We start from the raw sequence: 56,717 nt of genomic DNA, 5'->3' as shown, positions 1-56,717 counted from the left end.
AGCTTCATACCTGCAGTGTTGCCATAGTAGATCTCATTGTGTGCATGGGGTGACGTTTGAATGAACATGCTGACATGGCTACAGTATTGACGTTCACCGCGTAGTTTTTCTGCTGCACGCGTTGCGTACTGGCAAAGTGCTTGCTGCATGGCAAACTTCGTTGTGATGCGTTCACCGAAGCTACGACTACAAACGATTTGCTGCTTGGCTGGAGGAAGCTCTTCTAAGGGTATGCAGGATTCGCCGTTAAGCTCTCGCACAGTACTCTCCAGAACAACGCTGAAGTTGTCACGGATGAATTTAGGATGAGCGCGTGAGAGATGGAGCGCGGTTTCAATCCCCAGCAGGTTTAGTCTTTTAGCAATTCGCCGGCCAACTCCCCAAATCTCCTCAACAGGCTGATTTTCAAGAAGAGTAGTGGTGCGCTTTGGATTGCTGGGCGTTAGCGCCAGTACTCCACGGAATTGTTTCCACTCTTTACTTGCCCATTGAGCCGATTTGGCCAGTGTTTTTGTGGGGCCCATACCCACGCCTACGGTTAGTCCCGTAGTTTCAAGTACGTGTTTACGCAGACGTCGGCCGAAATCTTCAAAGTTTTCGCACCCGTCTATGCCCGTCAGATCCAGAAACATTTCATCAATACTGTATTGCTCAACCCTTGGTGTGATCTCTTCAAGAGCGGTCATTACACGCTGAGACATCGAGTGGTAAAGGGCATAGTTGCTACTGAAAACATAAATCTTTTCGGGGTATTCTTGCGCCTTAATCTGAAACCACGGTGCGCCCATTTTGACGTATTTTTTTGCTGTGGCACTTCGGGCGATAACACATCCATCGTTATATCTGAATTACGCTAACAGTTAGTTATATATAACAATCTGATTTTAATCACTATTTAATTGCTAACTCTTTCTATGTGTTTGGTCTCGGTGGCTTACTTAAGCTAGCAGGGTTGACTGACCTGTTCCATTTTGATTAGTACACCCCCGACGTTAGTGTAGTGGTGCACTAAATTTGGCCACTGGAACAAATATGTAAATGTCCGCTTCACGCCCTGAGACATTCGACAAGCTTTTTATGGCCTAAGTAAGGGCGAGTGTCGTGCTTCGACGCCAGCACATTGAATCCTTTCATCAATCCTCTGACAGGCGTAACCCCCAACACCTAACGTTTGCTTATAGTATAAAGCAGAGGTTAGGTGTTGGGGGGGAGTAGCAACCTTATGGAAACCACCTTCTTATCGTCGAGTAAGCTGATCGATTCTTTGGGCATTCATTCTGCAAATCGCTTTTAACGCGCCTGTAAAACTCGGTTTCTCAAGAGGGGCGGGTTCAGTTGCAGACGTGGCATATCTACAGGTCCAGTCGGCGAAGTAAATCCTCCAGATTCCTTTCGCCGTCTTTTGTCTGCGCGTCTGCCTTGAGCGCGCCGCGAACGAGTTTTTCGGCGGCGGGACGGGCGAACAGACTGGCCCAAAGGTCGTTCTCACGAAGAAAGCCTTCGCGCAAGTCTGCCAGGGGCACGGCCTGCTTGGCCGCAGCAATAACGCCTTCGGGCAACGCAGCGATGTTTCGCGCGAGCCGATCAACGAACCCGTCGAGTTCCGCTGCAGGCAAAGCCCGGTTAATCCATCCATAACGCTCTGCTGTGGTCGCATTGATGACATCGGCGCCCAGAATCACCTCAAGCATGCGACCGCGCGTCATCCTGGCAGACAAATACTGCGTGGCGCCGCCTCCTGGTATGATGCCCATCAACGCCTCGCATTGGGCAAGTCCCGCCCGTCCTTCTGAGGCGAATACCATGTCGGCCGCCGAGACGAATTCAGCCCCGCCCCCCCTCGCCACTCCAGTGAGCTTGACGATGGTGACCCGCGGCTGCTCACGCAGCAGTTCCCCGAACGCCTGGAACGGATTGAGACCTGCTGGAGCTTGGCGAACAAATTCGTCGAAGGCGTGCGGGTCATCGATTAATGTCATGTCTACGTGGGCGATGAAATACTCTGGATCCGCACTCTGGAATACAAGCACTTTAGTGCTTTCATCGGCGCGAACGGAAAAAAGGAAGCAGCGCATCTCGCGCATTAAAACGGCGTCGAGAACGTTGACCGGCGGGCTGTCGATCGTGATCGTCGCCACGCCATTGGCGCGGGAAATGTGAAGCCTGCTGTACTCGGTATCGGGCATTTCGGTTTCCTTGGTTGGGTAGACTATCAGGCTCATGGTGCTATTTAGATACTTGGCGTCAATTACGCACCTTAAGCATCCTAAGGATGCCGGAGAATACCAATGTTTGAGACCGACCCTATCTACCGCGCCGACTGCCCAAGTCGTGTGATCCTCGACCAGATCGCTGATAAATGGTCGATGATGGTGCTGACGGTATTGCGAGAGCCCCGTCGATTCAATGCTATCAAGCGCCGCCTCGATGGCGTCACCCAACGCGTGCTGACGCAGACGCTGCGTAAGCTGGAGCGTAACGGCATGGTTACTCGCAAGGTGTTGGATGGCCGCGTGCTCGGCGTCGAGTATGCATTGACGCCGCTCGGGCAGTCATTACAGGAACCGTTTTCGATACTGTTCGACTGGACAGTCAAGAACACGAACACCATTCAGGATCACCAGCGTAGCTACGATGCGCGAGTGTAGTGGCACACTGAATTTGCCCAGATGGATTTGAATTAGATGAAGATTTTCTGGTGTTAGGTGTGACACAACTAACTGAATATCTACCGGTTTAAATGACGCCTCAGAGTTATTTTAAGATGATTCAAAAGAGAGGTGCCCATGAAAAAGTCACGATTCACCGAAGAGCAGGTCAACTACGAGTTGACCCATTTATTCACTCAGCCAACGGCGGGCTTCTGTCACACAAGTTTTGAAAGTAGACGTTCTAGTTCAGCCCGTTCCTGCGCCTTCAGTCGCGTCAGGCGCTTCTCGAAGCTTGAAGACAGCGCCAACGTTGCTGCGTCGAGTGTGCGTCTGCCTTCTGAAGTTAGCACCAATCGGTGTCGGCGCAGGTCTCCCTCATCGATCTCGCGTCGAACGAATTTTTTTGCAACCAAGTTGCGCAAATAAACTGTCACGCTGGCCTTTGGCAACATCAAACGTTTGGCAAGTTCGGCCGGATAGCGGCACGGCTCAATTTCGCCAAGTACAAAAAATTCCTTCGTTTCCAGCCTGAGCGACGCAAGTTGTTCGGCGCATTCGTTCATAACGAGGCCAAGTACACGGTGGTTCAGAGCCCAGATGTTTGCAGCATCGCTCATCCATTCCGCCCGTACTTACTTATAGTACATGACTGAGATTGTTTATACATATTCTAGTTCCATATTGTACTATATTATCTTCAATAGTATTTTACTTGGGAAACACCACTATGAACACTGTCCAATGCCGGTCCACCACCTTTGCGCGTGACACTTTTGCCATCGCCGCCGACCTGTACATGCCTCCCCCAGGGGATCCCTTGAAGCGCTATCCCGCGCTTGTCATCACCGGGCCGGGTAGCAGCGTTAAGGAACAGATCGCCGCCAACTACGCGCGCGCGCTGGCAGCACGGGGATTCATCGTTCTAACGTTCGACCCTGCCTATCAAGGTGCGAGTTCCGGCCAGCCACGTGATCTGGAAAGTCCGGCGGCCCGTATCGCCGATCTGCGCGCTGCCGTCGATTTCCTGATTAGGCAGAACCAGGTTGACGACGGGCGTATTGGCATGCTGGGCGTTTGCGCCGGCGGCGGTTACGCAGCAGCCGGAACGATGATAGACCATCGCGTAAAGGCCTTGGGGGTCGTGGTACCCAGCGATATCGGCAGTGCTTTTCGAAAAATGGTTGCAGCTGATGATGGCCTCAACCGTCTCCTGGAAACCATAGCAGCGCAAGCGATAGACGAAGCCCACGGCGCTGCGCCGGTACTGCATCAATGGATCCCTGATACGCTGGCCGAGGCCAAGGCAGCGGGTATAGCGGACATCGATATGCTGCAGGCTATCACTTACTACCGAACCGAGCGCGGACAACACGCAAACTCCACTAATCGCCGCCATTACTTGAGTGATGCGTTAATTCTTGGCTTCGATGCTTTCCATCTGGCGGAAATCCTGCTCACACAGCCGGTGCAAGTTATCGTTGCAGGAAACTCTGCGGGGACAACCGGCTCTTTTGAAGATGGTTACCGACTCGCTGGGTTGGTTCGAGCTGCTCAGCCGGTCCTTGAAATCGCAGGCGCACGCCATTATCAGATGTACGACGTCCCGGAGTACGTCGATCAGGCGGTGGATCACCTCGACCACTTTTTCACGCGTCAGTTGGCAGTAACCCACCGTTAGCGCGAATATAGAAAGATGAAGTACCAATGCATTCTTGCCTCTTTGATAGAAAGGCAATTTCAGTCGGATACAGTTCTCTACTCCCGTGGCTACCAATGTTAGCCACGGAAATGAAGGATTTTTTGCATAAATTGTACCTTGAGCATAGGGTTCAGATGAAAAAATAAGAAATTCATCCGCATCTTGATGAAGCGTTGGCCAAAGAGACAAATTTACAGGCAGACTATTATGGTTAAAAAAACCACGTCAGAGCAGCGTCGTGAACTTGGTGCTTTCTTAGTAAGCCGGCGCGCACGACTTAATCCTCAGGACTTCGGCATGCAACAGGGTGCTCGCCGTACACCCGGTTTACGTCGTGAGGAAGTCGCCGTCCTGGCTGGAGTCAGTGTGAGCTGGTATACCTGGCTTGAGCAGGGGAGAGAGATTAAACCTTCGGCAGATGCACTCCAGCGTATAGCCAAAGTTCTTAAACTGAACAGAATTGAATCATCCCATCTTTTTGCTCTTTCACCGCGCGAAGAGCCGGTACCCCATCCCCTCGCGGATGGTGTGAGTGATGGCCTGAAAAGTTTAGTGCGCGCTATCGATCCCATTCCGGCATATGTGAGAAATGCCCGACTTGATATTCTCGCCTGGAATGATGCTATTGCTGATTTGTTCATCGATTATGGATCGCTGGAACCTCATGAGCGTAATACGTTGCGACTGCTGTTTCTATATCGTCCATATCGCACGCAGATCCTGGATTGGGAGCTGATGGCCCGAGGGATGATCTCCGTTTTCCGCGCGTCACGCGCCCATGCTCAGGACAAAAAGCCTTTTGACCATCTCATTGAAGAACTTTCTGAAAAAAGCCCGGAATTCAAGGAGTGGTGGCTGGATACGGAAGTGAAAGGCATGGGAGAGGGGAGCAAGCGGCTTTTGCATCCCACTTCTGGGCATATAGAATTTACCTACGTTGCACTCACGCCAGAGGGGAGACCCGACCTCTCTCTGGTGACCTATATTCCCCGGCACGTTGCCTGTGACTCCCAGTCATAGGATAACAAGACGCCTTCCAGGGATGATTCGACCTGCCTAAACTGGATTTTATCGAAGCACACAACGTGCTTCTCTTAAACCGTTTATGAGGCAAAAACTATGTCATCCCAACCTGTCACACAGAATACGCTTTCTCTTGATGTCGCGACCTCGCGTAATCCTGCGACGGACGAGTTGATCGCGACTTATGCATTCCAAACTGCAGACGAAGTAGAAGGTATGCTGGCGGATAATAACGCGGCTTTTCGCCTTTGGCGTGCTACTCCCATGTCGAAACGCGTAGAAGCTTATCGTCGTTTATCCGCGATTCTGCGCGAGCGTTCAGAAATTTTGGCAGGGATCATCACCGCTGAAATGGGAAAAACCCTCGCTGCTGCCCGCGCTGAAGTTGAGAAGTGTGCAGTGACTATTGATTGGATTGCCAGCAATGGCCCGGCAATCCTCGCAGATGAGCCTGTTTCTGTCGAAAATGACGATCAGGTACATGTCTCCTATCTGCCGATTGGATCTATTTTGGCCGTCATGCCCTGGAACTTCCCTTTATGGCAGGTCATTCGCGCTTCGGGCCCGATTATGCTGTCGGGTAACGGTTTTATCCTCAAGCACGCGCCCAATGTGATGGGCTCTGCCTATGCTTTGCAGGATGCTTATGAGAGTGCAGGCTTCCCTAAAGGTTTATTCGCCAATCTTATTGCTGATAACGAAACTGTTGCAGAGGTGATTGAGGATGATCGCATTGCCGCAGTGACACTGACGGGGAGTATGCGGGCGGGGTCTTCCGTATCGGCGATTGCAGGCAAAGCATTGAAAAAAAGCTTGCTTGAGCTGGGTGGATCAGACGCATTTATCGTGCTCGCTGACGCCAATATTGATTTGGCTGTTACAGCGGGTGTTGAAGCGCGATTCCAAAATGCGGGCCAGGTGTGCTTAGCCGCGAAACGGTTTATTTTGGAAAAACCCATCGCGGAGGAATTTACACAAAAATTCATCGCGGCCGTCAGACAGTTGAAGGTTGGCGATCCGCTGGACCCGCAAAATAGGATCGGGCCCATGGCGCGAAAAGATTTGCGTGAAGAATTACATCATCAAGTAGAACGAACTCTCGCAGCCGGCGCGACACGTCTTCTTGGGGGGAATAAAATCGCGGGCCCTGGCAACTTCTATGAGCCTACCGTATTGGGTGAAGTCGGTCCGGGAATGGCTGCATTTGATGAGGAAACCTTCGGCCCTGTAGCAACTATTACTGTCGCAGATGACGTTGAGCATGCCATTGAGCTGGCAAATATCAGCGATTACGGCTTAGGGGGCAACCTTTGGACCAGTGATGTTTCTCGTGCCCAGCGAATCGCGCGGCGCTTAGAAACAGGAGGCGTATTCATCAACGGATTTTCTGCCACGAATGCACGCATCCCGGTTGGCGGGGTGAAAAAGAGTGGGTATGGTCGCGAGCTCTCCCACTTTGGCCTGCGTGAATTCACAAATGCTCAGGCAGTTTGGGCAAAGAAAGTTGACTAAGTGCATCATCGATAAGTAAAAGGACGCAGTTGAATAAGCTTTAAAATTTGTGGCTTACTTCATCGTGACAGGCATCCGCTATGACAAAGTGTCCTGAGATGAAAAAGATGAAGAGTTTTATTAATTATCTGTAGACGACCAGTCTATTATGAGTTAGCTTACACACATGGCAACGGCGACCAGGCGACATAGCACGACAGCCGTTCCGGTAGAATGAAACAGCACGCAGAGTTGGCCGGAATAGTAGGCACGGGTAAACACATTTTTATTTAAGAACGCATTAGACGACTGGTCTAATTCAGCTATTGATTTGAAATGCAGGAGAGTAATGATGAAAATTCTGATGGTCTTAACCTCACACGACAAGCTGGGCGACACCGGCCGCCAAACCGGCTTCTGGCTGGAAGAGCTGGCCGCACCTTACTACGCCTTCGAAGACGCAGGCGCGGAAATTACGCTGGCTTCACCGAAAGGCGGTAACCCGCCGTTAGACCCAAAAAGTAATGAGCCTGACTTCCAGACCGAACAGACCCACCGCTTCGAGGCAGACGCTGAAGCAACAGCACACCTGGCGTCAACGGTTCGCCTCGACAGCGTTTCACAAGCTGATTACGACGCCGTTTTTTATCCGGGTGGTCACGGCCCTCTGTGGGACCTGGCCGAAGATAAACACTCCATCGCCCTTATCGAAGCCTTCCTGGCGGCAAACAAACACGTCGCTCTGGTCTGCCATGCGCCTGGCGTGCTGCGCCACGTCAAAACCCCGGAGGGAAAACCGCTGGTAGAAGGCCGTAAGGTCACCGGTTTTACGAACAGCGAAGAGGAAGCCGTGGGCCTGACGCAGATTGTGCCTTTCCTGGTAGAAGATGAGCTGATTGCCAAAGGCGGGATTTACTCGAAAGGGGCGGACTGGAGTTCTTATGTGGTCAGCGATGGCTTGCTCATCACCGGGCAAAACCCAACGTCCTCGGCGGCGGCAGCAGCCCAGCTAATTAAGCAGCTTAATGCATAACGGTTAATCACGTGGGTAAGCAGCTCTTTAAGCACCCCCACACAGCAAATCTAGACAACATTACACACCTGAATGTCCGTCCGCTGGCCTGTAAGGCAGGGAGCCATGATGTCAGGGTATTAACTTAAAAAATGACAATTGAAGGAAATTAATCATGTTTAAAAAATCGTTTACTACTCTGGCTTTAAGCCTGGTTCTGTCTGTTTATGCTCAGTCTTCAATGGCTGCGCCGGTAAAAAACATCGTTCTGGTACATGGTGCTTTTGTTGATGGCTCAGGTTGGGATCCGGTGGCTCGCATTCTGAATAAAGCTGGCTACAAAGTGTCGATTGTTCAGGAGCCGCAAACCTCGCTGGCTGATGATGTCGCTGCGACTCGACGCGTTCTGGCATTACAAAGTGGTAAATCACTGCTGGTTGGCCATAGCTACGCCGGAATGATCATCAGTGACGCGGGAAATGACCCCTCTGTTGCAGGTCTGGTTTACATCGCAGCGTTCCAGCCGGAGCAAGGTGATTCATTGCTGAGTCTGGCCAAAAAGTATCCGCCGGCTGCTCAGTCAATTACTGAAACGCCAGATCACTTCCTTTATATCAAACCTGAAAATTTCCACGCGGACTTTGCCGCTGACTTGCCCGTCAAAGAAACAAATCTGTTGGCGCAATCTCAACTCATGCCTGCAGTAGCAGCATTCACTGCCCCGGCAGGCGTTCCGGCATGGAAAACGAAGCCTAGCTGGGCCGTCGTGGCGACGCAGGATCGTGCTATTAATCCAGAACTGGAGCGCTTCATGGCTAAACGTGCGCACAGCACCGTCACTGAATTGAAAGGCAACCATGCCATTTACGCATCACAGCCAGAAAAAATTGCGGCGGTGATCGAAAAAGCGGCACAAAGCTTATCTCAGTAAACATCAGTTAAATGCTTTCTAGGCCAGTCATTCTTTCAATGACTGCCCAGTGTAAAAATCAATATACGAAGAAAAATACTTTTAAATCAAATGCGCCGCCCATGAGGCGTCGCCAACAGAAAAGAGAATAAAGAAATGAAAACTATTCAGGTGAAAGACGGTTCTAAGATTGCATATAAAGACTTTGGCAAGGGACAAACCATTATTTTCTCCCACGGCTGGCCATTATCAAGTGATGCATGGGACGCGCAAATGTTGTTCTTCGGTCAGCAGGGGTTCCGTGTCATCGCTCACGACCGCCGCAGCCATGGCAACTCGAGTCAGACGTGGGACGGCAATGATATGGATACCTACGCTGAAGATTTATCATCACTCATCGAGCAGTTAGATCTCAAAGACGTTGTTCTGGTTGGACATTCGACCGGCGGTGGTGAAGTCGCACGCTATATCGGTACGTATGGCTCGGCGCGCGTCAGCAAAGCAGTACTTATCGGCGCAGTACCTCCCGTTATGCTGCAAAGTGAGAAAAATCCTGGCGGTCTGCCTATGGAAGTGTTTGATGGCATCCGTGCTGCGGTCGAAAAAGACCGTTCTCAGTTCTACAAGGATTTGACCACGCCGTTTTTTAACTATAACCGTTCGTCAGAGACGCCTTCTGATGGTGTGAGAGAAAGCTTCTGGCTTCAGGGCATGCGGGGTGGGATCAAAGGTCAATATGACTGTATCAAACAGTTCTCAGAGGTTGATTTCACTGATGACCTTAAGAAAATCGATGTGCCAACCCTGATCATGCATGGTGATGACGATCAGATCGTTCCGCTGGCCGACTCTGCCATTCTGTCCGCGCAACTTGTCAAAGATGCGCAGCTCAAGGTCTATGCAGGATTTGGCCACGGGATGACAATCACCCAAGCCGGGACGATTAATGAAGACCTGCTGCGATTCATTGAAGAGTAATGCGATAAGGGACATACAGGGTCCCCATTTATACCCGTTTCCCAGGCATTGAGCGAATTTTTAAAATGAATTCAGTGCCTAAAAATATACCCCCTTGCCCACGCTTAACGTGTGCTTAAAAATAATTTAATGAGGATATGATCATGAAAAACGTAACTAAAGCCTTTGCTGTAATCGTACTGACTGCCGCTTCTTTTGCCACTTTTGCCGCGACCGAAGTCAACGCTGTGCCTGTGAAGGGGCAAAGTATTGGAGTGATCAACGCTTCAGCTGTTGGAAGCAATTTGAGCGACCTGCAGGACAAACTGGCGGCGAAAGCGACTGAACATGGCGCAACGTCTTACCGTATTATTTCAGCCGGTGGCGATAACCATCTGTACGGTACTGCTGAAATCTACAAATAAGCTCTAGCAAAATGGAATAGTTTTAGCTTGCCTATAGACGACTGGTCTAGTTCTTGGTAAATTAAACATATGAATACGACAACTCAACTACATAGCAATGAAATCCGCGAGCATATTCTGGCGACAGGCCAGCGTATTATGGCGGGTAAAGGATTTTCTGCGGTCGGATTGAACGAAATACTCAAAGATGCTGGTGTGCCTAAAGGCTCTTTCTATCATTACTTTAGTTCGAAAGAAGCTTTTGGCGCAGACATGCTGGCACACTATTTTGATGATTATCTCGCCGATATCGACAGGACACTGGGCCAGCCAGGTCTCAATATGGCTCAGCGGCTGATGAACTACTGGCAGCAGTGGCGTGAATCTCAGTCGTTCTCTGAGTGTCAAGGGAAGTGCCTTGCCGTGAAATTAGGCGCTGAAGTTGCCGATCTTTCGGACACGATGCGCTTAACGCTAGAGGCAGGCACTTCAGGGATAATCTCGCGTTTGGCGGAAGCGTTAGAAACGGGCGTAGCCGAGGGGTCTCTCACTATTGACGATACACCTCGCACCGTGGCAGAAAGCCTCTACCAGCTTTGGGTCGGTGCAAGCGTCATGGTCAAGATTGTTCGAAATACTGGCCCGTTTGATTCAGCGCTGCTCACGACAAGAAAAATTATTCATATTACCCCCTAGCAAGGGGGTACTCAGTATAGAGCTGTTTCTGTACCCATTTAATATACGACCGGTCTAATCCAACTATCATTTTGAAATGCAGGAGAGTAATGATGAAAATTCTGATGGTCTTAACCTCACACGACAAGCTGGGCGACACCGGCCGCCAAACCGGCTTCTGGCTGGAAGAGCTGGCCGCACCTTACTACGCCTTCGAAGACGCAGGCGCGGAAATTACGCTGGCTTCACCGAAAGGCGGTAACCCGCCGTTAGACCCAAAAAGTAATGAGCCTGACTTCCAGACCGAACAGACCCACCGCTTCGAGGCAGACGCTGAAGCAACAGCACACCTGGCGTCAACGGTTCGCCTCGACAGCGTTTCACAAGCTGATTACGACGCCGTTTTTTATCCGGGTGGTCACGGCCCTCTGTGGGACCTGGCCGAAGATAAACACTCCATCGCCCTTATCGAAGCCTTCCTGGCGGCAAACAAACACGTCGCTCTGGTCTGCCATGCGCCTGGCGTGCTGCGCCACGTCAAAACCCCGGAGGGAAAACCGCTGGTAGAAGGCCGTAAGGTCACCGGTTTTACGAACAGCGAAGAGGAAGCCGTGGGCCTGACGCAGATTGTGCCTTTCCTGGTAGAAGATGAGCTGATTGCCAAAGGCGGGATTTACTCGAAAGGGGCGGACTGGAGTTCTTATGTGGTCAGCGATGGCTTGCTCATCACCGGGCAAAACCCAACGTCCTCGGCAGCAGCAGCAGCCCAGCTGATTAAGCTGCTGGGTGCATAACTGTTGACGAAGTGAAGGTGACAGGATGCCCACCCGTCACCTCTTACGATGATCACTCATGGAAAATCCTTATGAATCATAAAGCCTTATTCGAGCCAACTCAGCTTGGTCCTTATACCCTTAAAAATCGCATTGTATTCCCCCCACTGACGCGCCAAAGAAGTGAACAACCAGGTAATGTGCCCACCGACCTCATGGCCGAATATTACCGTCAACGCGCGGGTGCAGGTTTCATGATCACGGAAGGTACTCAGATTGAGCCTCGTGGACAAGGTTATGCCTGGACACCGGGAATTTATACTGAGCAACACATTGAGGGTTGGAAAAAAGTGACCCGCGCGGTCCATGCCGAAGGGGGGATTATTTTTGCACAACTTTGGCATGTGGGACGCGTTTCTCATTCCGCACTGCAACCAGAAGAAAGTGCCCCCGTGGCTCCTTCAGCGATTCAGGCTGAACAAGCAAAGGCTTTTATTGAGACAGGGCCGGGTACGGGCACGTTGGTTGCCCCTTCAATTCCTCGCGAACTGACCCAGTCAGAAATTAAAGACCTCGTGAATTTATATGCCCAGGCGGCGAAAAATGCCATCAGTGCAGGTTTTGACGGGGTCGAGATCCATGCTGCGAATGGTTATTTGGTTAATCAGTTCATTTCAGAGCATGCAAACCAGCGTAAGGATGAATACGGCGGTTCTATTGAAAATCGACTGCGGTTTCTGGATGAAATTGTTCAGGCTATCACTCATGCAATAGGGCCAGACCGTCTGGGCGTCCGCTTCACGCCTTTATTTTCAAGCACAGATGAAGACCGCGTCTATATCGGCCTGGTTGAAAGTGATCCGCATAAGACCTACGTCGAAGCGGTAAAAATCCTGGAAAACGCCGGTGTTGCCTATGTGTCTATAGCCGAAGCCGACTGGGAAAATGCCCCCGACTTACCCGAAGCGTTCCGCCGTGAGATCCGCGCGAAATTTAGTGGACGCATCATCTATGCCGGTCGATACACAGCAGAACGTGGTGCCCGGATGGTTGAGGAGCAGTTGGCCGATCTTATTGCATTTGGTCGTCCATTTATCGCCAACCCTGATCTCCCTGAACGCATAGCGAACGGTTGGGCATTTAACGATCTTAATGCCGCCACGCTGTATGGCGGGACGGGTGAAGGTTTTACTGATTATCCGGTTTACAACGCGCAGCGTTAAAAAATTTAAGGGGCATATCATGAACAATGGAATTGAAAATAAAGTTATTTTAATCACTGGCGGTAATACAGGGATCGGTGCTGAGGTTGCTCGGCTCCTTGCCAGTCGTGGTGCTAAGGTTGCAATCGCAGCACGCAGACAATCAAAAACAGAAGAAATCATTGAGGAAATTACCCGCGCCGGTGGGGATGTCAGAGGTTATTCGCTTGATGTTACTGATAAGCATCAAGTTGAGTCCGTAGTATCAGCCGTTATCAAAGATTTTGGAAGACTTGACGTTCTCATTAACAATGCAGGTCTGATGCCTATCCGCCCGATGTCAGAGGTCAATACTGACGAATGGGACGCCATGATTGATGTCAACTTGAAAGGCACGCTTTATGGTATCGCCGCCGCGTTGCCTCGTTTCCTGGCACAAGAGAGTGGGCATATCATTAATCTGAGTTCAGTCGCAGGTATTAAGGTATTTGCACCCGGCGGTACGGTCTATTCGGGCACAAAATTTGCCGTGAGGGCAATTTCAGAAGGTTTAAGGCAAGAGGTTGGAGATAAGGTCCGCGTCACGTCAATTGAGCCCGGCGCAGTAGAAAGTGATCTGAAATACTCTACATCCGGCACGGCATCAGAAAATGTTTTGGCGTTTTATAAACAAGCTATACCTGCAGCATCTGTTGCCCGTGCAATCGCTTTTGCCATTGAACAACCGGCAGATGTTGATATTAATGAAATTGTTCTACGTCCGACTCGTCAAGAGTTCTGAGACTTAGAAATTAAAGAATATCAGCAGGCCCTGAGTCACGTGCTTTTTTCAGCAATTAAATATGGGGCCGTTATGTGTCAGAAGTGTACAGAGTGTTCTCCCGAACGCTATTACGGCCCTGGATGCGCAGGGCCGTTACACGATTAATAACGATCTTACTTAACAGCACCTTTTGAGATAACTAGCTTCTCTGCAGGCCTGCTTTTCCAGTCGGCTTCATTGTTATTAAAATTGTCTGCCAGCACGTACGCAGGGGTTTTCGCCAGCCAATCTGAAAGTGAAATATCCTGATAGATGCCATTATCAAGAACAACCAAAACTTTAAGATCCTCATCGCCTATATTCTCAATGTAATGTCCATATCCTTGTGGAACATAGCCAACATCAGTGGTCTCATATTCAGCCGTTTCGGCGTGTCCATGCGAGCTGAAAACTGTCATTCGCCCTTTGCCCGAAATATAATATTGCCACTCATTTGCATTTGGATGCCAATGCATCTCTCTTACTGCACCAGGTTTCATTATCTCAATGACACCGGTAATTGTCTGGGAAATAGGGAATTCTTTCGAGGAAACGATATGTACACTACCTTCATCACTTTCGAAAAATGGTGGTTCACTCATCATAGGATAGTGGTGTTTAAGTGGTGAATCATCCCTGCCACCATTATCTCGTGGCAATGGAAGAACGGGGGGAACATGACCGTTCACGATATAAGCTTCACCCTGTTTGGCTTTGGAAAAGATGGAGGCGGGTAAATTTGTACTCTTACTTAATACTTCTTTAGGCGTGTGGGCGATCCAGTCAGTGATGCTAAATGTACCGAACTCGGAGAAATGACCGTTATCAAACGTTAAAATAAAGTGGGCGCCGCCATCTAATGCCTGAATAGAATGGCCGTAGCCTTTAGGAAAATACCAGACGTCACCCTCGCCGAAGTCGGCAACTTCTGACGTTCCTTCTGGATCAATAATGGTGATGCGGGCCTTGCCGGAAATCATGTAAGCCCATTCAGCGGCAATTGCATGCCAATGCAATTCTCTTACGGCTCCGGCCTCCAATGTCATATCTACGCCGGATATGCCTTCGGAAATAGGAAATTGATTAACCGTGGCTTCACGCGCCCACCCACCGGGCAGACTACGCTTTTCACTGTCTGAAAATTTGTATTTATAGACGCTTTTAGCATTATTATCCGGCTTATAAGTGGTAGGCGGAACTATATTACGATGATCACCTGCCACTGCGTTGTTAATAGCGGCACCAGTTAGACCAATGGTTGCTGCCCCGGCGGCAGACATTTTTAACATATCACGACGTGTTAACATTGAGGTTCTCCTTAAAAATTAAGAATAGTCCCGCTCGTCTAAGTTGGTGATGAATTGTTTATTACTTAATGTTTTAATGTTACAAAATAGCAATGATTATAAACAATATTTAAACGATTTTTAATCGTCTTTCTAAATGGATGGTTTGTTTTACTTTCGTTTAATTTTGATGATTTATTTTCACCGTATTTACTTTCAAACTCTGATTGTTGAACTCTCATCAAGAGCAAGTGAAGAGTTGTCGCGTTAATAAAAAAGAGTGATTCTTCTTTATGGGCACCAGTCATCTCGCTTGGTTTCAAATAATATACTCGCATTTGTCCTGTGCATTTCTCTTCTGTCCAATATTCCCTGGTAGCTTTAGTCAGTGTTAATGAGTTGCTGTTAGTCGGAATGATATTCTGTTACCCACCATCAAGAATAAAATTATCTTAACAGAATAGAATTAACTAACATTTCTCACCACTCAGATCATTATTACTAAGAACGACAACGGGTTTACCGCGTAAGTCTGGACGAAAGAGAGCCTCGCAGCTGGCATAAAATGAGTTAACATCCGCCAATCCAAACATTGGCATGTTTACCTCCTACGGGCTCTTGTGCTGCTAAAAAACCAGGTAACAACGCCAAGAAGCTGTAGTTCATCTGGATAGATCGCGGAGTAAGCCGGATTCATCGGCAATAGTGCCAGGCGAGGGTGTAACTGCAAACGCTTAACAGTGAACTCTCCAGCGACTTCGGCAATAACGATATCGTTATGGTTAGCTTCTTCAGCGCGATCGACAACCATGACGTCGCCATCAAATAATCCAAGCTCCTCCATACTGCTGCCACTGGCACGTACAAAGAAAGTGGAAGCACGCCGACGTATACATAACTCATTGAGATCGAGTTCCGACTCAACATAGTCCTGAGCAGGGGAGGGAAATCCTGCTGAACAAGCGTCAGCAAACAAGGGGATTTTCAGCGGTGGACTATAGTTTGGTGCCCAGAGAAACGTTAATCCGCTCGCGTAAGTGGCCGGTTTCATCGCTCGGCACTCCGATATAAAGTCCTAAAAATCATTGCTGTTGTGTGCTTGTCGTACATAAAAGGCCCTCCCAAATAACACTGTTTATATGTACAGTATTAAGGATGGGAGTTTATCTGGCAAGAGGAGTGATGCGGTAGAAAGTCTGATGAGTACGCAGATCGCTGATGGTAGTGATCTTTTTTTTTACATTTCGATACGTGGTATCTGCTTGGCCAATGATTATCTCCTATAAATTAGGCTAGACCGTGACCGTTCTAAGGAACAGCGCAGTAGGATCAGGAAAGTATCCGGAGTTAAAAAGTCTATTTTTTAAAGGGTGGTGAGCAATTGCGGGACACACGAATCGGGGCAGGGGAGTAGCAGCCAACGAGAAATCGGCGCTGTTCGGTTTCGTGACCTCCGGCAGGAAGGGCAGGCTACAGAACATGCCTTCGCAACAGGGGCGGCTTTCGTCGCACTCACTATAGGTTTGATGGTGGCAGTTGATTTTCTTTTCCTGAAATAATCGTCTAAGTACAAAACCACCTTTGTGTGTTCTTGTGATGCCTCCCTTACGCAGATCCTGCTGCGGGCGTACCCTGATGGAATATTAGCGTCCAGACATCTTCTGATGAGCGAACCCAGCATGACGCGCGTAGTGAAGCTTTGGCGCCGTTACTCTCAAATGTTCTGTAGTGCAGTATCGCGCTGCACTCTGTCGTGGTTATGAGCTGAAAGTCATCGCTGATAATGATAGGGGCAACTCTTTCCTGGACTAACGATGCTAACGTCTCAGCACGATTAACCGATATTCCCGAGCGTGTGATTTCACAAAAATCAGGATGAAGTCGTTGTTCTAACCAGTTGCGATCATGACGTTTCTCACCATGAAGGCTGCATTCCAGGGCTTTCAGCTTATCCAGTAGCATTTTCTCATCCTCTTAGCTTTAAATCTAAACCGTCTAGCTTGGAAACTTTTCATCATCAGTGCTCAGCATCAGTGCGATTGATGTGAAGGATGATGCCCACCATAGAGTTGAGTTCATTCTCAGGATAGTGTTCGCGCATACCCATTAACAGTACATCATCAGTCCATTCGCTCTGTTTATCTTGATATGTGGCGACTGATGATAACGACATGCTTTTAACTTCAGTCACTATTACCAAAGCCGTCTAGGAGCTGTCTGAGGCATTTACGTGAAGCATTGGGCCAGGGATAATTCCTTGTCATGCCATCTTATGGTACGAGATTTCAATCCTGATCGAACGTCAGAAAGCAGGCGTGGAACGAGTGGAGGGCTCTGCATCAATCCTCGGTCAATGATCTGTGTGGGTCACTCATTGTAGTGCTTTGAGACGTATTTATAAGTTATGCCTATCAGCGCGATAGTTAGCACGATCACAATATCAGCATTTATTGTTAATATTGCAATGATAACAATGGTTATTATTATCCCATCGAAAGCGAACAAGCTTTCAACCATACACACTAAGGAATATGACCATGAAAACTATCAAAGCAATGTCTATCGCCGCTGTAGCCGCTCTTTCACTGATGTCAGCAGCGAGCTTCGCGCAAAGGGTTACAGCTACTTCCCTGACACTTGATGGTGCTGAAGCGAAAATCGCTGCACAGGCTCAGCAGCAGGGTCAGCAGTACAAAATTCTTGAAGCCAGCAACGGCAACGTTGTTCACATGACCGCTGAGCTTTATAAATAACAGATGGTCGCAAAAGGAAGTGCCGGAAGAGGTCGCCCTATGGGCGGCCTTTTTCGCATCTTAACTAGCTTAAATGTCTTACTAAGCGTTATAGCCGGAATATGACAACCTCAGGATTCGTGACATAAAATAAGAATGTTGAATCGTGTAAAGTTCAAAGGGCTTATAAAACTCAAGCTGAGTGTTAAGCAACCCGTTTAATCTGTTGAAGTAATGGCATTTTAACACTCCAACGACTCCCAATCTTCACAGCAGCAGCGCGTTATTCGCCACTTAAAACACTGTATCGTCAGTTTTCTGGATAAGCTCCTTTCCCTGATTTTTGGGGCTGCCGACTTTGGCGGTCACAGGGTGCCATAGGAAACTGTTTTCAGGCAGGGCTGCCTTTTTTGCAATCAACTCTGCTTCTTTGGAAGAAGTGTCCGAGCTTAACCATTCTCTGACGGCATCAGCAGTAAGCACCAGAGGTCTTCGGTCATGAATATCCACCATGCCCTCATTACTTGAGGCGGTTACGATCAGAAATCCTTCATGGCCGTGCGGGTTATCAAAGGGATCTTTACCGATGGCAGCGAAGAACAGGGGCTCATGGCTTTTGTGGTGAATAAAATAGGGCTGCTTTTTGTTTCCGCTTCGTTTCCATTCATACCAGCCATCGGCTGGTACCACCGCGCGACCGTGATTCCACAGCGGTTTAAACATCCGGCTCGAGGCCGCGGTTTCTACGCGGGCGTTGATTAATGGCTGTTTATCCCACCACTCAGGACCATATCCCCAGTATACAGGATCGAGTTTGAGCTCACCGTCGCGCTCGTTAATCAGCAGTACATTAGTGCCAGGCGCTACGTTGTAACGCCCTATGGATTCTGGGTCATGGATGTAATCGCTATCGTCGACCCCTAGCGCGTCAAAGTAGGTATCGCGACTACTGTACTGAGCAAATCTTCCACACATATTTCGATCCCCCTGTTAGAAGGATAGCCGGTTCCCAGGAGACTTTTGGACGGCATATTTAAATGCGAGAAGTGAATATGAGTCATTGCTTTGCCCACCTAAATGTAAGACGCGGTATTCAACACAGTGTAAAAGCTCATGCAGATGATGAGTATTTTCATGCATATCAATTACGGTTAGGGTAAGTACAGAGGAATGCAGACAATATTTACTATTACGCTCGAACTTTGGAGAGAAACGAATGGGTAGGGTGAGACGGCATCTGGTTGAAACTGATTATGCACAGTGGAAAGCGTTATGGTTGGGCTATCTGGATTTTTACGTCAGCGAAGTCTCAGAGAAGGTTACCAATACCACCTTCAGGCGATTGCTCTGTGATAACGAACCAATGCACTGTCTGGTGGCGGAAGAGGATGGGAAACTTATCGGGTTTGCTCATTACATCTGTCATCGTAGCACCTGGACCACCGGTGATTACTGTTACCTGCAAGATCTTTATGTGCATAGTGATGTAAGGCTGAAAGGGGCAGGGCTGGCTCTGCTAACCGCCGTTGTTGATGCCGCAAAAACATTGAATTGTTCCAAGGTCTACTGGAAAACCCGCGAGGATAATTACCGCGCCAGAGCGCTTTACGACAAAATCGCTTCAAAGACGAATTTTGTAGAGTACCGTGCCGACTGACCATGAATTATTTCGGCACCAGTCTCCGGTGTCAGTGGCAATTGTTAGTTGTGAATTCAGGCGAGCATAAGCATGATCGGAACTTCACGAAAAATATTGGGGATGGAATTCTGTTATAACGGTGTAATTAGTGAACGTGGATCGTAATGTGAGTTGGGCTAATGAGCGATAAAGGGAAAAACTGGGTTAAGGCTGAGGACGTTGCGCGTCTTGCTGGTGTATCACGCTCCGCGGTATCCCGAACATTTACGCCCGGCGCATCTGTTGCTGAAAAAACACGTGTGAAAGTGATGCAGGCTGCGGAGCAGTTGGGGTATCAGGTCAATATTATCGCCCGTACCATGAACACCGGCAGCAGTAATTTCATTGGCATCGTTACCGCTGGCTTTGACAATCCCTTTCGCAGCAAACTCCTTTCTCCACTGGTGCATCAGCTGGCACTGCATGGTTTTATGCCATTATTAATGAATGCTGATGATCCTGAACAGCTGGCGCCCTCACTTAAACAATTGCTGAGTTATCACGTTGCGGGTGTGATCATCACCTCTGGTGCACCTCCGCTGTCATTGGCGGAGGAGTATCTGGAAAGAAAGATTCCCGTTACGCTGATTAACCGCCATGCCGAACTCAACGGATGTGACCGGGTCGCCAGTGATAATGAGCAGGGAATGAATTTGACGGCAGAGTATTGCCGCAAGCGTGGGTGGAACAATATCGGTTTTATTGGAGAGGACGAATCGAATTACAGTACTCGTGAAAGATTTCATGCATTAACCGCAAGTGCGCCGGATTTGAATCTTTCACCCATTTTTGTACCCGGGGGTGGCTATGAGGCGGGACGTTTAGCCGCGATTACCCTGCGCGATTGCCAGGTGCTGATCTGCGCCACGGATATGCTGGCGTTAGGTGCAATAGATGGTCTTCGTTCTTTAACGGGTGATAAAGCTCCACCAGCCGTTATTGGGTTTGACGATATTCCTCAGGCTGACTGGGATCCCTATCATTTGACCACCATCCAGCAGGATACAGACGGACTCGCCCAACAGGCAGTGGATCTTCTTGTCACGCGCATTGCCCAATTTGATTTGCCATCACGTCATCGTGCTGTTCCAGTGAAATTAATCATCCGTGAAAGCGCATAATGGAAAATTAGTTTTGTGTGGTTTTGGTCACAGATTAATCTTTCCATTATGCCCAAACTCCTTTCTGCCCCTCGGGGCAAATTTTTTAATACGTAATGCACACGTGTGCATTTTTGAGGAGAGGTCATGTTTACCAGTGAAAACGATTCGTTAATGGCGCGCTACCGCTTCGCCTGCAGTCTTGCCGAGTCTGGAGGGAAACTGGCATACGAGTTTTATCAGCAGCGCGAAAGCCTGCAGACGGATCACAAGGGAAGTGACTTACAGGACGTCGTCAGTCGTGCAGATCGTGAGGTGGAGTCCTTTGTAAAATCACGCATTGCACAAGCATTTCCAGATGATGGTTTTCTCGGGGAGGAGAGTGGCAGCACCGACTGTGACAAGCGGGTGTTGTGGGTAGTGGACCCCATTGATGGCACCAGTGCTTTCCTGAATGGGCTGCATACATGGTGCTTGTCCCTGGCAATTGTGGCTGACGGCGAACCGGTGATTGGGGTGGTTTATGACCCTAATCATCATGAGCTGTTTCATGCGTGTAAGGGGCAGGGTGCATGGCTGAATGATCTGCGCATCGAACCCCATGCAGCGGCAACCGTTGTCGGCGGTGTCATGGGAGTCGGTACATCCCATCGCGTATCGTCGGGCGATTTCCTGCCGTTTCTTGATGAGCTTCTACAGCATGGCGGCATGTTTGTGCGAAATGGCTCCGGTGCATTGATGAGCGCCTGGGCTGCCGCAGGCAGGCTGATTGGTTATTACGAACCCCATATGAATCCCTGGGATGGATTACCGGGGATCGTGTTGATGCGCGAAGCGGGAGGAGCCACCAACAATTATCTGGCTGATGGAGGGCTGGATCGCGGCAACCCGGTATTACTGGCAAGTAAAACGCTCTACTCACAATTACAACAATGGGTTAAACAACCCTTACTCTAACCTGCACGGGCATGGCAACTGATTCTGTTCCCTACAAAATATGGATCTGAGTATTACGGATGATAAAAAGCAATCAGTAGCGCCTCCGCCTTTTGGAGACAAGATGATGTCTGGATTACTCAACTTTTTTCGCGCCAGCCCAGAGAAACACGCTGGCGTCCTTGACGAAAAACGCTTCCGTTTCGTGCGATGGCAAACGTTTCTAGCTATGACCCTGGCCTACGTTACGTTTTACATTTGCCGTCTTTCCTTCACGGTTGCTAAAAGCGCGCTAGTGGATTTGGGGATTTCTCCTTCTGAGCTGGGGATGATTGGCTCCGCGCTGTTCTTCAGTTATGCCATAGGCAAACTGGTAAACGGGTTCCTTGCCGATCACGCTAACGTGGTGCGCTTTATGAGTTTAGGCCTGCTGATAAGTGCGGGTATGAACTTGATGATGGGGATGACCACGAATGCGATGCTGCTCGCCATCTTCTGGGGTATCAATGGCTGGGCACAATCCATGGGTGTCGGTCCCTGCGCCGTATCACTGGCGCGCTGGTACGGCACCAAAGAGCGTGGCACCTTTTACTCTATCTGGTCTACCGCGCACAACATTGGGGAAGCCATGACCTACATGGTGATAGCCGCTGTTATCGCCGGGTATGGATGGCATATGGGTTATCTCTCTACGGCTGCACTTGGCGCCGCGGGTGTGGTGATCATGTTGCTGTTTATGCGCGATTCCCCGCAAAGCAGCGGATTCCCGTCAATCCATGAAATCAGTCATGAACCGATGGAAGAGGAGGAGGCAAAAAGCTCCATCCTGAAGAACCAGTTGCAGGCATTACGTAATCCAGCACTGTGGACGCTGGCTCTGGCTTCTGCGTTTATGTACATCGATCGATATGGCGTGAACTCCTGGGGCATTTTCTTTCTGCAGCAGGGCAAGGGGTACACCACCGTAGAAGCATCGGCCATCATTGGTGTAAATGCTATCGCCGGTATCATTGGTACGATTCTGGCCGGGGTATTATCGGATCGATTTTTTGCCCGTAATCGCAGCATCATGGCGGGATTTATCAGCATTCTTAATACCGGTGGATTTGCGCTGATGCTGTGGTCTCCACAAAGTTATTACACCGATATTCTTTCGATGATCATCTTCGGCGCAACCATTGGCGCACTGACCTGTTTTCTGGGTGGTTTGCTTGCGGTGGACATTTCATCACGCAAGGCGGCGGGGGCGGCACTGGGAACCATCGGTATTGTCAGTTATGCCGGCGCCGGTTTCGGCGAATTTCTAACCGGTATAATCATTGATAAAACGTCAGTGATTGAAAGCGGTAAAAAGATCTACGATTTTCACACGTTGTCCCTGTTCTGGGTGGCAGCCGGTATCGTCTCCGCGTTGTTGTGTTTTGTTACCGCTGTTATGGTGGCGAGACGTAATGCCAGTGAGCACCGCACCCTCTATTCCTCTTAATTAATGCCATAAGGAAGACACTATGATGCCACGCAGACATCAGGTTGCTGCACGCCTGTTTATCGCAGGAGCGCTTTGGTTAGGTATTTCGCAGGCTCATGCGCAAGCACAATATCAGCTGGAGAAAGTGGTGGAACTGAGCCGGCACGGTATCCGTCCGCCAACGCCAGGTAACAGGAAGGATATCGAGGCCGCTACGCATCGTGCCTGGACAACCTGGACCACTGCCGACGGGGAGCTGACCGGGCACGGATACGCGGCGGTTGCCAATAAAGGCCGCTGGGAAGGTGATCATTATCGACAGTTAGGATTGCTGACTAACGGTTGTCCTCAGCCGCAGGATATCTATGTTCGCGCCAGCCCACTGCAGCGCACACGTGCGACAGCCCAAGCACTGGTAGATGGTGCCTTTCCCGGCTGCGGTGTTGAAATTCATCGGGTAAAGGGTGAAGACGACCCACTGTTTCAGACTGAAGCCTTCCCTGAAACAAACACTGATCCCGCTAAACAGCTTGCGGCAGTTAACGCTACTGCAGGTGACTTAGCTGCACGTCAGCAGGCGTTACAACCTGCAGTTCAGGCGCTTCGAAACGCAGTCTGCACTCCTGATGCTGACTGTTCGTTCTTTGAAAAACAATGGCAGATTAAACAGAGCAAAAGCGGTAAAGCCTATGTTGATGGCCTGAGTGTGCTGGCAAATATGGTGGAAACTCTGCGCCTTGGCTGGAATGAAAATCTGCCGCTAAGCCAGCTGGCTTGGGGAAATATCACGACAGCATCTCAAATCACCGCGGTATTGCCGCTGCTGACCGCTAATTACGATCTCAGTAACGATGTGCTTTATACCGCTCAAAAGCGTGGCTCAATCCTCCTTAATGCGATGTTGCAGGGGGCTGAACAGGGCGTCGGTAAAACTACAGGGCCTACACCCGATACCCGTTGGTTACTGCTGGTGGCACATGACACCAATATTGCCATGGTGCGCACGCTGATGAACTTTAGCTGGACGCTGTCGGGCTATACGCGTGGCAACATTCCGCCGGGAAGCAGTCTGGTATTCGAACGCTGGCGTGATACGCGTAGTGGTGAGCGATTCCTGCATGTCTATTTCCAGGGACAAAGTCTGGATGACCTGCGAAATCTTCAGGTGATAAACCAACAACATCCGCTTTTACGTGAAGAGTGGCGTCAGAATGATTGTCGCGTCACAGAAGTAGGCACGCTGTGTCCTATGAACAGCGCACTGCATGCGCTGGGCAGAAATCTGGACAGAAGTGCAATAACGCCGGTGAGTTACGATAAGTGAATATGTAGACCTTAAAAGCAGGCGATTAAGCCTGCTTTTCACCACCAATGTGCGGGACGCTGCAGGCATCGCTGCTCTTAGTAACCTCGCTACCTGCCAGGCTTCAATGATCACCATGACGCAACTGGCCGCTCACTCGTGAATTATCACGCGACTGTATGCGCTGCCTGACACATACTCAGCGTTAGCTTGGTTAATAACGGTGTTCTATTGGAATCCGTGGCGTCCACAATGAGTAGTCATTATTCTCAGGCAGCAGATTTTAAGCATGGCCTGATGGGATCGATAATTCGTCTATTGAGTAACTTTTGCAGAGCGATCTGCGTTCTTGCCCAGTCAGTGGCGTGTTCAGCGGTAATTTGCTCGCCGGTGTAATAATTAACCATAATTCCGCCAGCCAGTTTAGCAAGGCAACTGGCTGTGGCTACAGCGGATATCCACTCACGTTCATTACTGCCAGTTGATAGTAAAATGACTGTATCTGGAGTGAAGGAAGCTTCTACTTCTTCAAGCTCATCTTCATCGATGGGTCTGACATGATATTCGAAACCAGCGGGGGAGCCATCAACAGGGCACAGTAGAAAACCACCGTAGGTGAGTGGGTCGAACTCATCATCAAGCACACAGGGAAACCCTTCCTGAATAATGGCATTCCTCAGAACATCAGTCGGTGGGTAACTTTCCTTTTGAATGTAGATGCCAATATCACGTGACATAACTGACTCCTTGCTGAAAATGTATTTCGCCACCTGCAAGTGCAGCAGCTCACTGCGTTCGTAATATCTCATTAATCCCTTTGGATAACAGGCAGAGTATCGAACCTATTTGGTAAACACCACGTTATACGTTCAATCAAACATGGCGAATATTCACAGTTAACATGTGAATCGTCTGGTGCTTAGAACTGACCCATTTTATCTAAGGGAACGCAAAATAGGGCACTGCACTCTGATAGCTGGTGGCTCCGTTAAGAAGCAAGCTCAAAACTCATAAGGTTGCAGATGATATTGATATTAATTATCATTTGGGTGTCAATGTGAAAGGAGCGCACATGAAATTTTGGTGGTCGAAGAGAGATATCCCCGAGTTTGAAGGTCTGCCTCGATCCATCTGGCAACAGAACTACCGTGATGCGCATCGCAGAGCTCGCTCTCATCTACAGTACTGGCTCAACACCTTCTTTTATTTTGCCGCAGTGGTCATCCAGTTCGTGGTTTTCGACTGGTTGTTTCCAAGTGACAACACTTTCTTATATGCCATGCTCCGGGCAATGATCATCATTCCGCCGGCTTTCTTCGTGTGGCAGCATTTTACCATCCGCCTGATGTCGCAGACATTACCGTCATGTTTTACTGAAGGGCGATGAGAGGTGAGCTTCTGGCAACTTAAAACCCCGAAGCAATCTTTGTTGTCTATTGGCCCTGACTAAACAAGGAAAGTTTGATGTCGCTTTTCATTAAAATAGTTGTCGGCATTGTCGCATTCTTTGCTTTGCTGTTGGCGGCGTTATATTTAGAACAGCAACAAATACATCGGGCCGATCTTAAGGCTTGCAGTACATTGACGCCCCAGCAGGTGAGAGATGCGGTTATTTCAGATGTCACCCGGCGGGATAGTCGTGGTTTTAGCCGATTCCAACTTAAACCAGAAAACGTGTATGTCGGGTTGGATGATATCCAGATTGGTGCCGGTAGCGCTTTTGCGCCATTCCGCATTTCAGCCGAACCTGATAGAGAACACTTTGCGATGATGGGTTGTTCCGATCTGGATAGAATCGAATATGCAAAAAACTAATATCGCATCTTGGTAATGATGAGTTATTTGGGATTACAAGCTTCACCACGCAATTCATCGTGAGTAAGCGGTGAAAAGTTAAACAAGGAGAGATAATGACAATATTAGTTACCGCTCATGGCGAAATGACTATCGGTGAAGCGAACACGCTTGAAAGCACGGCACCAGATGGCGTGTTGGCTGCAGTATTTGAAGACGACGGTGAAACGGGCTACTTCTATGCCATAGACGAGTCTGCAGCAGGAAATCCCATTAGAGATGCGCTGCATATCTACAATATTGAAGACATTGCCGATCGGCATAAACCTTGTGATGTAAAAGTTGGCTGGTCAGAAGACAATAAGAAATGTGTGTTGCTGATCAATGGCTATCCTCACGGTGTTTTCGATTTTCAGAATAAAAATGGTTACTGTCGGACAGGATTTCCACCAGCCGTAAACGCTGAATGGTCGGTTGCAGGGCATGAGTGGGACTATAGGGTGGATGAGTTTTTCTGATAAAAGCAATATGTTTTGAAGGTACCATCGAGCACCCTAATGCGTATCGGATTTGAAAATTTTTGCATGACATCAATAAACGGTATCGCAGAGGAAAATGAAAAAAAGATAACATGAAGGTCATTTCACAGATCTAACGTAACGCCTCAATAGACTAAACGTTTAAGGCCATTCAGGTTCTTATGACAATCCTTATGTAGTGGCACACTGAATTTGGCCACCTGAATAGAGGTGATATCATTACCTCATAGTCAAAACAGGTGACATTATGACCGGACGTAACAGACGCAATTTTAGCCCCGAATTTCGCCTCGAAGCTGCCCAGCTTGTACTCGATCAGCACTACACCGTTGCCGCCGCTGCCACTGCGATGAATGTCGGCAAATCCACGATGGACAAATGGGTTCGACAACTGAAAGAAGAGCGAGCGGGAAAATCACCCATAGCTTCACCCATGACACCTGAGCAGATTGAGATACGTGAGTTGAAGAAAAGACTTCAACGCGTTGAAATGGAAAGGGATATATTAAAAAAGGCTACCGCGCTCTTGATGTCAGACTCCCTGAACAGTTCTCATTAGTTGAGAAACTCAGGGCGCGGTTTCCTGTTGCCGTTGTGTGCAACGTGTTTGGGGTTCATCGCAGCAGTTATAAATACTGGCGGCAGCCCAGGAAGCCTGACGCCACGAGAGTGGCATTACTGAGCCTTGTGCGTGAAGTTTATCGCGAAAGTAACGGCTCAGCAGGAGCGCGAAGCATTGCCGCGATGGTCACCACCAAAGGTATAAAACTGAGCCGCTGGCGGGCAACAAAGCTGATGAAAGCACTCAATATTATCAGCTGTCAGCAACCTGGCCATCGTTATAAGAAGGCGTCTAAGGAACACATTGAGATCCCTAATTATCTGGATCGCCAGTTTGCTGTTACCGAGCCTAATCAGGCCTGGTGCGGTGATGTGACTTATATCTGGACGGGAAAATGCTGGGCTTATCTGGCTGTAGTACTCGATTTGTTTTCCCGTAAACCGGTTGGCTGGGCGATGTCATTTTTCCCGGATTCTGCATTGACAGCTAAAGCGCTGTCCATGGCCTGGGAAGCGCGAGGAAAGCCGGCTAATTTACTGTATCACTCGGATCAAGGCAGTCACTATACCAGCAGGAATTTCAGGCAGTTACTGTGGAGGTGTCAGATAAAGCAAAGCCTGAGTCGCCGGGGGAATTGCTGGGTTAACAGCCCAATGGAACGGTTCTTCAGAAGCCTGAAAACAGAGTGGGTACCGGATAACGGCTACGTGAATTTTAGCGAAGCCAGCACGGCAATAACGAATTACATCACAGGATATTACAGCCAGCTCAGACCTCATCAATATAATGGTGGTTTGACGCCGAATGAATCAGAACGATTGTTCTGGAAAAACTCTAAAGCCGTGGCCAGTTTTTGTTGACCACTACATACTTCTTCCTTTAGGGTTTTTGTTATCTTTAGGGGCAAAATGAAAATGATATAATCCTTCCCTAAGCACAAGAGTGTCTATATCCTTCCCTTTGTTTCTTAAGGAAGCACCTGGTAAAATGACACCATGCGTCCTAACTCGCTCAGATAAATACGGATTGAGATCATTACCTTTAATGACTTTATCGAGAAACACCTTTATGTCATGATGCATTTTAAAAAAAACATTTAAATCTATGCCCATGGGGTAAAAAGCTATAGTTCTTTTCTTTATGGGAATAGCCCTGATCTTCCAAGTGATATATTTCGAAATGATTTCTCTGGTCGGCATTATTTCAAGTTCTTCGATGGCTACAGGAGTATTAGGAACCTTCGGCAGTTCCTTAATCATTGTTTTCCTGAAACGCTTTATATTCAGCGAATATTCTTCACCCATGTTCAGTATTCTCTATATTTTTAATTGCTCATAGCTAAATATAACAACTTAAATCTAAATGCGGCAAATTTCAATTCATAAACATCTCAATGGTTACAAGCTAGTTAGTCCATTTTTTAGGCTCGTCCGCTTATGGCACAAAGCTGCCCAGTGCTTGGAGCGGATGTCCGCTGTGAGCGAGGAGCAGAAGTTCGCAACTCCAACAACGACATAACTAACATTGGGGTGTCTTAACCAACAGGGAGCAGGTCAGGTGGCCTCATGAATCCATGAATAACTTGACGCCGGAAGAGTATCGGCTAAAGGCTGAAAAACCGGGGATCTCAAAAAGTGTTTGGAAATAAAAGCGGTATGATTACAATATCGGCAGGTGGTTCAAGTCATTGAAAAGATGTTGGTGGTTATATTATCGCCTTTGCTTTATCATCCTCCAAGTAGAGATAACATCGTGCTAAAAGCTGTTTTGACGTTAAGTCGAAACAGTTTTTTTAGTTCAGTGGAAAAGGAAATTAGCCTGATGCAATGGTTTTGCGTGAGAAATAATTAACGTCACACTACGTGTAAGTTAAATGTCTCAAGTGTTATATCAAAAAATTTCTCTCAAACACTAATATAGTGTTTGTATTGGTTTAGTGAATCGATCAAAAAAACTATTCCTGTTCCTTGCCTCAAATGATGCTGAGATAACCCAGAAGAGCAGCCTCTATCCTGTCAATCAACTGTTCTTGTTGATCATCTCCGTGTCGGCCAGCGGCATCGGTAAGTGAACTTATGATGGCCATTATCTCAGAGGCAGCAATGTTTGCTGAGACTTTTCCTGACATAACCCCTACCTGCAAAAATTCGACTAATTCAGCATGCATAGTCGCTTTGGTCCCTGATTTTGGCATTATTGCTGATAGCCGATGCTCCTCAAAATCGAGCAACATTGCCAGTACAGGTCTTCGTAATTGGTAACGAACTGCGACTTCTATTAACTGGCGCAGCGCCTCACCTCGATCATCACGTAGCAGCACCTGTTTTGCTTCTTGCACGAGCTCAGTCATTTCCCGTTCAATAAGTGCAACGGTCACCGCATCCTTTGTCGGGAAGTATTGATAGAGAGAGCCAATACTGACGCCAGCACGCGCTGCGATTGCGTTCGTTGTGTACCCCTCGAGTCCATGTTGTTCGAGAATGTGAGCAGCTCCCTCGATTATTGCCTCGACCGTATGCGTGGAACGTGGTTGAGAGGGCATTTTACGTGGGTTTAAGCGACGAGTGGCTGCGGGTTTAGATTGCGAGTTGTTCATATGAGCTAATGCTCATATTATTTTCGCACTGAGTCAAGCGCAATTCTTTCGCCTCATAAACCGATGAAGGTATCCATGACATCTCTAAATCATTCAGCCGAAAAAAAAGCCAATGACGCGCATTTATTGAGGCTTGTCACTTCAGTCGTGCAGTCAGCCGGCATGGCGTTAAAACAGAGCTTTAGCGCGGACAATCGCCCTAAAGACAGAGAAGATATTGCCAAGAAGATTGCTTCTATCGATGTTATCTCACTCGATATTTTACGAAAGTCACTATCAGTTGCCCTTCCTCACGCTCAATGGGTTGAAGATGAGGAGGGCACTGGTACGTTACCTGCGGGGGAATGGTGGGTTACAGACCCCGTTGAGGGAGCGATAAACTTTATACATGGTTTACAGGACTGGGGGATAACGGTGACGTTGGTTCGAGATAATGAAATAGTTCTGACTGCGGTGCATTTGCCGATGAGTGACGATACTTACACTGCTTTGCGCGGTGAGGGTGCATGGCTTAATGACCGACGCCTGCAGACGTCAACCAAGACCCATTTAAACGCCGCGATGGTTGGCACTGGCCAGGCAATGCCTAATGAGAGCGACGACACATACCGTCGCATGGGAATGTCATTGGTCGCAATGCTGAAAGCTGCGTTGGTGGTACGTGTATCGGTGCCAGCCACGTTACAACTGATTCAGGTTGCTGCGGGCAGTCAGGATATATTTTGGCAATACAGCCAAGTGCGGTCTGGCTTACTGGCCGGTGCATTATTGGTATCTGAAGCCGGTGGGGAAGTCACTGATCTACAGGGTGCACCATGGCATTTGGGCAGCAATAGTTTTCTGGCCAGCACATCATCACTTGTAGAACAAGCAGCTGCGGTTCTCACATCAATTACCTAAAAGTATCACTTTAAGGAATACGTATGAAACTTGCTATTTTTGGCGCATCAGGCGCGACCGGCCGCCATTTGGTCAATCAAGCTCTTTCCTCGGGGCATTATATTACGGCCATGGTGCGCACCCTGGACAGTTTGCAGATTAATAACGTTGGCCTGAAGCTCATCGTCGGTGAGCTTTCTAATTCGGTCATCGTAGAATCTGTCATACGAGACGCAGATGCCGTTATTAGCGTGCTAGGTGCACGTAAAGGCAAAGCTCAAAAAATTTGTACTGATGGAACCAGCAAAATCATATCTGCGATGCAAAATGTTGGTGTAAAACGCCTTATTGCTTTAAGCGCCTATGGGGCGTCGGAAACACACAACGCCTCTTTATTTATCCGTTTTGTGCGCAGCATAATAAGCGAAAAGATGCGTGATAAGGATGACATGGAAGATTTAGTGAGAGCGAGTAATACCGACTGGACGTTGATACGGCCCCCAATGCTGACGAACGGCGATGCTAGCAACAATTATCGTTCAGGTATTGATTTGAGACCGGGTATAACAGCAAGAATATCGCGTGCCGGTCTAGCCTCATTTATTCTTCAAACCGTAGTGAGTGGAAGTTATATCCATGAGGCTGCGATAGTTTTTAAAGAATAACAGGAGAACGTCAAAAATATAATGATTTTATCAAGGCTATGGTCTCCAAAATGTTGAATGTAATTAAGAATACCACCATCTGAATAACCACTAAGTAATAACACTTAGTGCGAATAACCATTTCAATGATTTTAATAACGCAGTGTTTTTTTTGGATTGCATTATAAAAATATGTTGAAGGTTTAAATTCGGGTGCGAGGGTTAACTTACTATCAACCATTATACAGCTATTAAAAATTTTTATCATTGCCGAAATACCCTTCTGTTAAGGATAACGTAGGTCGACCTAATTAACTCATAGCGCTAAGAGGATTCAGTATCTAGTGAGTATTTATGTTCAACAACGTCATGTGAAGTTTAAAAACTACTCCACAATATTCAGGTAGGCGATGCACATCACTGCCAATTGTTTGCATATAGCATCTCCTTTATCACTAGGAAGTTCACGTTCAAACACACTGCGCACAGTACCGAAAATTGTGCTGAGAAGAGTAAGCGTCACGATTGGCAGATTGGTAAAAGATGCATTAGAAGCACTCTTGAGCATCGTCGCTGTAGCAATATCTATGCGCTTCGCGAAGGCCGTAATCAAAGGTTGATTGTCGAGTTCTGCAACAGATTGATAAAGCGCACGCGTGACTTCAGGCCTTTCTGTTTTAGCGCACCAGTACGTCATGACAAGAGAATCCACCATTTTCTCAATGGCTGCACCGTGTTGTGCTTCGCAGGCCGCTTCGATTTTCTCTGCCAGCCTTACCAGGTAACGTTCATTCAAGGCGTAGAATAACGCCTGTTTGTGCGGAAAATACTGGTACATGCTGCCAACGGACACACCGGCCCGGTCGGCTACACGAGTCGTCGTTAATCGGCGCGGACCATCACTTACCAAAACCTGAATGGTTGCCTCAAAAATGGCGTTCACCGTAACTAGCGCACGCTTCTGCCGTGGCTGCTTACGGGGGGTAAGGCTTAGATGTGAGGATGTGGGCATATGCGAATTCTTAAACTGAAGGAAGCTTCATATACTAATGGAAATTATCAATTTAAAACAATCAATTTAGAGGTGTTTATATGACACAAAAACGCATTGCATTTATTACCGGCGCAAATAAAGGTATTGGATTGGAAATAGCCCGTCAGCTGTTGGAGGCTGGAGTGAATGTCATCATCGGTGCCCGGGATGCCAGTCGTGCCGCAGCGGCCTTAGAGGGACTGGCAGCTCAAGGTTTAAACGCACAGTTGCTGTCTATTGACCTGAACGACCACTCAAGCATTACAGCGGCAGCAGTGGCAATTGAGGCTGATTATGGTCATCTCGATATCTTGGTCAACAATGCCGGAATTGTCGATTCTGCTGATGGGCCGCCGAGCATATCATCCCCCGACTCAGTACGGCGTATTATGGAAACCAATTTCATTGGAACGCTGGCTGTCACGCAAGCACTGCTACCACTATTGCGCAAAGCGCCTGCCGCGCGTATCGTGAATTTGTCCAGCTCTCTCGGCTCGTTGACGGTCAATAGTGACTCAACTTCCCCCTACTACGATGCCCGCCTGATCGGTTATAACGCATCGAAAGCCGCGGTGAATATGCTGACGGTACAGTTAGCCCAGGAGTTACGCGATACTTCTATTGTCGTTAACTCTGTGAGCCCGGGATATGTCAAAACTGATTTGACTGGGCATAATGGATTTCTTACTCCAGAAGAAGGGGCACGGCTACCTGTGCAATACGCATTACTCCCAGAGAGTGATGCTGTTAGTGGCACATTTGTTGAAGCGAGTGGAACTACACCCTGGTAAGTTGGGTGCACTAAATCGGTGATGTTTTGAAAGAATACTGGCTGCTTATAAGGGCCAGTTTTTCATTAGCCAGCTGGCAAGCCAACTTAAATTTAGAGGGTTAAACAAGGGTGTCAGGCAAAAATTACCGCCAGCAGAAATGTCGGGTAGCATGCCCCTATTTAAATTTGTGGATGCACAAAGAAACTTTCTAATTCAGTAAGTTAAACCTTTATTAAAAGCTATAATTAACGTTTTCATTACGTGTTGCAGTGGCCGTTCCATATTCAGACCTGCACGGGCAGCTTCAGCAACTAATGCAGGATGGACAAATATGGTTACCGCATCACGTACAACACTTGCTGCAATCTCAGCATTCTCAATTTTAAACTCACCACTATTTATGCCTTGCTGAATAATTTGTTGAATGAGGCCCGTCATTCTGTGCGTATAAGATATGACAATGTCTGGACGCTCAGTTACAACACGTTTGTACAATGTGAATAGTTCAGGGTCTTCAGCGTATCGCCTGACCTTAAAGTGATTCAGTGCAGCTACAAATTCTGTAAGGCGGATAGCTGCTGGACTATCGTCATTGCAGTAGGCTGATACCAGTAATTGCTCATGAGTCATCGTTGATAATACCAGAGCATCAAATACATCTGCCTTAGACTTAAAATGGCGATAAATGGTGGTATGGGAAGTGCCTAACGCTCGCGCAATATCGACAATGTTTGTTTTGGACTCTCCAAAACGACGAATCTGTACGCGAGCAGCTTCCAGAATTTTCACAGGCGAAATTGCATCATCCTTACCTTCTGCGTTTGTAATACCCACTCGTATTCCTTCTGAAAAAAAAGACCTCAATCTACATGATTATAATAAACAAGAGGTTGGGAAACTCGCATATATGCAATTTAGTATACAGGATCTGTAATCGCGCGCCATAAGAACAAAAAACATAAAATGTTCGTTGTATTTTGTTTGGCGCCGGGGCATATTGTTTTAAACCTACTGAGGCAGTGGATGAAAACATGACTATTGAACGCACGGCATTTGTTACCGGTGGAACAGGTTTTGTAGGCTCAAGATTGATAATGGAGTTGGTACGAAATGGGTGGAAGGTCAATGCTCTGGCAAGAAGTAGCGCTGCATGCAAAGCCCTGCAACTAATGGGCGCAACGCCAGTAAAGGGCGAACTCAATACATTAAACGCGCTGGAACAAGGGATGAAAGGCTCAGAAATAGTCTTTCACATAGCAGCGCATTTTAAGCTATGGGGTAGACGTGAGGAGTTTGAACGTATCAATATTGGCGGTACACAAGCAGTGGTTGATGCTGCCACTATGACTCCCTCGGTAAAAAAAATCGTGTATGTCAGTGCCGCTGCCGTCATCCTGGGTGATCCTCAGCCAATGTTGGACGTGGATGAAAATCAACCGAAACAAAGCCGCTCATTTGCTCCTTACAGTTCATCGAAAGCCAAAGCTGAGCAACTTTTGCTTGCGGCGAATAACAAACGTCCAGAGTTTGAAACGATAGCTATTCGCCCTCCTCTTATATGGGGAGCTGGAATGCCTATGCTTAAACAGATGGCTGCAACGGTTAAGGCCGGGCAATGGCAGTGGATTGATGGAGGAAATCAGTCAATGTCCACATGTCATGTGGATAATCTTGTTTCAGCACTCTTACTTACAGCCGATAAAGGTACTGGTGGTGAAGCTTACTTTATAACGGATGAAAAAACAGGCACGCTTAAAGGCATTATTAGTGAATTACTTAATACATGTGGCATCACCGTTAAGGATAAATACGTTTCGTTCAGAGCAGCCTGGCTGCTGGCCGGACTAATGGGCATGACATGGCGGGTTTTAAGACTAAAAGGCGAACCGCCTCTAACGCGACAAATGCTGCAGCTGATAGGGAAGACACTTACTCTCAATACAGCTAAGGCAAGGCGAGAATTAGGGTACGCACCGGTAAAAAGCTGGGCTGAAGGCATCCGTGAAATGAAATAAAACGAATAGTAGGATATTTTCAGCTTTCCAAGAAGACCCCTATCTCATCGCTTGCATTTGCTCTCTTGCATTCACCGTGATGATACCAACGAATTTTACTGCAGGCATTAAGTAGCCCCCATTTATTTACTGCTCCGGAAATAAATTTATCAATTTAGTCGTGTTAGGGGTCAGTTTGGATATCGAAAATTATTGTACGTTAAGGTTATTTTTTGTACCTCTGAGCTATGTAAAGCTTGACTACTTTGACAGGCAGCTTTGAGCGAAGAGCGGATATAATTATAGATAAGAACAGACCTGGATTTTCTGAAGCAATCATATCCATTTCAGCTACGCGTGGGAATGATGTTATCCAGACCTGCATTACGCCATATACGGAGTAAGCTATGCCGGGAATGAGGATATCCTTCCTGCAGGTGCTGAAGAGATTTTAATCGCGTTACGTCGAAATGACGGAAGTCGTTACGTTCTTCACACCATGCAGCAAGCACAATAGCGCCGGAGAAGTAACCCAGCGCGAAAGGCCATATCGTTCTTTCACTCATATTACCGAGTCTGTCTGTATAACCTGCACGGATTTTACGTCTCCACCTGATGGCGCTTCGAACAACGCCCAGGTTTTCAAAGTTGTGATGAGCTTCCTGTCTCTTTCCCACCAATAATGTGGAGTCATCAAACAGTGTCTGTAACTGTGGCGGAAGACCGTGGCGGACTTTCCCCGTTACCTCTGAAGCCGCTTTAGCAATGCCCTTATCACCATATGTGGCTACCCAGCGTAAACCGAGCGCCAGTGCATCGAGCTGTTCGGGGGTAAACATCACCGGGGGTAAATGATGGCTCCGGGAAAGGATATATCCTGTGCCAGCCTCACCCTGAATGTCGGCACCCTGAGCGCGTAGTGCGCCAATATCACGATAAAGTGTACGAAGACTGATTGAAAGTTCTTCAGCCAGACTGTGGCCGCTTATCGGATAGCGATGCTGATAAAAAATCTGCAGAAGATTGAGAAGGCGTTCTGCTCGTTTCGGTCCTGATGCTGACATGTTCTGTCAATGCTCCCTGCAATAGTGAAGTCTCATTCTTTTTGGCGTGAGAGACTCATGATACCTAACCTGATCATTCTTTATGTTGATAATCCGATTGTCAGCAGTGGTTTTTACCAGAAGCTATTCAATACAGAACCAGACGTGATGCTTCCGACGTGGGTGGCTTTTTCCTTTAATAACGGCCTGAACCTTGGACTATGGTCAACGACAGCGAGTGACTTTGTATCCTGCGGTGTAGGTAGCCGAACTGAATTGAGTTTTATGGTGAAAGATATTCAAGAGGTTGATGTGCTTTATCAGCAATGGTCAGAGAGCGGTGTGCATATAGAACAGGAGCCCAAACATGCTGTTTTTGGCAAGACGTTCGTTGCGCTTGATCCTGACGGGCACCGTATTCGGGTATGTATCCCGGACGAATAAGTTAAACCGTTTACCTACCCATTTTTGAACCTGACGCATTCGCTTCTGGCACAGGGCTGCTGTTGCAGCCCTCACAGTCTAGACCTCAATTGACTCCGATATTTCCAGAGCATCATCTACTTCAATGCCAAGGTAACGTACTGTGCTTGACAGAAAATTTAAGGCTGCCTCAATGAGGCAGCCCGTTCAGATTTATTTTCAGTTGGTAAAATCTGTCGCGTCGGAAGCACTACGCCAGTCATCGAGGTCGTGGCGTACAGCTAACATTTTCTGCCCGGCAAGAGTAGTTGCGATTTGCCCGACAAATAAGTGTAAAGGCGATTCTTCTACGGCGGCGGCTTGAAGGATCAGTGTGGCTACCTTGTCGGGATCGCCAGCTTGCTGACCATCGAGCTCGTTGAGATGAAGCTCCAGAGAAGCTTCCACTTCGGTATAATCTGTTATCGAACGCTCAGCTAAGGGTCCGCTTGGAAAACGGAAAATATCCTACGTTAAGCCTGTTTTTTAAGCAGGAATGACAGGCAGTTTTGAGTGAACAGCGGACGCTGGGGTTCTTTATAAAAATTCGGTTTGTGTTGTTTTGCATTAGTTTAGAGACGAAAAATATTGCGTCGGTGATTTACCCAGCGCTTTTCTGAACATCGTAATAAATGCGCTGACCGAATCATATCCCAGCGTTCCGGCTACGCGCTGCACGGACTGACCTTCAGCCAGATGGCTCAGGGCAATCATCAAATGCAGTTGCTGACGCCAGCGACCAAAGCTCATTCCTGTCGCCTCTTTTATCAGCCTGGCCAGCGATCGTTCGCTGGTGACCAGATGTGCAGCCCACTGCTTTAACGTTCGCCGATCATCAGGCTCATTAAAAAGTGCCTCCGCCATATTCCGGATTTTAGGATGATCGGATACGGGAAGATGGAGCGCTTCAACCGGCACATCCGGAATATGCTCCAGCAGCACCGCTGCGAGCCTGGCAGTTTTACTGTCAGGAGAATAAGCCTGTCCCTGTTCTGCCAGATACAGAACAAGCTCGCGGACCAGAGAAGTAATCGCCAGGGTACAACAGATTTCCGGCATCGCTGCCGCGCCGGGTTCGATAAACAGAAAGCAGGTATCTGCATTCTTCGTGACCCGGCAACTGTGGGGGATTTCACCCGGAACCCAGACAGCATGTCCGGGTGGAACAAGCCACAGCGCATCCTCAACCTCACAGCTCACTGCACCGCGCAAAGAGATAATAAGTTGTCCCTTACGGTGAGCGTGCGGACTCTGACCTGCATACTCGCCTGACGATGATACATGCAGCGCGATAGCAGCCTGACTGAAAGCATCGGAATTAAACTCATCCGGTGAGGTCACCGGTTTTTTATTAAGTGGCATGATTTAGTTATATGTTGTCAGGTTATCTATATTCTGTAACTCATGCGTCCTTTAAAGTCTTTCTTTTTACCAGAGAAAGCAAAATTTATGTCCCACACTACGAACAAGTGGTCTTCAATCATACTTGTGACCGGCATCCTTTTTATAGCTATCAACCTGCGTGTTCCTTTTACCGCTATCGCACCCGTTTTAGAGTCTATTCGCCATGATTTTGGGCTAAGTATTACTGCCGTTGGGTTGCTTAACTCGCTGCCTTTACTGGCATTTGCCGCCTTTTCACCGCTGAGCGCATCCATCTCACACAAGTACGGTCTTGAACGCACCCTTTTTGGTGCCCTGACCGTGATTTCAGCGGGCATCCTGCTTCGCTCCACAGGCAGTGTCTGGGCGCTTTATGGCGGAACCATATTGATAGGTATCGGGATTGCCCTCGGCAATGTCCTGCTGCCTGGCCTTATCAAACGTGACTTTTCTGGCAACGTGGCTTCCGTGACGGGGGCATATTCCATGACCATGGGTGCGGCTGGTGCTATTGGTTCAGCCATTGTCATTCCTCTGACGCAGAGCTGGGGCTGGAACATCGCGTTAGCCATGCTGGTTATTGCACCGCTGCTTGCGTTGCTTTTATGGTTGCCCCAGTTAAAGATGACGCATCAGTTGCCGGGAGAGGGCGAGAAAAAAGCGGCGACCGTCGCGGTCTGGTGCTCACCTCTGGCATGGCAGGTCACCTTGTTTATGGGCCTGAATGCGATGCCGTTTTATGTTGCTGTCGGCTGGCTCCCCGCCATTCTAACAGACAGTGGACTCTCCTCAGCCCAGGCCGGTGAAGTACACGGCATTCTTCAGCTGACCACCGCCATTCCCGGCCTGATTCTGGCCGCCACGCTGCGTAGCCTCAACGATCAGAAAGCAGCCGCTGCCGGCGTCAGCCTGTTAACCGCTGCGTCCTTTATCGGCATCATGTACCTGCCGAATCTGGCGATGCTGTGGGCTGCTCTTCTCGGCTTCAGCTCGGGTGCCAGTATGATGCTGGGCCTGACCTTCATCGGACTTCGTACCAAAAATGCCGGTGACGCCGCCGCGCTGTCAGGCATGGCGCAGAGCGTCGGTTATCTGATGGCGGCGATGGGTCCGCTGCTGCTGGGCAAAGTACAGGAGTTGTCCGGAGGCTGGACATTGCCATTACTGATGACCGCAGCAATCGCGGTCGCAGGTGCCTGCACCGGAATGGCTGCCGGACGAAATGCGCATCTGGAACCTGTACAGCAGACGGGCTGAATTGGCTGGCACCACAGGGGAACGATCGGTTCCTCTGCTGTGGATGCTGTCCATTATCGTTCTGAAGCGTACTCTTGCTCTCAAGACCATCTCTTACCGGGAAGGCCGTTTCTCGCCTGCGACATCGTTGAAAAGTTCGCCGACCCAGTCAGCAAAAGCACGCACGGCGGGAGAGAGAAAACGCTGATGCGGATAGAGCATCGTCACCGGCACGGAAGGTGGCTGCCAGTCCGCCAGAACCTCGACCAGTTTGCCTTGCCGCAGATTCTCCGAAATCACATTCTCAGCAAGCTGCGCCAGCCCAAAACCCTCAAGGCACAGTCTGATATAGAGTCCCGTTTCGTTAACGGCTGCATCCCCCTCAACCGGCACAGAGAAGGCCTCAGTGCCTCGTGTGAAACGCAGTTCATTAGTGCGTCTTCCCGAACCGGAAAAGTAATGAATCGCCCGATGCAGCGACAACGCTTCCGGCGTCTCAGGCACACCGTATTGCCTGAGATAGTCAGGCGAGGCGCAGGTCACCCAGCGAAACCGGCCAAGTGGCCGCGCAACCAGCGTGGAGTCGGTTAATTCTCCGGTTCGGATCACGCAATCTATCCCTTCCTGAACAAGATCGACCTGCCGGTCGCTGACGCCAATCATCAGGTAAATATCCGGATAGAGCCGGTAAAATTCTTTCAGATTGGGCATGACGACGAAGTGGGCGATACCCCCTGGCATATCAACCCGCAGCCGTCCCTGGGGTCGCCTGACGGAATCACTCAGGCTGGATTCACTAAGTTCAATTAGCGACAGGATCTCCCGGCACTGCACCAGATACTGCAGTCCTTCAGGTGTGAGGCTGACCCGTCTTGTTGTCCGGTTAAGCAGACGTACCTGCAGGTATTTCTCCAGATTTTTAATCGTGCTGGTGACGGTGGAAGCTGGCAGTGACAGTGTCTCTGCCGCGCGCACAAAGCTTCCGGCTTCAGCAACCCTTATAAAAACCTGCATAGCCTGAATCCGATCCATCGTCCTGCTCCTGGGTAAAAGTGAGTCTGATTATTCGCGAATTATGAATTATGAAAACGCTTTAAGCATCTTATTCAGGCTAATAACGTGGTGTATCGTTTCCCCATTAATCAGGAAAGAGGCAGGTTTAATGACCAAATACATCCGAAATATTGTTAATAATCAGAATAGTACTTCACAGGCTACGTTGATTCGTGGCGCCACGATACTGAGCATGGATGGGAGCGTCGGTAACATTGAGCACGGCGATATTCACATCAACGGCTCAACTATTACCGCCGTGGGCCAGAACCTGGATGTGCCTGGTGCGCATGTCATTGATGCCACCAACATGATCGCCATGCCGGGAATGGTCGATTCTCATCGTCACGCATGGGAAGGACAGTTGCGCCGCATTAACCCAAACGCCACCTGCCTGGACGACTACAGCAACGCCACGCACTTCTCCTTCGCTAAATATTACCGTCCTGCCGATATCTATGTTGGCAACCTGCTGACGGCGCTGGGCGCTATTGACGCGGGCATCACCACAATGATCGATAACTCGCACAACAGCCGAACCGCAGCGCATTCCGATGCCGCCGTCGAGGCCCTGCTTGATACCGGCATTCGTGCCATTCATGCTTCCGGCGCACCGGTAGCTGGCGAATGGGATAAAGCGCACTGGCCGGGAAACTGGCAGCGTCTGCAGGATAAGTATTTCACCGACAACCCTGAAAGCCTGGTCTCTCTCGCCGTCATGGCCCAGCTGGAGCCGGAGTTGTGGGCCGAAGCCCGCCGGCTGGGACTGTCGATTGTCACTGAGTTCTTTGGCGCTGAGATGGGGTCTGAACTTGAGTCGCTGCATCAGCAGGGGCTTCTGGGTCCGGACAATATTTTCAATCACTGCACGGCGCTGCCCGACAGGGGATGGGAAATTCTGCGGGAGGCCGGTGTCCGGGTGAACGTCTGCCCGCGCTCAGATTCGCACTATGGCATCGAAAGCGGGATGTTCGCCATTGAGGCCGCGCAGCGTCATGGCATCAACCCTGGCCTGAGCGTAGACAATGAAACGTCGTACAGCACCGATATGTTTATGGAGATGCGCGTCGCCTTTTACCTGCAGCGCGTGATGGGCATGCATCAGCAGCAGTGCTGCGATTCTGAACATGCGCTGAAAACGCTTCCGGCGGCGCAACTCCTTAAAGCCGCGACTCTTGATGGCGCTGCCTGTGCAGGGCTGCAGGACAAAGTTGGCAGCCTGACGCCAGGCAAACAAGCCGACCTGGTGCTGATTAGCGTCAGTGATCTCAATCTTTACCCGTCCGGCAATGCCTTTGGCACGGTGGTTCATGCCGCCGAGCGCAGCAACATCGACACCGTCATGATCGGCGGACGCATCGTTAAACAGAACGGTAAGGTGCTGGGCGTAGACAGCGCGCGACTACGTGCGGCGATTGATGAGTCGCGTGAGCACCTTTTTGCAGCCTCTGGCTACCAGCCTGACATTTTTGCTGACACCTTCCTGCCGCTGGTGCAGGCCGACTGACCAGGATGAAAAGCATGGGCATGACCTATTACGTAATCGCTTTTGCCGCAGGTCTGGGGATCACCCTGCAGACGACCCTGAACAGCCAGCTGGCAAAGGGACTGGGCGGCGACCCGGTCACTGCGGCGCTGTTTTCATTTACGGCGGGCGCGTTCAGTCTAGGGATTTACGCGCTGCTGCGGGGTGGGTTGATGACATCGCTAGCGGCGATCCCGTCGCAACCCCTCTGGAGTCTGGCGGGCGGAATGATAGGCGCATGTGCACTGTTCAGCTATGTCGTGCTTGCGCCGAAAATTGGGTTTTCAGCTCTGCTCGGGCTGGCGATTGTCGGACAGTTACTTTCCTCGCAGATGATTGATCATTTTGGCTTGTTGGGCGCTGTGCGGCGTCCGGTTTCGTTACTCAGGCTGGGGGGAATGCTGGTTATGCTGATCGGACTTGCCGTCATGCTTTTCAGCGATCGACTTTCTGCGCGTTATCTGCAGTAACTGCGTTTACCCACGTTTACCACAGCGCAGACGCGGGTGAGTCACGCTCAATGTGCAGTACGACCTTTATTTATCCGGAGGATTAACATGTTTTCAATTGCAGCTGATGTCAGGAATACGCTGGGAGAGTGCCCCCTGTGGTGTGAAAGAACATGCAGACTCTATTGGACTGACATTGAATGCAGTGAACTACTCGCCTTAGAAGAAGGCGATGACGCTGTGATGCGCTGGTCGCTGCCAGAACGCCTTGGATCCTTTGCCCTGACCGAAAAGAGTCACATTCTGCTGATGGGACTCGCGTCCAGGCTGGCTTTCTATGATCTCAACACCGGTATTCTTACAACGGTGGCAGCCTCACCGGGAGAAACAGGCACCCGCACAGGTGACGGACGGTGCGACCGTGCCGGTAATTTTGTCTTTGGGACTATGGATGAAGGTTATCCCGTAAAAGTCATCGGTAAGTTTCACCGACTAAATGCTGCAACGCTGACTGTTGAAACGCTTGCGCTGCCCGAGGTCGCCATCCCGAACAGCATCTGTTTCAGCCCCGATGGCTGCACGATCTATTACAGCGACTCGATGCAGGGCAAAATATTCTGCTGCGATTATCCATCTCTGGAGAACCCGCGCGTGTTCACCGAAACAGCAGGCAATGGTGCACCTGACGGCTCCTGCGTGGATGCGATGGGCTATTTATGGAATGCTGAATGGGGAGGGAATCGTATTGTTCGTTACAGTCCGGATGGGACCACAGACACTATCCTGCCATCCCCTGGTATCCAGAGCACCTGTCCGATACTGGCCGGTGAGGGCTTCACCAACCTCTACTGCACCACTGCTTCTGTGGGGCTTTCTGCGCCATCAATTTATGACGGTGCTTTACTGAAGGCCGAATCTGCAGTCTTTGCCGGTTTACCAGAAAGCCGGTTTGCAGCATAAACAATGTGAGAGCTCTAATTGCCTCATGCGGGCAGGACTTTATCTGCTTCAGTCTGCCAGTAATGTCCGCTTCTGGCACCAAACTGCTGTAGGTGAAGCCCATCAGGCTGCTTCGAGCGAGCAGCGGATCTTTGACACTGAGATATTCAGCTTCTACTGGCATTTATTTTGTACCAGCCCTTTTCGGCCTAAATACGAACCGGACATCCCATATATATTTTATTTCAGACGGGTGACTCGCCCAGCACCCAACTGGGTCCGGTATCGGTAAAGCCCGCAGGGAAACGACTCGCGGCATTATATGACTGTATCCAGCCCGGATAACGAATCCCTGGATGACTGACCTCATCGAGCATTCCTTTTTCTTCTTCACTGAGCTCAACAGACAGTGCGCAGAGGTTGCCCCTGAGTTGCTCCACATTACGCACGCCCGCTATAACGCTGGTCACCTGCGGTGACGAAAGCAGCCAGGCGAGCGCAATGCAGGCTGGTGTGGTGTTGTGTTTTTCAGAAACTGCTCTGAGCACATCCACGATATCCCATGCCTGGTTCTTGTCGACGGGTGGAAATTCGATCTTCGCGCGCCTGCCCGAAGCGTCATGATTGCCGCTGCGATCAAACTTGCCTGAAAGCAGCCCGCCTGCCAGTGGACTCCAGCACAGAAGTCCGCTGTGGCTGTCCTTGATTGCCGGCAGGAGTTCATGCTCAATGTCGCGGCAGGCCAGCGAATAAAAAGACTGTACGCTGACAAATTTCTCAAGCTTATGTTCAGCCGAGACACCCAGGGCTTTGGCAAGCTGCCAGCCCGCATAATTCGAACAGCCGATATACCTGACCTTACCCTGTCGCACCATATCATCCAGTGTCCGTAAAACCTCTTCAGGCGGCGTTGCAGCATCAAAGTTGTGAACCTGATATAAGTCAATGTGATCGGTTTTAAGCCGCCGCAGGCTGGCTTCAAGCGCCTGCATCAAGTGATAGCGCGACTGGCCTGCATCATTTGGGCCCGCATTCATTCTGCTGTGCGCTTTTGTTGCAAGGAAAACCTGACCGCGGCGCTGCGCCAGCACTTCGCCCAGCACGCTTTCAGAGCCCCCCGAACCATAGACATCGGCGGTATCAATAAAATTGATGCCGGCGTCCAGCGCCTCACCAACGATAATATCCGCCTCTTTGCCCGTCAGACGGCCGATGGCATTACCGGCGGCATTATCCGCCCCGCCAAATGTCATCGTCCCGAGACAAATGCGTGAAACATAAACCCCTGTTTTACCCAGTTCTGCGTATTTCATTTGGTTTTCTCCGTTAAGCTCCAAATGATAATGACGCAGATAAAAGCTTTCTTTTATTATAGAAATCCCTTTTTTATTATTCATTCGTCCAGGATGTTATGGATCCGCTGTCTGATATTCTTTCACTCCTGAAGGTAGAGGCCATTCTTACGGCCCGTATGGAAGCACGTGGCCCCTGGGCAATGCGGTTTCCCTCTTATAAACACATTAAGTTCGGCACTGTGCTTGAGGGGAACTTCTGGCTCTGGATGGTCGGAATGCAGCCTCTGCTGCTTGAAAAAGGGGACTTCTATCTTCTGACCTCGGGTGACGCTTACTGCTGTGGCTCAAGTCCGGCATTGATGGTGAGTGACGGACGGCAGATATTCTCTTCTCACCGTGAAGCGGATGGCGTGGTCCGCTACGGCCAGGGAGAACTTATCAGTGAGGGGATTGGGGGAAGATTCGTATTTGAGGAGGCTTCCAGCCCGCTGCTTTTAAAACATCTGCCTCCGGTTCTGGTTTCACGACGAGAGGAAAGTTCTTCTCCTGCACTCACCGCCCTTATCACTTTGCTTTCGCATGAAACATCAGCGCTTCGTCCCGGACACGACATTGTGGCCAGTAGCATGGCAATACTTGTTCTGGTGCAGATGCTGAGGGAATACTTAGAGGGTAATCAGAAAGGGACATCCTGGCTGAAAGCGCTCGGTGACAGGAAAATAGGAACCGCACTGTCACTGATACATTCTTCTCCATCTGCAGACTGGACGCTGGCAAGTCTGTCTGCTAAATCAGCCATGTCCCGCAGTGCGTTCGCTAGTCGGTTTCACCAGCTTACCGGTTCAACGCCCGGGAATTATCTGACGTCATGGCGAATGGAGCTGGCATGCGCTGAACTCAGGAAACATCACTTAAGTATTAGTGAGATAGCAAGATTAACCGGATATAAATCTGTTCCCTCTTTTTCGCTGGCATTCAAACGTCATACCGGAAGAACGCCAGGAGGCTACCGCAATCTGCATAAGAACACTTAAGAGGCCACTCTGATAATTGTCTTTTTAATGCGTTTGCAAAATTATCAAAAAGTTATCGCAGCGTGCAAAGATACAACGTCCGCTTCTGGCTGTGAGTTCAACCGATGGATGCAACACATTGGTTAAAACGCTCTGCGGGTGATTCATAGTCTAGCGTTTTTCTTGGCCTCTCGTTGAGCTGCCTGGCAACACTGTTTAGTCTTTGCTGGCTGTGAACCGATAAGTCAGTTCCTTTTGGAAAATACTGCCTAAGCAATCTGTTCGTATTTTCATTGGAGCCGCGTTGCCAGGGAGATTGAGGATCACAAAAATAGACCTCAATTTCTGTCGCTACAGTAAAAAGGGTGTGATTAGTCATTTCCGCCCCTCGATCCCAGGTTAATGTTTTATACAGTTCAACAGGCAGCTGCCGGGCTTGTTTGATTAGTGCGGATATGACTGTAGCTGTCTTGTTATCACTGATTTTGGCAAGCATAACAAAGCGGGAATGGCGTTCTACCATCGTGACAATATATGAGTTTTTAGAGCCCTGTATCAGGTCTCCCTCCCAGTGGCCAGGTATGGCTCTGTCTGCAACATCAGATGGCCTTTCGCTGATGGGTATTGCATCCGGAATTGAGCCTAATCCCTTTCCTTTAAGTGATGTCGTTCTGGATTTACGTACTACTCTTCCGCTTCTTAGGCACTGCTGCAGCTCTTTTTTTAAAGCTCCCCGGGTTTGTATAAAAAGCGTTTTATAAATCGTTTCGTGTGACACCTGCATTTCCTGATTATCCGGATAACAGCGTTTAAGCCAACCGGCGATTTGTTCCGGCGACCAGTCCTGATATATCTTCTCTGCAATGATTTTACACAATGCGGGGCATCCAATTAGCTTGCAAGGTTTTGGCCTCAGGGCACTGTCCCACGCGCCCTTATCAGCTTTTGCAGCTCGGTAATGTTTTGCACCTCCATGCCTTTTGATCTCGCGGCTAACAGTTGAAGGGGCTCTTGATAATTTGTCAGCGATGTGGGGTTCGAGGGCCAATGATGTAAAAAACCACGCTAACGAAGTAATTATATGAAATATAAGTATTTATTTGGCGGTTTCACTATTGATAGAATTCCTCCTCTCCGAATGGCTGAAAACCGGAGCTGTTTTAGGATCGGAGGCATTCCGGATACGTTCCAGCTTCTGGGAACTTAATCGACGTGATACGTGGGATAATCTATATAACCTGCATCTCGCCCGGTATAGAACGTATCCTTATCAGGAACAGCCATCGGCCATCCATTCTTCATGCGTTTAACGAGATCTGGATTGGCTATGAAAGGACGCCCAAATGCAATTAAGTCGGCAACCCCCTCTCTGAGTGCCATTTCTGCACGCGCCTGTGTATAGCTGCCCGCTACGATGAGGGTACCTTCGTAAGCCTTGCGAAACTTTGTAAGGAAGCCAGCAGGAATGGCCTGAGCTCCGAGAGATTCCTGATCGCTCAAATGTACATATGCGAGATGTCGACGACGCAGTTCGATACCTAAAGATAACCAGGTATCCTGCTCATCATCAAAGCCATGCATATCCTGCAGGCGGCCAAAGGGTGCAATACGGATACCTGTCAGATGACTCCCGATGGCTGCAGAGACGGCATCCACCGTTTCCAGCGTAAACCGCAGGCGATTGGCGATAGTACCACCATAACGATCTGTTCTGTCGTTAAGTCCACCATTGATAAATTGCTCGAAGATGTAGCCGTTAGCCGCGTGGATCTCCACACCGTCAAACCCCGCCTCGATAGCATTTTTAGCCGCCCGAACGAAATCCTGCGTCACCCGCGGGACTTCATCCGTTGCTAATGCGCGGGGCTGGCTGTGAAATACGCGTACAGACTGACAGTTATCACCGGGAATGTGAGTGGTGCAGCCTTCTGCAACGCGTGAGACGGAGCTGACCGGTGCCTGCCCATCAGGCTGGTGAGCAATGTGTGAGGAACGTCCTACGTGCCAAAGCTGGATGAATATTTTCCCACCCTGCGCATGTACTGCCTCAGTCACCTTTTTCCAGCCCTCTATCTGTTCGTCAGTGTAAATTCCCGGCGTGTAAGCCTGTCCACGGCCTTCCATTGAAACAGGTGAACCTTCGGAAACAATTAAACCTGCTGTTGCGCGCTGGCGATAGTAGGTGACCATACTGTCAGTGGGAATAAGATCATAGGCCCGCGAACGGGTCATTGGTGCCATAACCACACGATTATTAAGCCTTATTCCATTCATTGTATAGATATTCAGTAACTCGCTCATTCTGTCTCCTGAAGCCATTTCATGGTAAAAATCTATTAGCAACGATCTTAACCTTATTTGAAGACCATGATTACCTGGGCAAAAAGCCCCTCACTGTTGAGATAAAGGAACCAATATTTGTGACGGCACAACTCAATGGCGTACAGGAATTTACTGAAGTCGTCAGAAAAGGCAGTTTCGTTGCTGCTGCTGAGGGTTTAGGCGTGACGCGCTCTGCACTCAGCAAAAGCATCAAGCGTCTGGAAATTCGGCTGGGGGTTCGCTTACTCAACCGCAGTACGCGAAGCCTGTCGCTGACACCGGAAGGTGAGATCTATTTCAATCGCTGCACTGCTGCTCTGGATATGATTTCAGATGCCGAAAGCAGAATAGAGGCGGGAATAGTCGAGCCGTCTGGACTGATGCGGCTGACGGTTCCCGTGGCCTTTGGTCACCTTTTCATTATGCCCTTACTCAATATCATGGCGTTAAAATACCGGGCCCTGAATATCGAAGTTGATTTCAGCGATCGGGTTCGCGACCCGGCGACAGACGGCTTTGACCTCGCACTGAGGCTTGGCCCCCTGCCTGACTCAGCTGATTTGGTTGCCACACGCCTGGGCGAGCAAAGGCTTATCATTTGCGCCTCTGCGGGATATCTGGAACGAGCAGGCATCCCCATTGATCTTCGTGAGCTTTCATCACACAGATGCATTTCAGGGTTACCGTCAGACGGGCAAAATTACTGGCTAATCCGGGGCAAAGAGGGACACGTTGTAAGACACGTTGTTTCCTCAGCCTACCGTTTTAATAATGGTCAAGCCATGCTGGAGGCGGCTATTGCCGGATGTGGGGTGACGCAACTTCCGGACTGGTTATGCGGTGATGCCATCAAAAGGGGGCAGCTTCGTGCAATTCTACCCACATTTCAGGCACCGCCCACCCCCATTTCTGCAATGTGGCCCAGGACTCACACGGTCCTTCCTAAAGTGAGAGCCTTGATTGAAGAACTGAAAAAAGAGTTGCCGGCACGCTTGTCGAGCGCGCAGCGTTCATCTGTTGCGCGGTAATGTGGTATCAATACCGGATACATCATCTGTTGAAAGCCAGCCTGGATTATATTCGCTCCAGCATATTGACCATCGATTGTGAGAATCCTTTTCCATCCCAACGCGGTAATGCGCGCCGTAGATTTCGCGCCCCCCTGAGTCGTGCGTTCTCTCCGCGATGATCCGGCCTACTATCAGGATGGCCGAATGGCGATCGGGCTGGATACATACTTTCAGCGGTTCACCATAATGCTGCATCCAGGGCCACGGAAGCCGGAAGGCTTTCATGGCGGCAATAATATTCCGCCTCCCCGATATATAGCCCAGGGGGGTAAAGTTACCCGCGGCGTTTTCACTAAAACATGTGCTGAAAAGTGTGAAATCTGCCTGGTCCAGCGCCCACGCGTAGCGATACCAGGTATCGATCACATCCTGTTCGTCACTCGTAGCACGGTGGTTTTCTGGCACAATATGCCACGGGGCATCAAGTTCACTGATAATGGCGACTGGCGGAAATCGCTGATGCCAGCCGGACTCTTCAGCCGGTAGCTGCCATCCCGATAACAACTGCCTTGCACCTGAGGTCCAGTTTATTTGGAGGTGAAGGGTATGGATCAAAGGTTGGGCTTCATCTGTGCCTGCCCTCATCACGACCGTCCCCCCAAACCGTACCTGGTTATGACGTCCGGAACCTGTGCGCGAAGCATGCCCGTGCAGGTATGCACTGGCGACGTAATCTTTATCGTTCCGTCGCTCAACGGTGTTTGTCAGCGTAACGGATACGTTGTCCAGGTCAGCAAAGTCATTTTGCAAAAGGGCGGTGACATTTTCACGGCCGGAAACTGTTCCACGATGACTGCTGAATAATCTGACCGAGGGGTCCAGCCATTGGCTATTGTCGGAGTAAGCATTCCCTGACCAGGTTTCACAAAAACTTATCAGGCTCTGCACCGAAGAATGAAATGAACTGTTCATTTATTGTCCTGCGTTTATTCAGAAGGAAACTCGGGTAACACAAATTCTGCCATTTCAGCCATCACCTCGGCTGCGGACCGTGTCAGCGGTTTCAGATTTAACGCAACGTGGTTTACTCCCTGCCGTTCCTGCTCCTTCCATAGCTTTATCAGCGCATTGCGGCCGACGGTGATGCCATTCATCAATCTGCGAAGCGGCGCGTCAGGGTTAGCATCGAGGTCAAAAAAGGTGGCATAACCATAAGGTCTGAAACGATTATCGTCGTAACCGCCACGCCAGAATTCAAGTAGCTCCGGGAGCGTTGAGAAATCACTCAGATGCCATATCCATCCGTCGCTTTCCTCTGCTATCCAGCTCAGGTCCTGCCGTGCGCGACCAACCACAATCATTGGAATACGGGATTTAAAGGGTTTGGGAATAAGATCAAGGTTGCCTGATAGCTTGCCGTAGTACGCCGTTTCAGCCACCGGGAAGGACGTCTCACAGACGGTTTTTATCAGACCAAACGCCTCCCGATAGCGTTCGGCCCGGTTATCGTAATCGGCACCAAATGTAGGGTATTCAACAGCGCGATCCCCGCTGGATAGCCCCAGCAAAAGGCGTCCACCACTTAGCTGGTCCACTGAGGCTGCCTGCTTGGCCAATATAATCGGGTCCCGCAGGGGTAACACCATACCGGTGGTACCCAGCGTTATGCGTGTAGTTTGAGAGGCAAGGAATCCGAGATAGACCATGGGATCCAGCATCTGTCCGGTGTCACCAAACCGTGGATCATAAAAGGGCACATCTCTCATCCACAGAGCGGAAAAACCGGCGTCATCAGCAAATTTTGCCAGCGCCTGATGATCCTGCAGAGTCGGGAAAGGCGAATCCGGATAACCTTCAAGTGGCATAATAAAGCCGAAGGTCAGTCGGCCCGGGCTGAATACACGCTTATATGCGCTATGTGAGGCAAGATCCGGTGGATAAGTGAGTTGTGTCTGTAAATGGGGCATTTTCACTCCTGACGGGCGCAGTCAGCTGCGCCCGTTATTTATTCATCACTGATGATTACTTCGCGGCATCCCGCAGAGCCTGCTTCATAAAGACGACTGAGCTCTCCAGAGCCTGTACCGCTTCTGGCTGCAGTGTGGAGAAGAAATGCCATGCGTGAAACATACCCGGCCACACTTCCAGATTTACGCGAACCCGGTTATCACCCAGATGAGTTGCCAGACGCATCGCGTCGCTCAGCATCAGTTCGTTCTCGCCAATCTGAACCAGCACCGGCGGCAGGCCCGTCACATCGGCAAACACCGGTGATGCCATTGGGTGATTAGGCAACGCATCGCCCAGGAAGGTGCGAGCCAGGAAATCCAGACCTGCCTTGGTGTTCAGAGGATCAAGGCCTTCCCGATTGGTCATGGAGACGCCCGTGTGCTCAAGGTTGGCCCATGGGGAAATGGAAACACCGCCAGCAGGAAGCGGCAGGCCTTTATTACGTGCAGCTACCATAACGGTAACCACCATCGCTCCGCCCGCAGACTCGCCCGCCAGTACGATTTTGCTGGCGTCAAAGCCCTGCTCAATCAACCACTCATACGCACGAACGGTGTCGGTAACAGGCGTAGGGAAAGGATACTCCGGTGCCAGACGGTAATCCGGCATGTAAACCCGTGCGCCCAGCATGCTGGCGTAGTTACCACCAATGCCGTGATAGCCCGCCGGTTCACCAACAATGTAAGCACCGCCGTGGATGTACATAACGATGGCATCAGTTTCAAGGTTGTCGGGGGTTACCAGCGTTCCCGGCACGCCTCCCATGTCTACCTCAATAAAACTGACACCGGAAGGTGCAGGATTTTTAGCCAGCATACGGGTGTAGGCGTCACGTACCTCACTCATAGGCGTTACGGTATCCTCACCCGTAAGGATTGGACCCAGGCCGGCCAGGCTTTCTGACCATTCTTTTACGGCTTGTTTGGTTTGTTGATTCAGCATTTTTATTCCTGTTTGTATTTGCGTTAAAAAATAACAGGAGCCTATAATATATAAACATTTGGGGAATGTGTTTCCCGTATCAGGGTACGTTAAAGCCCGTATTAAAGGTGATAAATAAACCATGGAGATCAACAGCATTGGTGATATCGCTGCGTTCGTCGCGGCTGTAAAAGCCGGGAGTTACACCCACGCAGCGGGTTCCCTAGGGCTCACACGTTCTGCCATTGGCAAGAGTATTGTCAGGCTCGAAACGCGTATGGGTGTTCGTCTCCTTAACCGTACCACCCGGAGTCTGAGTCTGACTGATGAAGGGAGGGTCATGTTCGACCGTTGCCGACAGATACTGGATGACCTGGAAGAGGTCGATGCCGCCATGGCCATGCGCAGGGGGAAGCCAACGGGGACTCTCCGGCTGAGTGCGCCGCTTTCTTTTGGGCAGCGCCATATCCTTCCCATTCTGGATGTTTATCTGAAAAAGTGGCCGGAACTTCGTGCGGAGGTGTCCTTTAGCGACAGGTTTGTTGATCTTATTGAAGAAGGCTTTGATATTGCCATTCGCATCGGTGAACCCCGCGATGACTCGCGCATTCTTACCCGAACGATTGCTTCGCAGCACATTGTCACTTGTGCATCTCCCGAATATTTGTCCTCACGGGGCATTCCAGAAACGCCCGCAGACTTAACCAGGCATGACACTATTTTTCTTCTGAGTGCAGAAAAGAGACGCAGCTGGCGGTTTGCGACTCCGGAAGGCACTTTTGTGTATGAAGGACCCGGGCGGCTAAATCTCGACAGTTCGGAAGCCATGCGGGCATCGGCAATTTCCGGATTTGGTATAGTCCACTTACCTACCTATTTGCTTGGAGAAGATTTGCGTAGCGGTAAATTGATACCCGTGCTTGAGGACTATCCCTTCCCCCCTGAACCTGTTCGGATCATTTACCCCAGTAAACGACATTTATCCCCGCGCATTCGCGCCTTTATTGACCTGCTTGTTGAAAGCTGGGAGCAACGGTTACCCTGGGAATAATGCTCTGATAATAAACTCATTACTTTTAACCATATCCAGCTGTACAGGAACGGGAGATGACTCCAGGTTAAATTTATGCGGTGTCCCCAAACCTGAAGTATTCATAACCACGCCTTCAGTCTTCTTACAATTTGAGAGGTCGGATTAGTTTTCTACACACAATTATCTGGGTCAGGCAGTTATAAGCTTAGATTATTAACTTCATCGTCAATAATATTTAGTTTTTTCTTGTCCGCCCCGTAATATTCTGGCATCTTACCGCGAAATAAGCTGATAAAAAAATACACGTACTTAAAATACTGCACAGTATCAGATAGGCGTTGAGGGCTGTTTCCTGGGTAAAATGATCCATCATCACGCTCAGTGAAAACGGCAGCCAGTTACCCACGTAGCCCACAATGTAAAGCAGGTTTATCAGATGGTGTTGCTGACTCTGTCTGGCGACCATGTTAACGATAGTGGCAGCACCGACAAGTATTGCCCCATAGGCGAACCCTTCGAGCATCACAGATATGAAGAGAAGTGAAGGAGCTTTCGTGTGCACACTGCTGAGGGCCAGCAAAACCGCAGCAAGCTGGGCAACAACCCCAATTTTCAGCGACGAATAATGGTGCTTTTTCCTCATCACTATCTGGCTGATACCTGCAACCAGCAGGAATGCTGAAAGGGAATAGCTCACCAGCTGCACGCTGGCAACATTGAAATAGGAGCGCGCGAGGGTGGGCCCCTGGGACATAAACGTGGATGCCATCGCCCATGAAAGAAATATGGCCATGCAGCAGACGATGACGTCCCGGAAACAGAGCCCCCTGTAACTTTGAGCACCGGCACTTTTCCGTTCAATGGTTACTGTCGTACAGTGCCTATTAATCACCAGACGACTGCGCCAGATCCCAAATATCGACATTACAACCAGAATAAAAAGAATTATGTATGGAGTCTTAAGTGCATAAAAACCACGATGTACGATTTCCCCCGTTATTAATGGACCAATAGCCTGTCCAAGGATCAACGAGGCAGAAGCCGTCAATGCCGCAGTGTTACTTACTTCCGTATCAAATAATTTAATCAGCGAGCGGTTAATATAGGCCATTAAAATACCTGACCCCAGACCGGTAACAAAACGGCCCAGGATAAGTATCATAAAGTTATCTGCAAACATCATCAGTAGTGATGACAGCAAAACGCAGGTCAGGCCAGCATAGAGAGGTCTTGTATACAGGCTAGTCCTGATATGAACTTTGGCAGTAAAAGCCAGCGCGAAAAGGACACCTGCCGCGTAGACGCCAAACACCGCCATTATTTGAGAAGCACTGAAGCCATATAAACTGATGTACACGGGATAGAGAGGAGTGGGAAGGCTGCTGCTCAGCATACCGGAAAAGAAAGCCAGGGCCAGTGCCATCCCTGCCCGTGATGTTTGTCTGTCTGACATAGTAATTTCTTCTTTCCTAAAAATGGATTCGTTCTGTAAAAATCCATAAAACAGTATCACGATCCGTTAGCGACGAGATTCGAGCAGCAGGAATACCCACTGTGACGTAGTTTCACAGTGGGTGTTCAAATATGATCTGAGGGACAAGTAGTAAGGGGCTGACTGAAAATTCAAACGCTCCAGGGATGAAGGGCTATCTGTTTTTCCATGAATTCAATAAAACAGCGGATGCGTGGGCTGAGATGCTGCCTTTTTGCGTAAATTATATAGAGCGGCTCTCTGACAGGAGACTGGAATGCCTTCAAAAGCGGGATTAATCTTCCTTCTCTGATATCCCGGTGAACGTGAAAGTCAGCCAGGCGGACGATACCTTCTCCCTGAATGGCCAGATCGCGCAGCAAATCGCCCTGCGACAGGGAGGCAACCGGTTTCACCGGGAATATGATGCTCTGATTGTCTTCGGCGAATACCCACTGGTTCCAGTGGCTATCGAAATTAAAGTGAAAACAGCGATGCTCCATCAACTCACGGGGATGGGAGGGTATGCCGTACCTGGTGATGTAGGCCGGCGAAGCGCAGGTAATCCACTGACTCTCACCGATACGACGGGCGATGCGGGAAGAACTCGCAAGTACACCACCATAAATGGCCAGATCCAGCCCTTTATCAAAATCATCCCGGTAAACCGGCCCCGTTTCAATATCAACGTTGAGGTCAGGGTAGGCGTCAATAAACTCGGGCAACCATGGAAGGATATGATAACGGGCAAAGGTAGTCATAGTACGGATTTTCAGCTGCCCGCTGACGCGTGATGGCATATCTTCAGCCAGTGAATCAGCCTCCGTCATTGCGTCAACGACTGCCCGGGCACTGTTAAGATAAACGTGTCCCTCTTCGGTCAGCGTTAACGTTCTCGTCCCGCGATGGAAGAGTCTTACCTGTAATCTCGCCTCCAGCCGGCTGATGAGTTTACTCATTGCTGAAGGCGTCAATCCGTTTGCCCGCGCGGCGGCAGAAAAGTTGCCGTATTCATACGCCCATATGAATGCAAGCAACTGATTATAATTATCCATTATGTCCCCGGTCATTTATGTGAAGATGTTTAGAGCTTCCGAGGCAGGAGCCAGAAAATTTTCATTTGAAGCGTCTGAACATCAGGAACGGCGCTGATGATTCTTCAACCGAAAGTAAGTTGCCCGTGAAATGCCGGTTTTCTCCATCACCAGCTTAATGGGAGTATCAAGGTGAATAAGTTCCAGAGCCATTCCCGACCCTTGATGAGGTTTTCGCCCAAACTTAACCCCTGCCGCCATAGCGACCACTCTGCCCTCGTTGGTACGCTCTAATATTCGTTCGCGTTCAGCCTCTGCAACGGCGGCCAGGATCTGAATAACCATTTTACCCATCGTTCCTTCAGTACTCAGCCCATTCTCCAGAAACCTGATGGCTATCCCTTTTTTATAACATGTGTCGACGATTTTGATCATGTCAGAGGTATTACGGCCCAGTCGGTCCATTTTGGTACAGAGGATAATGTCCTCGTGTTCAGCCCGAGCCAGCAGACGTTGCAGTCCTTCGCGCTCGTCCGTAGCTCCCGACATCATGTCCGTAAAAATGCGATCTTCCCTCACCCCGGAAGATTTCAGCTCAGAAATTTGCGCCGTCAGTTTCTGATGGCTGGTTGATACTCTCGCATATCCCAGTAATGCCATATTGGTCTCATAAATCGATATTGATACTGTTTAGTATCATAAAGCATAAATCACGATTTTTGATACTTAATGCCGGGCCGATTTTAGCAGTCTCAAAACTTATAATATTTGAGACGGTTAAATAAAGAACAGAACTCCCGTTTACGAAAGGATGCGCAATGAGTGATGACTTTCTTACCAGCGAACAGACAGAAAACTACGGTCGTTATGTGGCAGACCCAAATGAGGTTCAGCTGGCTCGGTATTTTCATCTGGATGAGCGTGACCTTGCTTTTATTAATCAGCGACGGGGAAAACATAACCGGCTGGGGATTGCACTTCAGCTGACTACGGCGCGCTTTCTGGGAACGTTTCCTCCTGATCCCCTTCAAATTCCCTCATTCATCCGTTTTTACATTGCGGCACAGTTGAACATCAGCCGACCAGAGATCCTTTCCCGGTATGCTGAAAGAGAAAATACCCGCTGGGAGCATCAGGGGCTTATCAAGCTCTATTATGATTATCATGATTTTGGTGATTTCCCCTGGTCATTCAGACTGAAGCGTTTGCTCTATACTCGCGCCTGGCTCAGCAATGAGCGTCCAGGTCTGCTGTTTGATTTTGCTACCGCATGGTTGCTGCAAAATAAGATCCTGCTACCCGCACCCTCGACTCTGACAAGGCTGATTGGCGAAGTACGCGAACGGGCAAGTCGACGATTATGGCGAAGGCTGGCTTTGTTGCCTGACAGCTGGCAGAAAACACAACTGGACGGTTTACTTGAAATACCTGAAGGGCAGCGTATATCGGTGCTGGAGGAGATGCGAAAAGGTCCTGTCACTATCAGTGGGCCGTCATTTACAGACGCCCTGGAGCGATATACCCGACTGCGTAGCATGGAGTTTTCCCGGCTGAATTTCTCCGGCCTGCCTGCCATCCAGCTGCGGAATTTGGCCCGTTATG

Annotated in this window: 57 protein-coding genes and 4 pseudogenes (1 of these 61 running past the window's edge); 36 read left to right on the top strand and 25 right to left on the bottom strand. The window is 49.4% G+C overall.

Annotated elements, in window-relative coordinates; genetic code table 11:
• Together umuC and NQH49_RS23215 are read right to left on the bottom strand one after the other, a co-directional pair.
• Positions 1-839 (bottom strand): annotated as a pseudogene (gene umuC, locus NQH49_RS23220) (translesion error-prone DNA polymerase V subunit UmuC) (its annotated part extends 337 nt beyond the left edge of the window); the annotation flags it as partial.
• Between the two features lie 513 nt (positions 840-1,352).
• Positions 1,353-2,186, bottom strand: coding sequence for an enoyl-CoA hydratase/isomerase family protein (locus tag NQH49_RS23215; protein WP_256699261.1), 834 nt, complete (start codon positions 2,184-2,186; stop codon positions 1,353-1,355).
• Between the two features lie 102 nt (positions 2,187-2,288).
• Between NQH49_RS23215 and NQH49_RS23210 the strand changes: the two genes are divergently transcribed.
• Entirely contained in the window at positions 2,289-2,648 is a 360-nt protein-coding gene (locus tag NQH49_RS23210) for a winged helix-turn-helix transcriptional regulator (protein ID WP_256699260.1), read from the top strand.
• 218 nt (positions 2,649-2,866) lie between these two features.
• On the opposite strand, the gene NQH49_RS23205 is transcribed toward NQH49_RS23210, so the two are convergent.
• Positions 2,867-3,268 (bottom strand): MarR family winged helix-turn-helix transcriptional regulator, encoded by a 402-nt coding sequence (locus NQH49_RS23205; protein ID WP_256699259.1) that lies wholly within the window; start codon positions 3,266-3,268, stop codon positions 2,867-2,869.
• A 110-nt stretch (positions 3,269-3,378) separates the two neighbouring features.
• On the opposite strand from NQH49_RS23205, the gene NQH49_RS23200 reads away from it, so the two are divergent.
• The 11 genes from NQH49_RS23200 (at position 3,379) to NQH49_RS23150 (ending at position 13,578) form a co-directional block, all read left to right on the top strand.
• Positions 3,379-4,329 carry an alpha/beta hydrolase gene (locus NQH49_RS23200; RefSeq protein WP_256699257.1) on the top strand — a complete coding sequence of 317 codons (951 nt, stop codon included), beginning with the start codon at positions 3,379-3,381 and terminating at the stop codon, positions 4,327-4,329.
• A 228-nt stretch (positions 4,330-4,557) separates the two neighbouring features.
• A complete protein-coding gene (locus NQH49_RS23195) occupies positions 4,558-5,370 on the top strand; it encodes a helix-turn-helix transcriptional regulator (RefSeq protein WP_256699256.1) in 813 nt (270 codons plus the stop codon).
• A 99-nt stretch (positions 5,371-5,469) separates the two neighbouring features.
• The gene (locus NQH49_RS23190; protein ID WP_256699255.1) at positions 5,470-6,885 is read left to right on the top strand and encodes an NAD-dependent succinate-semialdehyde dehydrogenase; all 1,416 of its coding nucleotides are present in this window, start codon (positions 5,470-5,472) and stop codon (positions 6,883-6,885) included.
• A gap of 331 nt (positions 6,886-7,216) precedes the next feature.
• Positions 7,217-7,897 carry a type 1 glutamine amidotransferase domain-containing protein gene (locus tag NQH49_RS23185; protein ID WP_256699270.1) on the top strand — a complete coding sequence of 227 codons (681 nt, stop codon included), beginning with the start codon at positions 7,217-7,219 and terminating at the stop codon, positions 7,895-7,897.
• A 154-nt stretch (positions 7,898-8,051) separates the two neighbouring features.
• Positions 8,052-8,807, top strand: a complete 756-nt coding sequence (locus NQH49_RS23180; RefSeq protein WP_256699254.1) for an alpha/beta fold hydrolase — start codon at positions 8,052-8,054, stop codon at positions 8,805-8,807.
• Positions 8,808-8,942: 135 nt separating this feature from the next.
• Complete coding sequence (locus NQH49_RS23175; RefSeq protein ID WP_256699253.1) at positions 8,943-9,764, top strand: alpha/beta fold hydrolase; 822 nt, start codon at positions 8,943-8,945, stop codon at positions 9,762-9,764.
• Between the two features lie 143 nt (positions 9,765-9,907).
• Positions 9,908-10,168, top strand: a complete 261-nt coding sequence (gene bhsA / locus NQH49_RS23170) for a multiple stress resistance protein BhsA (RefSeq protein WP_256699252.1) — start codon at positions 9,908-9,910, stop codon at positions 10,166-10,168.
• A 69-nt stretch (positions 10,169-10,237) separates the two neighbouring features.
• Positions 10,238-10,843: a TetR/AcrR family transcriptional regulator gene (locus NQH49_RS23165; RefSeq protein WP_256699251.1), complete on the top strand. Its 606-nt coding sequence runs from the start codon at positions 10,238-10,240 to the stop codon at positions 10,841-10,843.
• Between the two features lie 92 nt (positions 10,844-10,935).
• Positions 10,936-11,616 carry a type 1 glutamine amidotransferase domain-containing protein gene (locus NQH49_RS23160; protein WP_256699269.1) on the top strand — a complete coding sequence of 227 codons (681 nt, stop codon included), beginning with the start codon at positions 10,936-10,938 and terminating at the stop codon, positions 11,614-11,616.
• Positions 11,617-11,687: 71 nt separating this feature from the next.
• Positions 11,688-12,818 (top strand): alkene reductase, encoded by a 1,131-nt coding sequence (locus NQH49_RS23155; RefSeq protein ID WP_256699249.1) that lies wholly within the window; start codon positions 11,688-11,690, stop codon positions 12,816-12,818.
• 19 nt (positions 12,819-12,837) lie between these two features.
• Complete coding sequence (locus NQH49_RS23150) at positions 12,838-13,578, top strand: SDR family oxidoreductase (RefSeq protein WP_256699247.1); 741 nt, start codon at positions 12,838-12,840, stop codon at positions 13,576-13,578.
• Between the two features lie 155 nt (positions 13,579-13,733).
• Here NQH49_RS23150 and NQH49_RS23145 read toward each other — a convergent pair whose 3' ends face one another.
• The 3 genes and pseudogenes from NQH49_RS23145 to umuD form a co-directional block, all read right to left on the bottom strand.
• The gene (locus NQH49_RS23145) at positions 13,734-14,906 is read right to left on the bottom strand and encodes a cupin domain-containing protein (RefSeq protein WP_256699246.1); all 1,173 of its coding nucleotides are present in this window, start codon (positions 14,904-14,906) and stop codon (positions 13,734-13,736) included.
• A gap of 470 nt (positions 14,907-15,376) precedes the next feature.
• Positions 15,377-15,478 (bottom strand): annotated as a pseudogene (locus NQH49_RS23140) (Y-family DNA polymerase); the annotation flags it as partial.
• Between the two features lie 8 nt (positions 15,479-15,486).
• A complete protein-coding gene (gene umuD / locus NQH49_RS23135) occupies positions 15,487-15,936 on the bottom strand; it encodes a translesion error-prone DNA polymerase V autoproteolytic subunit (RefSeq protein WP_176973220.1) in 450 nt (149 codons plus the stop codon).
• 1,486 nt (positions 15,937-17,422) lie between these two features.
• Here umuD and NQH49_RS23125 point away from each other — a divergent pair.
• Entirely contained in the window at positions 17,423-17,638 is a 216-nt protein-coding gene (locus NQH49_RS23125) for a YdgH/BhsA/McbA-like domain containing protein (protein ID WP_256699244.1), read from the top strand.
• 273 nt (positions 17,639-17,911) lie between these two features.
• On the opposite strand, the gene NQH49_RS23120 is transcribed toward NQH49_RS23125, so the two are convergent.
• Entirely contained in the window at positions 17,912-18,592 is a 681-nt protein-coding gene (locus NQH49_RS23120) for an SOS response-associated peptidase family protein (protein ID WP_256699243.1), read from the bottom strand.
• Positions 18,593-18,842: 250 nt separating this feature from the next.
• Between NQH49_RS23120 and NQH49_RS23115 the strand changes: the two genes are divergently transcribed.
• The 5 genes from NQH49_RS23115 (at position 18,843) to NQH49_RS23095 (ending at position 24,123) form a co-directional block, all read left to right on the top strand.
• On the top strand, positions 18,843-19,274 hold the full coding sequence (locus NQH49_RS23115) for a GNAT family N-acetyltransferase (RefSeq protein WP_256699242.1): 432 nt from the start codon (positions 18,843-18,845) through the stop codon (positions 19,272-19,274).
• A 161-nt stretch (positions 19,275-19,435) separates the two neighbouring features.
• Positions 19,436-20,416, top strand: coding sequence for a LacI family DNA-binding transcriptional regulator (locus NQH49_RS23110; RefSeq protein WP_256699241.1), 981 nt, complete (start codon positions 19,436-19,438; stop codon positions 20,414-20,416).
• Positions 20,417-20,542: 126 nt separating this feature from the next.
• Entirely contained in the window at positions 20,543-21,352 is an 810-nt protein-coding gene (locus NQH49_RS23105; RefSeq protein ID WP_256699240.1) for an inositol monophosphatase family protein, read from the top strand.
• 106 nt (positions 21,353-21,458) lie between these two features.
• Positions 21,459-22,817, top strand: coding sequence for an MFS transporter (locus NQH49_RS23100; RefSeq protein ID WP_256699267.1), 1,359 nt, complete (start codon positions 21,459-21,461; stop codon positions 22,815-22,817).
• Positions 22,818-22,839: 22 nt separating this feature from the next.
• A complete protein-coding gene (locus NQH49_RS23095; RefSeq protein ID WP_256699239.1) occupies positions 22,840-24,123 on the top strand; it encodes a histidine-type phosphatase in 1,284 nt (427 codons plus the stop codon).
• Positions 24,124-24,371: 248 nt separating this feature from the next.
• Here NQH49_RS23095 and NQH49_RS23090 read toward each other — a convergent pair whose 3' ends face one another.
• Entirely contained in the window at positions 24,372-24,839 is a 468-nt protein-coding gene (locus NQH49_RS23090; RefSeq protein ID WP_256699238.1) for a hypothetical protein, read from the bottom strand.
• A 335-nt stretch (positions 24,840-25,174) separates the two neighbouring features.
• Between NQH49_RS23090 and NQH49_RS23085 the strand changes: the two genes are divergently transcribed.
• The 4 genes from NQH49_RS23085 to NQH49_RS23070 all read left to right on the top strand — a co-directional run bounded on the left by NQH49_RS23085 (position 25,175) and on the right by NQH49_RS23070 (position 27,857).
• The gene (locus NQH49_RS23085; protein WP_256699237.1) at positions 25,175-25,489 is read left to right on the top strand and encodes a hypothetical protein; all 315 of its coding nucleotides are present in this window, start codon (positions 25,175-25,177) and stop codon (positions 25,487-25,489) included.
• A gap of 77 nt (positions 25,490-25,566) precedes the next feature.
• A complete protein-coding gene (locus NQH49_RS23080; RefSeq protein ID WP_256699236.1) occupies positions 25,567-25,917 on the top strand; it encodes a phosphonate ABC transporter substrate-binding protein in 351 nt (116 codons plus the stop codon).
• A gap of 95 nt (positions 25,918-26,012) precedes the next feature.
• Positions 26,013-26,414 carry a DUF2251 domain-containing protein gene (locus tag NQH49_RS23075; RefSeq protein ID WP_256699235.1) on the top strand — a complete coding sequence of 134 codons (402 nt, stop codon included), beginning with the start codon at positions 26,013-26,015 and terminating at the stop codon, positions 26,412-26,414.
• 268 nt (positions 26,415-26,682) lie between these two features.
• Positions 26,683-27,857, top strand: a protein-coding gene (locus NQH49_RS23070) for an IS3 family transposase (protein WP_256699234.1) whose coding sequence is annotated in 2 segments (ribosomal slippage) — positions 26,683-26,941 and positions 26,941-27,857 — 1,176 coding nt in all. Because the reading frame shifts where the segments join, the coding sequence is not laid out codon by codon here.
• A gap of 3 nt (positions 27,858-27,860) precedes the next feature.
• Here NQH49_RS23070 and NQH49_RS23065 read toward each other — a convergent pair.
• Positions 27,861-28,256 (bottom strand): hypothetical protein, encoded by a 396-nt coding sequence (locus NQH49_RS23065; protein WP_256699233.1) that lies wholly within the window; start codon positions 28,254-28,256, stop codon positions 27,861-27,863.
• A gap of 302 nt (positions 28,257-28,558) precedes the next feature.
• Here NQH49_RS23065 and NQH49_RS23555 point away from each other — a divergent pair.
• A pseudogene (locus NQH49_RS23555) lies at positions 28,559-28,645 on the top strand (integrase); the annotation flags it as partial.
• Between the two features lie 324 nt (positions 28,646-28,969).
• Here the strand turns inward: NQH49_RS23555 and NQH49_RS23060 are convergent.
• Positions 28,970-29,593 (bottom strand): TetR/AcrR family transcriptional regulator, encoded by a 624-nt coding sequence (locus NQH49_RS23060; RefSeq protein ID WP_119824584.1) that lies wholly within the window; start codon positions 29,591-29,593, stop codon positions 28,970-28,972.
• Between the two features lie 75 nt (positions 29,594-29,668).
• Here NQH49_RS23060 and NQH49_RS23055 point away from each other — a divergent pair, with 75 nt between their 5' ends.
• On the top strand, positions 29,669-30,493 hold the full coding sequence (locus tag NQH49_RS23055) for an inositol monophosphatase family protein (protein WP_256699232.1): 825 nt from the start codon (positions 29,669-29,671) through the stop codon (positions 30,491-30,493).
• 23 nt (positions 30,494-30,516) lie between these two features.
• Positions 30,517-31,137 carry an NAD(P)-dependent oxidoreductase gene (locus tag NQH49_RS23050; RefSeq protein WP_119824586.1) on the top strand — a complete coding sequence of 207 codons (621 nt, stop codon included), beginning with the start codon at positions 30,517-30,519 and terminating at the stop codon, positions 31,135-31,137.
• Between the two features lie 364 nt (positions 31,138-31,501).
• Here NQH49_RS23050 and NQH49_RS23045 read toward each other — a convergent pair whose 3' ends face one another.
• Complete coding sequence (locus NQH49_RS23045; RefSeq protein ID WP_119824590.1) at positions 31,502-32,128, bottom strand: TetR/AcrR family transcriptional regulator; 627 nt, start codon at positions 32,126-32,128, stop codon at positions 31,502-31,504.
• Positions 32,129-32,208: 80 nt separating this feature from the next.
• On the opposite strand from NQH49_RS23045, the gene NQH49_RS23040 reads away from it, so the two are divergent.
• Positions 32,209-32,940, top strand: a complete 732-nt coding sequence (locus NQH49_RS23040; protein WP_119824592.1) for an SDR family oxidoreductase — start codon at positions 32,209-32,211, stop codon at positions 32,938-32,940.
• A 195-nt stretch (positions 32,941-33,135) separates the two neighbouring features.
• Here NQH49_RS23040 and NQH49_RS23035 read toward each other — a convergent pair whose 3' ends face one another.
• The gene (locus tag NQH49_RS23035; RefSeq protein ID WP_208294504.1) at positions 33,136-33,756 is read right to left on the bottom strand and encodes a TetR/AcrR family transcriptional regulator; all 621 of its coding nucleotides are present in this window, start codon (positions 33,754-33,756) and stop codon (positions 33,136-33,138) included.
• 197 nt (positions 33,757-33,953) lie between these two features.
• On the opposite strand from NQH49_RS23035, the gene NQH49_RS23030 reads away from it, so the two are divergent.
• A complete protein-coding gene (locus NQH49_RS23030; RefSeq protein ID WP_256699231.1) occupies positions 33,954-34,937 on the top strand; it encodes an NAD-dependent epimerase/dehydratase family protein in 984 nt (327 codons plus the stop codon).
• Positions 34,938-35,263: 326 nt separating this feature from the next.
• Here NQH49_RS23030 and NQH49_RS23025 read toward each other — a convergent pair whose 3' ends face one another.
• On the bottom strand, positions 35,264-35,980 hold the full coding sequence (locus NQH49_RS23025) for a helix-turn-helix transcriptional regulator (RefSeq protein WP_256699230.1): 717 nt from the start codon (positions 35,978-35,980) through the stop codon (positions 35,264-35,266).
• Between the two features lie 57 nt (positions 35,981-36,037).
• Between NQH49_RS23025 and NQH49_RS23020 the strand changes: the two genes are divergently transcribed.
• The gene (locus NQH49_RS23020; protein ID WP_256699229.1) at positions 36,038-36,403 is read left to right on the top strand and encodes a VOC family protein; all 366 of its coding nucleotides are present in this window, start codon (positions 36,038-36,040) and stop codon (positions 36,401-36,403) included.
• A gap of 198 nt (positions 36,404-36,601) precedes the next feature.
• Here the strand turns inward: NQH49_RS23020 and NQH49_RS23015 are convergent, their stop codons facing one another.
• Positions 36,602-36,829, bottom strand: coding sequence for a Rossmann-fold NAD(P)-binding domain-containing protein (locus NQH49_RS23015; RefSeq protein ID WP_256699228.1), 228 nt, complete (start codon positions 36,827-36,829; stop codon positions 36,602-36,604).
• 159 nt (positions 36,830-36,988) lie between these two features.
• Complete coding sequence (locus NQH49_RS23010) at positions 36,989-37,783, bottom strand: AraC family transcriptional regulator (RefSeq protein ID WP_187510456.1); 795 nt, start codon at positions 37,781-37,783, stop codon at positions 36,989-36,991.
• An 87-nt stretch (positions 37,784-37,870) separates the two neighbouring features.
• Here NQH49_RS23010 and NQH49_RS23005 point away from each other — a divergent pair, with 87 nt between their 5' ends.
• Positions 37,871-39,061 (top strand): MFS transporter, encoded by a 1,191-nt coding sequence (locus tag NQH49_RS23005; protein ID WP_256699227.1) that lies wholly within the window; start codon positions 37,871-37,873, stop codon positions 39,059-39,061.
• 93 nt (positions 39,062-39,154) lie between these two features.
• On the opposite strand, the gene NQH49_RS23000 is transcribed toward NQH49_RS23005, so the two are convergent.
• The gene (locus tag NQH49_RS23000) at positions 39,155-40,072 is read right to left on the bottom strand and encodes a LysR family transcriptional regulator (protein WP_015697045.1); all 918 of its coding nucleotides are present in this window, start codon (positions 40,070-40,072) and stop codon (positions 39,155-39,157) included.
• 130 nt (positions 40,073-40,202) lie between these two features.
• Here NQH49_RS23000 and NQH49_RS22995 point away from each other — a divergent pair, with 130 nt between their 5' ends.
• From NQH49_RS22995 to NQH49_RS22985, 3 genes are all read left to right on the top strand, one after another.
• Positions 40,203-41,600, top strand: a complete 1,398-nt coding sequence (locus NQH49_RS22995) for an amidohydrolase family protein (protein ID WP_256699226.1) — start codon at positions 40,203-40,205, stop codon at positions 41,598-41,600.
• Positions 41,601-41,614: 14 nt separating this feature from the next.
• Positions 41,615-42,088, top strand: coding sequence for a DMT family transporter (locus NQH49_RS22990; RefSeq protein ID WP_015697043.1), 474 nt, complete (start codon positions 41,615-41,617; stop codon positions 42,086-42,088).
• An 87-nt stretch (positions 42,089-42,175) separates the two neighbouring features.
• The gene (locus NQH49_RS22985; RefSeq protein WP_015697042.1) at positions 42,176-43,027 is read left to right on the top strand and encodes an SMP-30/gluconolactonase/LRE family protein; all 852 of its coding nucleotides are present in this window, start codon (positions 42,176-42,178) and stop codon (positions 43,025-43,027) included.
• 224 nt (positions 43,028-43,251) lie between these two features.
• Here NQH49_RS22985 and NQH49_RS22980 read toward each other — a convergent pair whose 3' ends face one another.
• Positions 43,252-44,319 carry an aldo/keto reductase gene (locus tag NQH49_RS22980; RefSeq protein ID WP_013578385.1) on the bottom strand — a complete coding sequence of 356 codons (1,068 nt, stop codon included), beginning with the start codon at positions 44,317-44,319 and terminating at the stop codon, positions 43,252-43,254.
• Positions 44,320-44,417: 98 nt separating this feature from the next.
• Here NQH49_RS22980 and NQH49_RS22975 point away from each other — a divergent pair, with 98 nt between their 5' ends.
• Positions 44,418-45,335, top strand: coding sequence for an AraC family transcriptional regulator (locus NQH49_RS22975; RefSeq protein ID WP_013199736.1), 918 nt, complete (start codon positions 44,418-44,420; stop codon positions 45,333-45,335).
• Between the two features lie 97 nt (positions 45,336-45,432).
• Here NQH49_RS22975 and NQH49_RS22970 read toward each other — a convergent pair.
• Both NQH49_RS22970 and NQH49_RS22965 read right to left on the bottom strand, forming a co-directional pair.
• A pseudogene (locus NQH49_RS22970) lies at positions 45,433-46,344 on the bottom strand (IS30 family transposase); the annotation flags it as partial.
• A 173-nt stretch (positions 46,345-46,517) separates the two neighbouring features.
• Entirely contained in the window at positions 46,518-47,615 is a 1,098-nt protein-coding gene (locus NQH49_RS22965; RefSeq protein ID WP_154902096.1) for an alkene reductase, read from the bottom strand.
• Positions 47,616-47,734: 119 nt separating this feature from the next.
• Here NQH49_RS22965 and NQH49_RS22960 point away from each other — a divergent pair, with 119 nt between their 5' ends.
• On the top strand, positions 47,735-48,664 hold the full coding sequence (locus tag NQH49_RS22960) for a LysR family transcriptional regulator (RefSeq protein WP_256699225.1): 930 nt from the start codon (positions 47,735-47,737) through the stop codon (positions 48,662-48,664).
• Here NQH49_RS22960 and NQH49_RS22955 read toward each other — a convergent pair.
• From NQH49_RS22955 to NQH49_RS22945, 3 genes are read right to left on the bottom strand one after another with little or no spacing between them, the layout of a single operon-like run.
• Positions 48,647-49,618, bottom strand: coding sequence for a nuclear transport factor 2 family protein (locus NQH49_RS22955; RefSeq protein ID WP_256699224.1), 972 nt, complete (start codon positions 49,616-49,618; stop codon positions 48,647-48,649). The two genes, NQH49_RS22960 and NQH49_RS22955, sit on opposite strands and share 18 nt — an antisense overlap.
• A 14-nt stretch (positions 49,619-49,632) precedes the next feature.
• Positions 49,633-50,613 carry a TIGR03571 family LLM class oxidoreductase gene (locus NQH49_RS22950; protein WP_256699222.1) on the bottom strand — a complete coding sequence of 327 codons (981 nt, stop codon included), beginning with the start codon at positions 50,611-50,613 and terminating at the stop codon, positions 49,633-49,635.
• Between the two features lie 55 nt (positions 50,614-50,668).
• Positions 50,669-51,598: an alpha/beta hydrolase gene (locus NQH49_RS22945; RefSeq protein WP_256699221.1), complete on the bottom strand. Its 930-nt coding sequence runs from the start codon at positions 51,596-51,598 to the stop codon at positions 50,669-50,671.
• Positions 51,599-51,719: 121 nt separating this feature from the next.
• Between NQH49_RS22945 and NQH49_RS22940 the strand changes: the two genes are divergently transcribed.
• Positions 51,720-52,628: a LysR family transcriptional regulator gene (locus NQH49_RS22940; protein WP_056237851.1), complete on the top strand. Its 909-nt coding sequence runs from the start codon at positions 51,720-51,722 to the stop codon at positions 52,626-52,628.
• 217 nt (positions 52,629-52,845) lie between these two features.
• Here NQH49_RS22940 and NQH49_RS22935 read toward each other — a convergent pair whose 3' ends face one another.
• The 3 genes from NQH49_RS22935 to NQH49_RS22925 all read right to left on the bottom strand — a co-directional run bounded on the left by NQH49_RS22935 (position 52,846) and on the right by NQH49_RS22925 (position 55,775).
• A complete protein-coding gene (locus NQH49_RS22935; protein WP_256699220.1) occupies positions 52,846-54,063 on the bottom strand; it encodes an MFS transporter in 1,218 nt (405 codons plus the stop codon).
• A gap of 170 nt (positions 54,064-54,233) precedes the next feature.
• Complete coding sequence (locus NQH49_RS22930) at positions 54,234-55,136, bottom strand: LysR family transcriptional regulator (protein WP_154902101.1); 903 nt, start codon at positions 55,134-55,136, stop codon at positions 54,234-54,236.
• An 81-nt stretch (positions 55,137-55,217) separates the two neighbouring features.
• Positions 55,218-55,775 carry a recombinase family protein gene (locus NQH49_RS22925; protein WP_256699219.1) on the bottom strand — a complete coding sequence of 186 codons (558 nt, stop codon included), beginning with the start codon at positions 55,773-55,775 and terminating at the stop codon, positions 55,218-55,220.
• A gap of 158 nt (positions 55,776-55,933) precedes the next feature.
• On the opposite strand from NQH49_RS22925, the gene NQH49_RS22920 reads away from it, so the two are divergent.
• Positions 55,934-56,717 (top strand): DUF4158 domain-containing protein (locus tag NQH49_RS22920; protein WP_256699424.1); only part of this gene is annotated, 784 nt, incomplete at its 3' end.

Origin of the sequence: Pantoea trifolii, from assembly GCF_024506435.1 — a bacterium.
Lineage (GTDB): Bacteria > Pseudomonadota > Gammaproteobacteria > Enterobacterales > Enterobacteriaceae > Pantoea > Pantoea trifolii.
This window is presented reverse-complemented; position numbering and strand designations above follow the sequence as displayed.

Bases quoted from the DNA above. Each gene is read 5' to 3' on its own strand.
- umuD (WP_176973220.1), bottom strand. From the start codon at position 15,936: ATGAAACCGGCCACTTACGCGAGCGGATTAACGTTTCTCTGGGCACCA.
- NQH49_RS23160 (WP_256699269.1), top strand. From the start codon at position 10,936: ATGAAAATTCTGATGGTCTTAACCTCACACGACAAGCTGGGCGACACC.
- NQH49_RS23030 (WP_256699231.1), top strand. From the start codon at position 33,954: ATGACTATTGAACGCACGGCATTTGTTACCGGTGGAACAGGTTTTGTA.
- NQH49_RS22980 (WP_013578385.1), bottom strand. From the start codon at position 44,319: ATGAAATACGCAGAACTGGGTAAAACAGGGGTTTATGTTTCACGCATT.
- NQH49_RS23205 (WP_256699259.1), bottom strand. From the start codon at position 3,268: ATGAGCGATGCTGCAAACATCTGGGCTCTGAACCACCGTGTACTTGGC.
- NQH49_RS22990 (WP_015697043.1), top strand. From the start codon at position 41,615: ATGGGCATGACCTATTACGTAATCGCTTTTGCCGCAGGTCTGGGGATC.
- NQH49_RS22935 (WP_256699220.1), bottom strand. From the start codon at position 54,063: ATGTCAGACAGACAAACATCACGGGCAGGGATGGCACTGGCCCTGGCT.
- NQH49_RS23125 (WP_256699244.1), top strand. From the start codon at position 17,423: ATGAAAACTATCAAAGCAATGTCTATCGCCGCTGTAGCCGCTCTTTCA.
- NQH49_RS22925 (WP_256699219.1), bottom strand. From the start codon at position 55,775: ATGGCATTACTGGGATATGCGAGAGTATCAACCAGCCATCAGAAACTG.
- NQH49_RS22950 (WP_256699222.1), bottom strand. From the start codon at position 50,613: ATGCCCCATTTACAGACACAACTCACTTATCCACCGGATCTTGCCTCA.
- NQH49_RS23020 (WP_256699229.1), top strand. From the start codon at position 36,038: ATGATACCTAACCTGATCATTCTTTATGTTGATAATCCGATTGTCAGC.
- NQH49_RS23085 (WP_256699237.1), top strand. From the start codon at position 25,175: ATGAAATTTTGGTGGTCGAAGAGAGATATCCCCGAGTTTGAAGGTCTG.
- NQH49_RS23075 (WP_256699235.1), top strand. From the start codon at position 26,013: ATGACAATATTAGTTACCGCTCATGGCGAAATGACTATCGGTGAAGCG.
- NQH49_RS23195 (WP_256699256.1), top strand. From the start codon at position 4,558: ATGGTTAAAAAAACCACGTCAGAGCAGCGTCGTGAACTTGGTGCTTTC.
- NQH49_RS22930 (WP_154902101.1), bottom strand. From the start codon at position 55,136: ATGGATAATTATAATCAGTTGCTTGCATTCATATGGGCGTATGAATAC.
- NQH49_RS22965 (WP_154902096.1), bottom strand. From the start codon at position 47,615: ATGAGCGAGTTACTGAATATCTATACAATGAATGGAATAAGGCTTAAT.
- NQH49_RS23165 (WP_256699251.1), top strand. From the start codon at position 10,238: ATGAATACGACAACTCAACTACATAGCAATGAAATCCGCGAGCATATT.
- bhsA (WP_256699252.1), top strand. From the start codon at position 9,908: ATGAAAAACGTAACTAAAGCCTTTGCTGTAATCGTACTGACTGCCGCT.
- NQH49_RS22940 (WP_056237851.1), top strand. From the start codon at position 51,720: ATGGAGATCAACAGCATTGGTGATATCGCTGCGTTCGTCGCGGCTGTA.
- NQH49_RS23155 (WP_256699249.1), top strand. From the start codon at position 11,688: ATGAATCATAAAGCCTTATTCGAGCCAACTCAGCTTGGTCCTTATACC.
- NQH49_RS23105 (WP_256699240.1), top strand. From the start codon at position 20,543: ATGTTTACCAGTGAAAACGATTCGTTAATGGCGCGCTACCGCTTCGCC.
- NQH49_RS23095 (WP_256699239.1), top strand. From the start codon at position 22,840: ATGATGCCACGCAGACATCAGGTTGCTGCACGCCTGTTTATCGCAGGA.
- NQH49_RS23065 (WP_256699233.1), bottom strand. From the start codon at position 28,256: ATGATTAAGGAACTGCCGAAGGTTCCTAATACTCCTGTAGCCATCGAA.
- NQH49_RS23025 (WP_256699230.1), bottom strand. From the start codon at position 35,980: ATGTCAGCATCAGGACCGAAACGAGCAGAACGCCTTCTCAATCTTCTG.
- NQH49_RS23055 (WP_256699232.1), top strand. From the start codon at position 29,669: ATGACATCTCTAAATCATTCAGCCGAAAAAAAAGCCAATGACGCGCAT.
- NQH49_RS23040 (WP_119824592.1), top strand. From the start codon at position 32,209: ATGACACAAAAACGCATTGCATTTATTACCGGCGCAAATAAAGGTATT.
- NQH49_RS23045 (WP_119824590.1), bottom strand. From the start codon at position 32,128: ATGCCCACATCCTCACATCTAAGCCTTACCCCCCGTAAGCAGCCACGG.
- NQH49_RS23090 (WP_256699238.1), bottom strand. From the start codon at position 24,839: ATGTCACGTGATATTGGCATCTACATTCAAAAGGAAAGTTACCCACCG.
- NQH49_RS23000 (WP_015697045.1), bottom strand. From the start codon at position 40,072: ATGGATCGGATTCAGGCTATGCAGGTTTTTATAAGGGTTGCTGAAGCC.
- NQH49_RS23050 (WP_119824586.1), top strand. From the start codon at position 30,517: ATGAAACTTGCTATTTTTGGCGCATCAGGCGCGACCGGCCGCCATTTG.
- NQH49_RS23175 (WP_256699253.1), top strand. From the start codon at position 8,943: ATGAAAACTATTCAGGTGAAAGACGGTTCTAAGATTGCATATAAAGAC.
- NQH49_RS23005 (WP_256699227.1), top strand. From the start codon at position 37,871: ATGTCCCACACTACGAACAAGTGGTCTTCAATCATACTTGTGACCGGC.
- NQH49_RS22945 (WP_256699221.1), bottom strand. From the start codon at position 51,598: ATGCTGAATCAACAAACCAAACAAGCCGTAAAAGAATGGTCAGAAAGC.
- NQH49_RS23185 (WP_256699270.1), top strand. From the start codon at position 7,217: ATGAAAATTCTGATGGTCTTAACCTCACACGACAAGCTGGGCGACACC.
- NQH49_RS23210 (WP_256699260.1), top strand. From the start codon at position 2,289: ATGTTTGAGACCGACCCTATCTACCGCGCCGACTGCCCAAGTCGTGTG.
- NQH49_RS23150 (WP_256699247.1), top strand. From the start codon at position 12,838: ATGAACAATGGAATTGAAAATAAAGTTATTTTAATCACTGGCGGTAAT.
- NQH49_RS23190 (WP_256699255.1), top strand. From the start codon at position 5,470: ATGTCATCCCAACCTGTCACACAGAATACGCTTTCTCTTGATGTCGCG.
- NQH49_RS22975 (WP_013199736.1), top strand. From the start codon at position 44,418: ATGGATCCGCTGTCTGATATTCTTTCACTCCTGAAGGTAGAGGCCATT.
- NQH49_RS23010 (WP_187510456.1), bottom strand. From the start codon at position 37,783: ATGCCACTTAATAAAAAACCGGTGACCTCACCGGATGAGTTTAATTCC.
- NQH49_RS23060 (WP_119824584.1), bottom strand. From the start codon at position 29,593: ATGAACAACTCGCAATCTAAACCCGCAGCCACTCGTCGCTTAAACCCA.
- NQH49_RS23145 (WP_256699246.1), bottom strand. From the start codon at position 14,906: ATGTTAACACGTCGTGATATGTTAAAAATGTCTGCCGCCGGGGCAGCA.
- NQH49_RS23215 (WP_256699261.1), bottom strand. From the start codon at position 2,186: ATGCCCGATACCGAGTACAGCAGGCTTCACATTTCCCGCGCCAATGGC.
- NQH49_RS23180 (WP_256699254.1), top strand. From the start codon at position 8,052: ATGTTTAAAAAATCGTTTACTACTCTGGCTTTAAGCCTGGTTCTGTCT.
- NQH49_RS22995 (WP_256699226.1), top strand. From the start codon at position 40,203: ATGACCAAATACATCCGAAATATTGTTAATAATCAGAATAGTACTTCA.
- NQH49_RS22955 (WP_256699224.1), bottom strand. From the start codon at position 49,618: ATGAACAGTTCATTTCATTCTTCGGTGCAGAGCCTGATAAGTTTTTGT.
- NQH49_RS23120 (WP_256699243.1), bottom strand. From the start codon at position 18,592: ATGTGTGGAAGATTTGCTCAGTACAGTAGTCGCGATACCTACTTTGAC.
- NQH49_RS23110 (WP_256699241.1), top strand. From the start codon at position 19,436: ATGAGCGATAAAGGGAAAAACTGGGTTAAGGCTGAGGACGTTGCGCGT.
- NQH49_RS22985 (WP_015697042.1), top strand. From the start codon at position 42,176: ATGTTTTCAATTGCAGCTGATGTCAGGAATACGCTGGGAGAGTGCCCC.
- NQH49_RS23100 (WP_256699267.1), top strand. From the start codon at position 21,459: ATGTCTGGATTACTCAACTTTTTTCGCGCCAGCCCAGAGAAACACGCT.
- NQH49_RS23080 (WP_256699236.1), top strand. From the start codon at position 25,567: ATGTCGCTTTTCATTAAAATAGTTGTCGGCATTGTCGCATTCTTTGCT.
- NQH49_RS23200 (WP_256699257.1), top strand. From the start codon at position 3,379: ATGAACACTGTCCAATGCCGGTCCACCACCTTTGCGCGTGACACTTTT.